We start from the raw sequence: 55,296 nt of genomic DNA on the forward strand, positions 1-55,296 counted from the left end.
TTCGGCCAGCGTCAGGTCTCGACGATCTACAATCCGCTGAACCAGTACCACGTCGTGATGGAGATCGCGCCGCGCTACCTGGAGACGCCGGAGACGCTCAAGCAGATCTACGTCTCGACCTCGGGCGGCAACGCGCCGGGCTCGGCCACCACCAACGCGGTCGCCGGCACGGTGGCGGCGGGCGGGACCGTCAACATCAACACGGCGACCGGCACCAGCAGCCCGGGCAGCGGGTCGTCGGCGAGTGCCGCGACCGGCGCCGCCACCGGCTCCGGGGCGGTGGGTGGCTCGGGCAGCGCGGGCGCCGTCGCGGCGGCGGCCGCCGCCTCCGCCACCAGCACGGCCGACACCGCCTCGAACGCCGCCGCCATCGCGTCCGACTCGGCCCGCAACGCCTCCTCCAACGCCATCGCGGCGAGCAAGGGCGGGGCCTCGTCGAGCGCGCCCGTCTCGGCCGCCAAGGAGACGATGGTGCCGCTCTCGGCCTTCGCGCGGATCGAGCCCGGCAGCGCCCCCGTGCAGGTGAGCCACCAGGGCCTGTTCGTGGCGACGACGATCTCGTTCAACCTCGCGCCGGGCAAGAGCCTGTCGGACGCCACCGACGCCATCGACCGGGCCATGGCCTCCCTGCAGCTCCCGGCCACGATCCACGGCGAGTATGCCGGCGCGGCCAAGAACTACGTCGCCTCGGCCTCCCGCCAGCCGCTGCTGATCCTGGCGGCGATCCTGGCGGTCTACGCGGTCCTGGGGATCCTCTACGAGAGCTTCGTGCACCCGCTGACGATCCTCTCCACCCTGCCCTCGGCCGGCGTCGGCGCCGTGCTGGCGCTGCTGGTGACCGGCACCGACTTCACCATCATCGCGCTGATCGCCGTGTTCCTGCTCATCGGCATCGTGAAGAAGAACGCGATCATGATGATCGACGTGGCGATCGATTCCGAGCGGACCCGGGGCGCGAATCCCGTGGACGCGATCCGCGAGGCCTGTCTCCTGCGCTTCCGGCCGATCATGATGACGACGCTGGCGGCCATGCTCGGCGCCGTGCCGCTGATCCTGGCCAACGGCGAGGGCGCGGAGCTGCGCCGCCCGCTCGGCATCGCCATCGTCGGCGGGTTGATTGTGAGCCAGATCCTGACCCTCTACACCACCCCCGTCGTCTACCTCACCCTCGATCGCCTCCGGCACAGGGTGCTCAACCGGCGCAGGCGCGCGGGACGGGGCGGAGAAGCGGCGCTGCCGGCCGGAGAGTGATGGTTAAGGTTTCACGTGAAACAGCGGCGGCTCCTGTCGGGTGTGAACATCTGTCCAACCCACGCCCTCATCCTGAGGTGCCCGCAGCAGCGGGCCCCGAAGGAGGGTTCCAGGGATCGCGCATCTGGCTGGAGCCGTCCTTCGAGGACACCGCTGCGCTCCGGCACCTCAGCATGAGGGCGCGGCTAGGCATGACGCCTGCGTCCGTCGGATTGTTGAGCCGCGAACCTGCCGCTGCCAATCGCCGGCGCCGCACCCTCGCATCCCTCCTCGTCGCCGCCCCGCTCCTCGCCGGCTGCGTGGTTGGCCCCGACTACACCCGGCCCTCTGTGGAGACGCCCTTCGCGTACAAGCAGGGCGGCGTCCGCGAGGACAGCCCGGCCTATGTCGCGGCGCGCAAGAACGGCTGGCGCGAGGCCCGGCCCAACGACGCCGTGGAGCGCGGCGACTGGTGGCGGGTCTTTCGGGATCCGAATCTCGACCGGCTGATCCGCCTCGTCGACGTCGACAACCAGTCCCTCCGGCAGGCGGTGGCGAATTACCGGCAGGCCCGGGCCCTCGTCGCCTCCGCGCAGGCCGCCCTGTATCCGACGGTGATCGGCGCGCCGAGCATCACCCGGACCGGCAGCGGCACCACCACACGCACCAACGTGGCGCTGCTCGGCCAGGCGAGCTGGGAGCTCGACCTGTTCGGCGGCACGCGCCGGACCATCGAGAGCGAGGCGGCCCTGGCGCAATCCGACGCCGCCACCCTCGCGCTGACCCGCTTGAGCATCCAGGCGGAGATCGCCGCCGACTACCTGACGGTGCGCTACGCGGATTCGCTCCAGAAGGTGCTCGAGGAGAACGTCGAGAATTTCAAGAAGACCTTGGCGATCACCGAGAACCAGTACGCCGCGGGCGTCGCGGCCCGGTCCGACGTGATCACCGCGCAGACCCAGGTCCAGACCATCGAGGCCCAGGCCATCGCGGTGCGCCTGACCCGCGTGCAGTACGTCAACGCCATCGCCACCCTGATCGGGCGCCCGCCCTCGGAGGTGTCGATCCCGGTGGCCGGAATCCCGCGCAATCCACCCGGCGTGCCGGTGGGCATCCCCGGCGACCTCCTGGAACGGCGCCCGGACGTGGCCCAGGCCGAGCGCCTCGTCCAGGCGCAGAGCGAGCGCATCGGCGTAGCGGTGGCGGCCTTCTTCCCCACCGTGACCATCTCGGCCCAGGGCGGTATCTCGGGGGCGACCCGCAACGGCCTGCTCTCGGCCGCCAACCAGGTCTGGTCTGTGGCGGCCTCCGGCAGCGAGGTGTTGTTCGACGGCGGCGCCCGCACGGCGGCCCTGCGCTCGGCCGAGGCCGGCTACGATTCTGCCGTGGCCGGCTACCGGCAGGTGGTGCTGGCCGCCTTCGCCGAGGTCGAGAACCAGATGGCGGCCCTGCGTATCCTCGGCCAGCAGCAGAAGGCGCAGGACACCGCCGTGGACCTGTCGCGCAAGGCCGTGGAGATCACCCTCAACGAGTACCGGGCCGGCACCCAGAACTTCACCACGGTGGTGACCGCGCAGAGCCTGCTCGTGAACAACGAGGTCAACGCCCTCCAGGTGCGGCTGAGCCGCTTCACTGCGGCGGTCACGCTGATCCGCGCCCTCGGCGGCGGGTGGGACGTGCGCTCGCTGCCGAGCGATTCCGAGCTGAAGGGTCCGAGCCTGCCGATCGACCGGGGCGGACAGGCGGTGCGCCCCGACGAGTAGGGATTTGCGGGCGCGAGCGGCCGGCTTCCGGTCGAGGCCGTCCGGTGATGCAACCCTCCGCATCGGCGCGACGTCGCAAAGCGGCCCAGGGTCCGGCGGCGTCGAAGGGCGTGACGGTGTCGGTCGCCCCGGAAGACGTGGCTGTGGGCTCAGGGTTCGAGGAACCGGGTATGCATGCGGGGTTCCTTGATCCTGGACCCGGCGCAGCATAGCCCCATAGGCGCCGGAACGGGCCTCGCCGTAGCGGGTTGTCAGGCCGGTTTGCCGCACTGCAGCCAGACGGGAGTCAGGGATGGCCGAGCCGACGACAGCCCTCAAGGATACGGCAGCCTGCGGCACGCAGCCGGCACCGCCCTGTACGCTGGTGATCTTCGGGGCCGGTGGCGACCTGACGAAGCGCCTGCTGATGCCCTCGCTCTACAATCTCGCGGGCGCGGGGCTCCTGGCCGAAGGCTTCTCGATCCTCGGCATCGACCACAACGACGGCACTGACGAGTCCCTGCGCGACAACCTCACCCAGACCCTGGAGGCGTTCAGCAAGGACCCGACCTCGGAGTTCCACGCCGACCACATCGACCCGAAGAGCTGGGGCTTCATCCGAGACCGGCTCCACTACCTCAAGGGCGATTTCGAGAAGCCCGAGACCTACGCGGCCGTGAAGCAGAGGGTCACCGGCAGCGCGGTGTTCTACTGCGCGGTGGCGGCCCGCTTCTTCGGGACCATCGTGGATGGGCTCGGTCAGGCCGGGCTGCTCAAGCAGGAGGGCGACGGCTTCCGCCGCGTGGTGATCGAGAAGCCGTTCGGCTCCGATCTCGAATCGGCCCGGGCGCTAAATGCCCGGATCCTCAAACAGGGCGACGAGAGCCAGTTCTACCGGATCGACCACTTCCTGGGTAAGGAGACCGTGCAGTCGATCATGGCGTTCCGCTTCGCCAACGGGCTGCTGGAGCCGGTCTGGCGGCGGGAATACATCGACAGCATCCAGATCACGGCGGCCGAGACGGTGGGCGTCGAGGAGCGCGGCGGCTTCTACGAGCCGACCGGGGCGCTGCGCGACATGGTGCCGAACCACATGTTCCAGCTCCTCTGCATGGTCGCCATGGAGCCGCCGAACTCCTTCGACGCGGAGGCCGTGCGCACCGAGAAGGCCAAGCTCGCCGAGGCCGTGAAGCCGATCCCGCCCGAGGATGCGGTGCGCGGCCAGTACACGGCCGGCACCTCGGAGGGACGCGACGTGCCCGCCTACCGGGACGAGCCGCACGTGGCGAAGGACTCGGTCACCGAGACCTACATCGCCCTGAAGCTCAATATCGAGAACTGGCGCTGGGCCGGGGTGCCGTTCTACGTCCGCACCGGCAAGCGCATGACCGGGCGGCGCACCGAGATCGCGGTGCTGTTCAAGCCGGCGCCGTTCAAGATGTTCGAGGACACGCCCACCGCCGATCTCGCGCCCACCGTGATGCGGATCCAGATCGATCCCGATCACGGGGTCAGCACCGAATTCAACGTCAAGGTACCGGGGCCGCAGATGGCGATCGGCCGGGTCCGGTCCGGCTTCCGCTACAAGGACTTCTTCGCCGACCGGCCGAATGTCGGCTACGAGACGCTGCTCTACGATTGCATGACCGGCGACGCGACGCTGTTCCAGCGCGCCGACAACATCGAGGCCGGCTGGGCGGCGGTCGATCCGCTGCTCAAGGGCTGGCCGCAGGGAGAGGTGACCTTCTATCCGGCGGGCAGTGCCGGCCCGAAGGAAGCCGACGCACTCCTGGCTCGCGACGGCCGCCACTGGCTGGGTCTCGACGGCGAGACCGACTGAGAAGGGGCCGCCTGATCGGTTCTCCGCTGGGCGGCCGCACGATAGCCTTCCCCATAGCCTTCCCCATTCGTGAGGATGCGACAGCCTTCCGGCGTCGAGAGGGTTGCCTCGGGCGGGGGGCGCGTCACCGTCGACGGGCGCTTTCCGGACCGCGACGCCATCGACGATCTGACGGCGTTCGACCACCCGGCTCCCGCGATCGCACTCGACGAGCGGTTGGCGAAGAGCGGCCTGCTGGAGGGATCGTCCCGCGCTCGATCGACCCGGCCGTCTGCCCAGCGGGCGGGAGCCTGTCGTGCACCGTCGTTCCGTCATCGCGCACGATGTGGCCGACGCGGCCATGCGCGTCCTGCACGGCGCTCCGCCGTGGCCGCAGAGCGGGAAACGAGGGCGCGGTCGTGGTCGCGGAGCGCTGAACCCGGATCCGGTTTCAGCGGCGCTTGAACGGCAGCATCGCGGCGACGGCGAGCGCGTCGACCCGGTTGTTGAGCGGGTCGCCGGCATGGCCCTTCACCCAGTGCCACGCCACGTCGTGCCGCTCGCGGGCGGCGTCGATCCGCCGCCACAGATCCTCGTTCTTCACCGGCTTCTTGTCGGCGGTGCGCCAGCCCCGGGCCTTCCAGGCGTGGATCCAGCTGGTGATGCCCTGGCGCAGGTACTGGGAGTCCGTGAACAGGTCGACGCGGCAGGGGCGCTTCAGGGCCTCCAGCGCCTCGATCGCCGCCAGGATCTCCATGCGGTTGTTGGTGGTGTGGGCCTCGCCCCCCGAGAGCTCCTTCCGGGTGTCGCCGAAGATCAGGATCGCGCCCCAGCCGCCCGGCCCGGGATTCCCCGAGCAGGCGCCGTCCGTGTAGATCGTGACGCGCTTCGGCTCGGCCGCGGCCTGGCCGCCCGGCCCGGTCTCGTCGGCGCTCACCGGGCCCTCAGCGCGGCCGCCCGTAATCCCACGCGTCCCGGGCCTGCCGGTGGAAGGTGAGCCGGCGATCGAATTCCCGCGGATCCTTCGGCTTCACCAGGGCGCCCGGGGGCACGTTCAGCCAGTCCACCAGCCGGGTGAGCATGAAGCGGAGCGCGGCGCCCCGGCACAGGATCGGCAGGGCCGCGACCTCGGCGGATTCGAGCGGCCGCACCGCCTCGTAGCCGGCGATCAGCCCGGCCGCCATGTCCCGGTGGAAGGTGCCGTCGGCCTCGAAGCACCACGCGTTAAGGCAGACCGCGAGGTCGTACGCGAAAGCGTCCGTGCAGGCGAAGTAGAAGTCGATCAGGCCCGACAGGGCATCGCCGATGAAGAAGACGTTGTCGGTGAACAGGTCCGCGTGGATCACGCCGCTTGGCAGATTCCGCGGCCAGTGTGCCTCGAGGACGGCGAGGTCGGACCGGGTGCGCGCCGCGAGACCGGGCTCGACCGAATCGGCTTGGTCCTCGGCCTGCGCGAAGAGCGGCCGCCACGCGGAGACCGAGAGGTTGTTCTCCCGCACCATCGGGAAATCCCGGCCGGCGGCATGCAGCTCGGCCAGCGCCCGGCCGAGCGCCCGGCAATGCTCGACGCCCGGCGTCTTGACCGAGACGCCCTCCAGGAAGCTCACGATGGCGGCGGGGCGGCCGCAGAGCTGTCCGAGGGCCTGGCCGGCCCGGTCCCGCACGGGCTGCGGGCAGGCGAGGCCGCGGGCCGAGAGGTGCTCCATCAGCCCGATGAAGAACGGCAGGTCCTGTTCCCGGACCCGCTTCTCGTAGAGGGTCAGGATGTAGGAGCCCTGGGTGGTGTGCAGGAAGAAATTCGAGTTCTCGACCCCCTCGGCGATGCCCTTGAAGGAGAGCAGGCTGCCGATCGCGTAGGCGGACAGGAAGTCGGCGAGCGCCGCGTCGGATACCTCGGTGTAGACGGCCACGTGTTCGCGCTCTGATTTCGGAAGGTCAACATGGCAAGGGGCGCCGAAGCGCCCCCGCATAGAGCATGCCGAGCCTCAGGCCCGCGTGTCGGCCTGGACCGCCTACTCGGCGGCCTCGCTGCGCAGCTCCCGCGGCAGCGGGAAGACCATGTCCTCGATCACCGTCGAGACCGTGTCGACGATCACGTCGTAGCGGGCCGCGAACGCGTCGATGATCTCCTCCACCAGCACCTCGGGCGCCGAGGCGCCGGCGGTCAGGCCGAGCTTGCGGATGCCCTCGAAGGCCGGCCAGTCGATCTCCTCGGCGCGGAGCACCAGACGGGTGATCGGGCAGCCGACGCGTTCGGCGACCTCGCGCAGGCGCTGCGAGTTCGAGGAGTTCGACGAGCCGACGACGATCAAGGCGTCCACCAGCGGGGCCACCTGCTTCACCGCCTCCTGGCGATTCGTGGTGGCGTAGCAGATGTCGTCCTTGTGCGGCCCGGTGATGGTCGGGAACTTCTTCTTTAAGGCGTCGACGATGTGCCTTGTGTCGTCCACCGACAGGGTCGTCTGGGTGACCCAGGCGAGGTTGTCGGGATTGTCGGGGGTGAGAGCCGCGATCTGGTCGAGATCCTCAACCAGGGTGATCGAGCCCTTGGGCAGCTGGCCCATGGTCCCCACCACCTCCGGATGCCCGGAATGGCCGACCAGCAGCACGTGGCGGCCGCGCTTGTGATGGATCTCGGCCTCGCGGTGGACCTTGGTCACCAGCGGGCAGGTGGCGTCGATGGTGGTGAGCCCGCGCGAATCGGCGTTGGCCGGCACGGTCTTCGCCACGCCATGGGCGGAGAAGATCACCGGGGCGCCGCCGTCCGGCACCTCGTCGAGTTCGCGGACGAACACGGCGCCCTTCCGCTTCAGGCTCTCGACCACGTACTTGTTGTGCACGATCTCGTGACGGACGTAGACGGGCGGCCCATAGATGGCGAGAGCCCGTTCCACGACATCGATGGCCCGCACCACGCCGGCGCAGAAGCCGCGGGGGGCGCAGAGCAGGATTTCCAGCGGCGGCTTGCCGGCGGTGCCCGGAACGGGCTCGGTGGTCGCGATTTCGACGGTCATGAGGGGGATGTGGCGAGGGCGGGGCGGTCCTGTCAACAGGACTGGCCCAGGAACCGGGCGGGAAGAGGGAAGCGGAGCCGCTCTGTAGCACGATTGCCGCGGGAATTGGACCCGCGCCGTTCGCAGAGCGTCACGCAGGGCCGCTGCGCCGTCCGCGGTGGGGACAGACGGTTTTCGTGAGCGACACCCGTCTCGTCTTTGCGCAGGGCTTCGGCACAGCCGGCTAAAGCCGCCGGATGCCCGTCACGGCGCCGAAGCTGTGCGCCTCGATGCGGGCGACCGCCTCCGCCAGCGGCTCCGCCGCCACCGCCATGTGGTGGCCGTTGGCGTGGATCAGCGTCTCGGGATCGCGCATCAGCCCGACATGGCCGCGCCAGAACACGAGATCGCCCCGGCGCAGGTGCGCGAGGTCGAGGGGCAATGCCTGCCCGAGGGCCCTCTCCTGCATGTCGGCGTCGCGGGGGCAGGGCAGCCCCGCCATGTCCAGGCAGAGCTGCACCAGACCGGAGCAGTCGAGCCCGAGACTGGTGCGCCCACCCCAGAGATAGGGGGTCCCGGCCAGCCGCATGGCCGTGGCCACGTAATCCGGTTCGCGGCTCTCCACGGAGGCGCAATGCCGGGCGAACACATAGCCGCCCCGGGTCTCCAGATACGCGCCCGACTCACCGGTCGCCACGAGGCGGGCGCCGAGGCTGAGATGCCCGAGGACCGGCCGTTTCAGGTCCGGTTCGGGGTACAGGAAGGTGCGCAGGGCCGTGACGCGGTGCGTCGGCTCCGGATCGGCCGGGCCCAGGCTGTCGGCGGGCAGGTAGCCGACATAGCCGTCGCGGGCGAGCTGCACGAAGGCGAAGCCCTCGGCCGCGTCGTAGAGATCGACCGCGTCGCCGAGGAGCGCCTCGGTGTCGAGCCCCGCGCCGGGATCGGGCTCGCGGCGCAGCGGCGCGGACGGCGCGGTCACGCGCAGCGGCGTACCGGCGACGTAGCGCGCCGCCGTGACGCGGTCCCGCAGGCGGAGATCGGCGACATGCGGCCGGGCCGGAGTCAGCCGGGGATCGAGGGGTTCGCTCATGCGCAGATCCTACCATGAATCCGACCCTGCCGGGCTGACGGGCGGGTCAGCGCGGTCGCGCCGGAGCGACGCTTCCGGACGCTCCTCTGCGCCACTATGCCGCGCCGAGCGGTACGGGGGCCTGGACGGCTCGGATTCCGCCGCCGGATTGCTCGGATGCCCGGCCGATGAGGCACCGGATGCCCCAGGGCGCGTCACATCTCCGTTCCGGATCCGCGAGACATGTGCCCAAGGCGCCCATCACACGTTTTTGATGCACTGCACAACCCGCGCGGAAGGCGCTATGTTCAGGGTTATGAAGACCGCGAGTCGCCCCGTGAAGAAGACACAGAAGAGCTTCGCCGACCTGCCGCCGATCCGCGTCCGCCGCGAGCCGCCGACGGTGAACGAGGCGGTCGCCGCCGCGCAGGACCTCGCCGACGATGTCGAGCAGCAGGTCGAGATCGCCGCCGGCCTGATGGGCCTGCCGGCCGACGAGGTCCGCCCGCACGTCCTGGCGGCCAAGAAGGCCAAGCCGGAGCGCGTCCCCGAGCGGATCCTGACCCATGCGAGCCCGAGCCGGGCACCCCGCACCGTGGTGGTCGAGCGCCGCACCCGCCCGACCGTGGTGATCGAGCGGCGCAGCCGGCCCCTCGACCCGCGCCGCTGAGCGGCCGTCAGGACGACCGCGTCACCACGCCAGCGTCTCGCCCCGGTAGTCGAGGTAGTGGGCGCCCGGCCGGCCGAGCTGCGCCCCGATCACGTCGGCGAGGCCTGTGACGCTGGTCGCCACGTCGATGTCGGCCTCCGCCCCGCCCATCTCGGTGCGCACCCAGCCCGGATGCAGGATCAGCACGGAGACGTTCTCCGCCCGGTGCCGGATCTCGAAGCTGCGCGCCAGGGTGTTCAGCGCCGCCTTGCTGGCCCGGTAGGTCTCCCAGCCACCGGTCTCGTTCAGGCCGACGCTGCCGAGGATCGAACTCATCAGCGCGATGCTGCCGCCAGGGACGAGGCGATCCAGGAAGGCCTCGGCGAAGCGGATCGGACTGATCGCGTTGGTGAGGTAGACCTGCGCGGCGACATCCCGGGGCACCGCGTGCGCCGGGTCGTGCGCCAGGGTGGCGACACCGGCCACCACGAAGATCAGGTCGAAGCGCTCGGAGGCCAGCCGGTCGTGCAGGGCGGTGACGCCGGGATCGTCGTCGATGTCGGCGGACTCGACGCGCAGGGCCTCCGAGCCGAGGCCGGCGAGGGCGGGGGACGGCCTGCGCTGGGTGGCGGTGACGCGCCAGCCGCGGGCCAGGAATGTCTCGACGAGGCCGAGCCCCAGGCCCCGCGAGGCCCCGACGATCAGCGCGTGCTTCTGCGATTGGGTCATGGTCGGTCTCCGGGTCTCGGCCGGATAAGGTTCGATCGGCCGCGGAGGTTGCGTGACCGGGGTTCGGTCTCGAACGGGCCGAGCCCGGGGTTCGCACGTGATCCGCGTGACCGGACGAATGTCCGGGTCGGGTGGTTTTCCGCCGGTCCGCTTTTGGGAATCGAGGTTGGGGAAGCGGACGCCGCTCAGGTCTCTGGGGTTGATTTCTCGACGGTCTCTCGCCCCGTGCGGCTCGAGGCCCGTGGCCTGACCGCGACCTCCATTCGTTCCCGCGCCTCGAAAGCCATCCCGACAGGCCGACCCCCTCCCCTGGGGGTGGATCCTGGGGATCCGCTGAGGGCGCTGACGCAAGGCGCGCGGCGCAGACGCGCCGGGCCTGTTCGTAGGCCGCCCGCTCCGTCTCCGCACGCGCGCCAGAAGCGACGGTGTAGCCTGTGGTCCTGCGCAAAGTGCGTGATGCGCCACGATGATCCGATGGGCGGCCTCGACGGCGATTCGCCGTTGTCGTCCGAGGCGGCGCGGTGCCTCGTCGTCAACGAAGCAGGTTCGGGGGCACCGGCGGGCTCGCATTGAGCAGAGTGATCGTCACCCGTCGGTTCGGCGCGATGTAGGGATTGTCGGGGAAAACCGGCTCGGTGTCGGCGCGTCCCACCACGGACGAGAAGTGGTCGTTGGGAACCCCGGCACCCGACAGGATCTCGCGCACGGCGAGCGCACGCCCGGCGGTGAGATTCCAGGGTTCGGCGGTCCGCGCCGAGCCCGGGCGTGCGGCGGCCGTGTGGCCGGTTATCGACAGGCTGTTGGGCAGCCGGCGCAGGGCGGGCGCGAGCGCCTCCAGCACGCGACGGGTGCGCTCGTAGGGGTCGACAGAGCCCTCGCGGAACATGGCGCGGCCGTCCTGGTCCACGAGGGACACGTTCACGCCCTCCTTGGTCTGCTCGATCACGATGTTCTTCGACAGCTCGGCGATGTCGGGCATCGTCTGGAGCGCCTGCCGGAGGCTGGCTATGGCGCTGTAGTTCACCTCCGTGCTGGCGGCCGGGCGGCTGGCATCGAGATCGCTGGTGCGGCCCGGACTGGTCGGGCGCACTCTGTCCTCCCGCTCGGCAGAACCCCGCTCCGCGTCGCGGGGCGTGGACGGCTTGTTGCCTGACGTGTCCAGGGCGGTGCCGTACAGGATCCCGCCCGCGCCACTGGTTGCAGGGCTCAAAGCCGCCGGCGAGAAGTATTCCGCCAAACCGATCTTCTGCTCCTGGGTCGTCATGCTGATCAGCCACATCAGCAGAAAGAACGCCATCATGGCGGTCACGAAGTCCGCATAGGCGATCTTCCAGGCCCCGCCGTGATGGGCGTGTGCGGCCTTCTTGACCTTCTTGATGATGATCGTGGTCATCGAATCCCTGCCGGATAGCGGGTCAGATCTGGGCGGGCAGAGCGGCGGTTGCCGCTTCCACTTCGCTGAAGGTCGGGCGGACGTCGCTCATCAGAGACTTGCGGGCAAATTCTATCGCCATGACCGGCGGCTGGCCGCCGATGTGGGCGAGCAGACCCGCCTTGAGGGAAAGGTAGTATTTGGATTCGGCCTCGAAGAGGCTCTTGAGCGACTGCGCCATGGGCCCGAAGAAGCCGTAGGCGACGAAGACGCCAAAGAAGGTGCCGACGAGCGCGCCGCCGATCAGATGCCCCAGCACCTCCGGCGGCTCCTTGATCGCCCCCATCGTCTTGATCACGCCGAGCACGGCGGCGACGATGCCGAGCGCCGGTGTTCCGTCGGCGAGCGCCTGCATGGCAGACACGACCCGCTCCTGCTCCTGGTGGTGCGTCTCCAGTTCCTGATCCATGAGAGCGTCGATCTCATGGACGTTGTTGGCACCCAGCGACACCATGCGCATGTAGTCGCAGACAAACTCGACCGCGTGATGATTCGCTGCAAAGGTCGGAAAGGCGTTGAACAGTGTCGACTCGCCCGGGTTTTCAATGTGCGGCTCGAGCGCCATCGAACCCTTCTGCTTCGCAAGCTTGAACAGTGAATACTGCATCCCCAGCAGTTCGACATAGGAGTTCTGCGTGTATTTGGGGCCCTTCATCAGGGTGCCCAGCATGGCGGGCACGGCCTTGAGCACCGGCCCGGTGTTGCCGATGACGAAGGCACCGATGGCTGCACCGAGGATGATGACAAACTCGAACGGCTGCCAGAGGACTGCCAAGTGGGCACCCATCGCCGCGTAGCTGCCGAACACGCAGACGAAGACGATCAGTGTGCCGACGATCAGCCGCATGATTTGCCATCCTTGCGCGGCGGCAGGTACGGACCCCGCGAAGCTTTGAAGGATCCAGCAAATCACTGAACAAGGTTAATGCTGCGTTTAGAGCGGCGGCCGGAGGATTATGGGACGGTCGGTCCCAGCGTGGGGTCGAGCGGGTTTGACCCGGCGTGACGGGTGCGGGCGTGTCGCACACGCGAACGCGCGGGTTCACGGGTCGTTGGGCCTAGCCGCCGAGCCCGCCGCTCCATCCCCGCCACTCCATCCCCAGAGCCGGCGCATGATCTGCGGCTCGGACGGCATGCGGGGGCTGCGCAGGGGCTTCGGCTTTGCCGGTGAAGGGCTTCGGCTTTGCCGGTGCATGGACCGTGCGCGAGCGGCACCCGATGCTGGCCCGCTGCTTCGGACTTCCCGCGGCGAACAAGGCGTGACGGCGGGGCGATGGACGACCGTCCCCGCATCCCTCCCGCCTCGCGGCATGGCGGTTACGCCGTGGCCGGAGTTCCGCAGGCGCCCCGTGGGCCATCAACGCCCAGACGATCCGCGCCATCATGTCCGCCAGGGCGACGGTGACCCGCATGCGCGGCTGGCGCGACCGCATGCCGGCCGACCTCGCCCCAGCTGTGTCGGGATCCCCGGGCGAACCGCAGCGTCGGGCGCCGCGCCGCAGATCGCCTCCGCGTCGGCCATGGCGCTCTTCTGCCGCTTCGCGAACGGCTTCACGCATGCCGGAGGGATTGAGCCGCGTGTCGTGACCGGCCAAGCCTATCCCGCATGCCCAGTGACGAGCACCGGCGCAGATCTCCATCGCGCCCATGCATCGGGGAGGTGTCGCGACGAACGCCCGCCTCGGATCACGCCGCAGCATCGTGCGACCCACGGCTGTGCCACTCGCATCCGAGCGGTGACCCTGGAAAATCGACTCGACCGGATCGATCCCGCCGGTGCTCACCCCACCTGGGGACGCCGCCTGCAGGGGTGTCGCAACACCGCCGCTCTGGCACAGCAATGCCGTCGGGGGATGTCCACCCCAACGCTCAGGGTGGTTTTGCGGCGGCTCCCGGCCGAGATGAGGACGCTTGGGAACGACCGTCGATGAACGGTTTCATTATTTTTGGGAGATAGTCATTCGGCCTATAAGGCACGAGTTTGGGCTATACCAATGCGAATCGTGGCGAGCGGTGACGCAGAGACACAGACCGTACACCTGTCGGAAATCCTGGGTGCCTTGAGCCATGCCCTGGATCTGACGGAAGGTCAGCCCGTGGGGCATTGCATTCGTGCGACATGGATCGGCTTCCACATCGGCCGCGCGATGGGCCTGCCCGACCTTCAGCTATGGGAACTCTACCATACGATCATGCTGAAGGATCTCGGCTGCTCAAGCAACGCCGCGCGAATCTGCGAACTCTATCTATCCGACGATCTCAGCTTCAAACGTGACTTCAAGACGGTGAGCGACAGCTTGCCGAAGGTGCTGGGATTTGTCTTCGCTCACACGGGCTTGAAGGCAGGCTTGGCCGAACGGTTCCGCGCGGTGCTCAACATCTTGCAGAACGGTGGAGCGATCGCCGACGAGCTCATACAGACCCGCTGCCAGCGCGGTGCCGCGATCGCCCGGCAGCTCCGCTTTTCGACGAGCGTCTGCGACGCCATCCACGCGCTGGACGAGCACTGGAATGGCAGCGGCCGGCCGGACCGCCTCACGGGCGCTGCGATCCCGCTCTACGCCCGTGTGGCGCTGCTCGCGCAGGTGGTCGACGTCTTCCACGCCGCAGCTGGCCCTTCGGCCGCGATCGCCGAGGTGCGGGCGCGCTCTGGCACATGGTTCGACCCGCAGGTCGTCGCCTGCTTCGAAGCGGTCGCGGCCGAACCCCGCTTCTGGGAGATTCTGGGTTCGGATGAGGTCGAGGCGGCGGTGTTCGCCCTGGCACCGGTCAGCCCGATCGCGGTGGACGAGGACTACCTCGACGACATCGCCCGCGCGTTCGCCCAGATCATCGATGCCAAGAGCCCCTTCACCTCCGGCCACTCCGAGCGGGTCGCGGTCTACGCCGATATGATCGCGGCCGAACTCGGCTTTACTGCGGAACGCCGCCGCTGGCTCAAGCGGGCCGCGCTCCTGCACGACATTGGCAAACTCGGGGTCTCGAACGCGATCCTCGACAAGAACGGCAAGCTGGACGATGCCGAGTGGCAGGACATGCGCAATCACGCCGCCCTGTCGGAGACCATCCTGGCCCGCGTGGCGGTGTTTCACGAGATGGCCTGTATCGGCGGCGGCCATCATGAGCGGCTGGACGGCAAGGGCTATCCACGGGGGCTGAAGGGCGATGCGATCGTACCCGAGATCCGGATCGTCTCGGTCGCCGACGTGTTCGACGCGCTGACCGCCGACCGACCCTACCGGGCCGCCATGCCGCTTGAGAAGGCGCTCGGCATCATGCGGGCGGATGTCGGCACAGCGTTCGATCCGGCCTGCTTCGCGGCGCTGGAGCGGGCGCTCGCCGCGATCGAAGGGGATCTCGCCCGGGCGGCCTGAGCCGCATCGCCGCTCACCGATCCTCTTGCCTACCGGGCCGGCGCCATCGGGCCGGGCCGGCCGCCGGCAGCCTCGCTGCGGGGCGCGACAGTCCGGGATGCCACGATGACGACCGTGCGCACCGCCCATCCCAAGGCCGTCGAACCCAGGGCACTGAGGCACAGTGCGTCGAGGGCGCGGGTGATCATGGTCCGAGATTCCTGGCGGAGAGAGGCGTGAGGGCGGGCGGCTGCCATCCGGACGTCGCCCGCTTTGCGAGCCCAGAGAGCACGACGCATCGATACATTCTGATAGGAACGTCCGTTGTATTTAATACAACCTCGTTTTACTTTCTGGTTGTAGCTATCCTCATCACGCTGGCCCCGCCGGAAGGAGGGCGCCTTCGTCCGCTTCCGGGGACGGCACGATCCGGCCTCACGGGCGACGTCGGGTCGATAGGAGGCCATCCGCTTTCCGGCGGGCCTGCGCCGAAGCGGACCGGCCGCTTTCGGCCAGTTCCAGTCCCGTCGACAGTCGCCCCTAGAGCGGTTTCGGTTTAATCGGGGTCGTATCCTGCCGCGACGAAGAAGTTTGCGGCCTCGTCGGGCGTGACGGCATCGACGAGCCGCCCGATTGTGGTCCAGAGCTCTTCGCGCGTGCGCTCGGCGGCCTTGCGCAGCCCCGCCTTCAACTTCGAGAACGCCATCTCGATCGGATTGAAGTCCGGCGAGTAGGGCGGGAGGAACAGGAGCCGCGCGCCTGCCGCCTCGATCGCCGCGCGCACGGCCGGGCCTTTGTGGCTGCCGAGATTGTCCATGATCACGATGTCCCCGGGTGCGAGTTCGGGCACCAGGACCTGATCGACGTAGACTTGGAAGGCGTCGCGGTTGATCGGCCCGTCGAGCACGAACGGCGCGGCGATCCCGGACAGGCGCAGGCCCGCCACCAGGGTCGTGGTCTTCCAATGACCGTGCGGGACGGGGGAGCGCAGCCGCTGGCCGCGGGGACAGCGCCCGCGGGTGCGGGCCATGTTGGTGGCGGTCCACGTCTCGTCGAGGAACACCAGCCGGTCCGGGTCGAGATCGGGCTGGCTCTCGAACCACGCTTCCCGGGCGGCCTTCACGTCCGGTCGATCCTGCTCTGCGGCGTGGGCCGTCTTTTTTTGTACGTCAGGTCGCGCGCGTCGAGGAAGGCCCACAGCGTGCCGAGCCCGACGGTGAGGCCATGCTCGTCCTGCAACCGGGCGCGCATCTCCTCCAGGGTGATGTCAACCTTCTCGTCGATCAGCGTACGCAGGAACGTCTCGTACGGGTCGAGCTTGGAGCGGCGGGCACGCCCCTGCGGCCGGGCGGCCACCGTCCCAGTCGCGGCGAGCGCCGCCATCCAGCGGATCGCGGTTGCCTGGCCGACCCCGAAGCGGGCGGCCGCCTGACGGCGCGAGGTCGCCGCAGCCGCGGTCACCACCCGCTCGCGCAGGTCCAAGCTGTAGGGGCGGCCCATGCATCACTCCAGCTGTCGACCGGCCTAGTGAATCAGCCTCCCAGCGCCGCGTGAACCCCACCAAGCCGACTCAGCCCAAACCGAAAACGCTCTAAATGACCGCTGGGGGTGGACAGCCGAGGGTCTGCTTCCGGTGCGAGAGACAGCAAAGCAGACGCTATCGAAGGGTTGACGTAGTTCGACACCGCTCGTCCTGCGTTGCGCTCCTGCGCGCAGCCCCTGTCTGGCCCGTGCGCGCAGGTCTAGTCGTTGTGTTTCAGCGAATACCGCCGCTGGCGGTGATGTTCTCGCCGGTAAGCCAGCGCGCGTCATCGGACGCGAGGAACGTCACGACGCCCGCGATGTCATCCGGGTGGCCGGCGCGGCCGAGAGGTGTCTGTGCGACCATCCCGGCTTCCATCTCCGAGCCGGAGATGCCGGCCGTGTGCGTGCCTTCGGTCACCACGTAGCCGGGGCTGACCACGTTCACGCGTATCTTGCGCGGGGCCAACTCATTGGCGAGGACGCCCGAGATCGCGTTCACCGCGCCCTTCGTGCCCGCGTAGACCGCCGCCGCCGGCGTATGCACGTGCGTGATCGCCGAAGAGATGTTCACGATGCTCGCGCCTTCGCCGAGATGCTTCACGGCCGCCCGGGTCGACAGCAGAATGCCAAGCACGTTGACGTCGAACTGGCGGCGATAGTGTTCCTCTGTGACCTCTTCGATCGCCGCGAACTCGTAGATGCCGGAGTTGTTGACCAGCACGTCGAGCCGCCCGAACTCCCGCACCGCCGCCTCGATCACACCCTGCGCCTCGGACGCTTTGGACACGTCGCCCTGGACCGCGATGGCCCTGCCGCCGGCCGAGGTGATGGCCGCCACGACGGTGTCAGCCCCGGCCCTGCTGGACGCGTAGTTCACCACCACAGCGGCGCCATCCTGGGCCAACGCCTTGGCGATCCCCGCACCGATGCCTTTGGATGCTCCGGTCACGACGGCGACCTTGCCCTCAAGCTTCGACATGTGTGCTATCTCCGACTGGGACCGGCTCCGGACTGGCAGCCTTAGGCCCATAGTTCGGAACTTCGGAACTAATGGAGCGTCGTTCAAGACCCCATATGGACGAAATATGAGACCCCTGTTTCACCCCGCTATCGAGGACGTGCGTCCCGCGGCGATCCTGCACGCGCTCGCCGATCCGAGCCGCGCGGCGATATTCGCCAAGATCATGCAGGCGGGCTGTGTCGAGGCCTGCTCGGCAGTCTCGGCAGTTGGGGACCGGGTCATCCCGAAATCCTCGCTGTCCAACCACTTCAAGGTTCTGCGCGAGGCCGGTTTGATCCGCAGCGAACGTCACGGCGTCGAAGTGCGCAACCATTCCCGCTGGATCGAGGTGGAGGCACGCTTTCCCGGTCTGCTGGCAGGGATCATCAATGCCTACGCATCAGACCAGCGCCACGACTTGCGTGCTGCGGAGACACCCACACTCGATAAAGACGCGACCTAGGTCTGCATCCGAGAATGCTCCAATCCACCGACGGCGACCGACTTGGGTCGGGAACGGAAGGCCCGTTTGGGTTGGTAGCGGACCTTACTCCGGTTGACGATGCCCGAGGCTCTCGGCGAGGCGCACGAGATACCCATCGGGGTCTTGGACGAGACACTCCCTCTGTCCGCCCTCCACCGGTCCGGTCCGATACCAAGCCTCGCTCGGTTCTTCGAAGAGCGGCCATCCCGCCGTGGCGAGCGCCGTCAGGATCGGCGCAAGCTGATCGACCATGATCTGGAAGTTCACGCCACGTCCGTAAGGGCGCTCCAGCGTCCCCGTATCCCAGCGACCATTGCGCTGGCACAGCATGATCTGCGCGCGGCCTCGTACAAGGTAGGAAAAGCGGGCAGCCGGTCGATCATAGGCGACACCAAAGCCGAGCAGATCGCACCAGAAGCGCAGGCTTGTGTCGAGGTCGTAGACAGCCAGTTCCGGCGTTAGGGCGGAGAACCCACTTTCCGGGGGGTGGCCGGAGCCGGTGGAGCGGGCGCGAGCAATGGGATCGGCGAGCGGTTCCATGACGCTTTCCAAGCCATGCACGAGCGAAGGAGATCAAGGTCCGCTACGGGTCGAGTGCGGAACGGCGGCTGGGGGTGGAAAGTAGCCTGACTGCTTCTGAGTGGGTTTACCGGGAATCGGCCATCCTCGGCACCACCAGCGCGATTCGAGGATGGCCTGCCGTTGGATCAGTGACCGCCGACGGCGAACGTCGCCCCGGGCTTATCGTGAGTGCCGATACGCTCGACCATGGTTGCCGTCGCCTCGTTCATGCCGACGACGTCGACCGTGATGCCATGGTGGCGGAGCTTCAGGACGACCCGGTCAAGAGCGTTGATAGCCGAGATGTCCCAGAAGTGTGCCGCCTGCAGGTCGATCACCACGCCCGTCAGCCCTTCCTCGCGGAAGTCGAAGGCGGCGTGGAAGGCTTCCGCCGTGGCGAAGAAAATCTGCCCGGTTATCCGGTAGGTCCGCACGTCGCCCTCGCCACGGGAAGACCGGACGGCGAAGAACTTCGTGACCTTGTGGGCGAAGAACAACCCGCTCAGGATCACGCCGAACAGCACGCCCTTGGCGAGGTCGTGAGTGGCGACCACCACCGCGACGGTGCCGAGCATGACCACGCTCGACGCCTTCGGATGGGTGACCAGCGTGCGCAGGGATTTCCACTGGAAGGTGTTGATGGAGACCATGATCATCACGGCCACGAGCGACGCCATCGGGATCTGCGCCACGTAAGGCCCGAGCACCACGATGAGGAACAGCAGGAACACACCGGAGAATAGGGTCGAGAGGCGCCCGCGGCCGCCGGAGGAGACGTTGATGACCGATTGCCCGATCATGGCGCAGCCGGCCATGCCGCCGAGGAACCCGGAAGCGATGTTGGCGACGCCCTGGCCGGCGCATTCACGGTTCTTGTTCGAAGTCGTGTCGGTCATCTCGTCGACGATGGCCGCGGTCATCAAGCTCTCCAACAAACCGACCATGGTCAAGGTCAGCGAGACCGGAAGGATGATCCACAGCGTGTCGAGGGTGAACGGCACCTGTGGCAGGGCCACCCACGGCAGCTCGCTCGGGAGCGCCCCCATGTCGCCGACCCTGTGGATGCTGAGGCCGAGGTACATCGAGACGGCGGTGAGCAGGACGATGGTCACCAGCGGTGATGGCACGGCCTTGGTCAGGTACGGCAGCCCGTAGATGATGCCGAGGCCAACGGCGGTCATGACGTAGACCGTGGTGCCTTGGCCGAGGAGCTCGGGCATCTGCGCCAGGAAGATCAGGATCGCCAAGGCGTTGACGAAACCGGTGACCACCGACCGCGAGACGAACCGCATCAGGTTGCCCAGGCGCAGGGCCCCGGCGACGATCTGCAGGAGCCCGGTGAGGATGGTGGCGGCGAACAGGTAGCCGACGCCGTGGTCCTTCACGAGGCCGACCATGAGGAGCGCCATGGCGCCGGTGGCGGCGGAGATCATCGCCGGGCGGCCGCCGGCGAATGCGGTGACCACGGCGATACAGAAGGAGGCGTAGAGGCCGACCTTGGGATCGACACCGGCGATGATCGAGAAGGCGATGGCCTCGGGGATCAGGGCCAGGGCGACCACCGCGCCGGCCAGCAGTTCACGCGTGACGTTCGGAGCCCATTCGCTCCGGAGGTGTACGAGATTCATGATGGGTGGGAGACTTTCGTCGTCCCGCACGCGCGACGTCCGCGAACCCGTGCGGGAGGCGCAATACGGCGGGTCGGCCTCCTTGGAGGTCCGCGACACGGTCGCCGTCGATTGCGTGGTCCGGCGGATCGGCGGCCGGAAGAGCCACCCGGGCTTTCACCGGGTCCTGTCGTATGGCCCCTCGTACATCACCAGACTGGTGCGTTGCAACATCCGAACGATACCCAGTGCGTCCCCGCCGCAAGACCGGCTTCGGCGTACCAGCTTTTGCACGTCTGCTTACCGGGCCTACTCAACCCGCATTGTACGGCCGAGGAAGGTCGGAACCAGCCGCCGCTCCGGTCGAACGGACCGAGCTGTGACCCGAAAACAGATCAGTCGGCGGTCTGGACCGACCACGTGGCGTGACGAATGCCCGGGGCGCGGGCCAGTTCGGCCGTGACGGCGTCGAGCTCCTCGGCCTTCACGGCGCTGGCCGTCAGGGTCGCCACCACATCCACCGCGTTCTCGCCCCGCTCCTCCACCTCGACGCTGCCGACCGGGTAGTTCGCCGCCTCCAGGCGCTCCACCAGCAGATCCTGCGCCGGACCGGCCTCGCCGGGCGCCGTGGTGACCTGGACCTCGTAGGTCGCCTCGGTGGCGGATTCGCGAATCGGCGCGCGGTTGATGGCATTCACCAGCGGCCGGAGCGCGGTGTTGCAGGCCAGAACCGTCACCATCACGAACACGGCCTCCAGGGGCAGGTCCGCACCGCAGAAGGCCCCGACGGCCGCCGAGCACCACAGGGTCGCGGCCGTGTTGAGGCCGCGGACGTTCATGCCCTCCTTCATGATCACGCCGGCGCCGAGGAAGCCGATGCCGGAGATCACATAGGCCACCGTGCGGACGCCCCCGTCCGGGCCGGTGAGCCGCATGCCGAGATCCACGAAGGCGCTAGCTCCCACCGCGACCAGCACGGCCGTCCGCAGGCCCGCGGTGCGTTGCCGGTACTGGCGTTCGGCCCCGATGATCGTGCCGAGCACGAAGGCCACGAGCAGGCCGATGGCGGATTTCAGTTCTTCGGGGAGGGCGGTGTAGCTGATCATCCGCGGTCTCATGGGAGCGGGGAGGTGACGAAACCGTGACACCATGGCCCGGCCCGGATCCGTAAGCGTATCCGAACCGGGATTGACGGCCGCACCGGGCAGCGGGCACACCGGCAAGAGCCTGAGGATCCCTTAAGAATTCGGGACCCGGTCGAGGAGACGTGCAGGATGCAGCACACGGCCCGAGCGGCGGACGGGGTCCGCGCAAGATCCCGCAGCGCAAGATCCTGCCGCACAGGATGCGTCCGCGTATGAGCGGCGCCCTCGCCGAGCGTCGGCCCGACACCGTTCCCGACGACGCCCTGCACGGCCGCGTCATGGCGCTCCGCGAGGGGCTGGAGCGCGGCCTGATCGGCAGCGTCGGCCTCGTCGAGCGCCTGCTGATCGGGCTGCTCACCGGCGGCCACCTGCTGATCGAGGGCGCGCCGGGGCTGGCCAAGACCCGCGCGGTCAAGCGGCTCGCCGACGGGCTCGACGGCTCCTTCGCGCGCATCCAGTGCACCCCGGACCTGATGCCGGCCGATCTCACCGGCACCACCGTCTGGCGCCAGGACAGCGGCACCTTCGAGTTCCTGCCGGGGCCCCTGTTCCACGCCCTCGTGCTGGTGGACGAGGTCAACCGCGCGCCGCCGAAGGTGCAGTCGGCGCTCCTCGAATCCATGGCCGAGGGGCAGGTGACGGTCTCAGGGACCACCCATCGCCTGTCCGATCCGTTCATGGTCGTGGCGACCCAGAACCCGATCGAGCATGCAGGCACCTTCCCGCTGCCGGAGGCGCAGCTCGACCGCTTCCTGCTGCACGTCGTGGTCGACATGCCCGACGAGACCACGGAGCGGGCGATCCTCGACCTCGTGGAGGGCGAGATCACCCACCACGTCGACGCCATGACCATGCGGTTGTCGCTGGCGGATGTGCGCGCGGCCCGGGAGGCGGCGCTCTCCACCTACGTGTCGCCGGCCCTCAAGGACTATCTCGTGCGGCTGGTGGCGGCGACCCGCACGGATGCGGCGGCCCCGGACCTGCGCGCCATGATCGAGCACCCGGCCTCGCCGCGGGGCACTCTGGCGCTGATGATGGCCGGCAAGGCCCGGGCCTGGCTGCGGGGCCGCGACCACGTCATCCCCGAGGACGTCACGGACCTCGCCCGGGACGCCCTGTCCCACCGCATCGGCCTGACCTGGCGGGCGGCCGCCGAGGGCAAGACGGCGCGCGGCCTCGTCGGCGAACTGGTGCAGCGGGTGCGGGCGCTCTGACGGTGTTCGGGCTCCGGATTCCGGGACGTGCTTCCCCGCCCCCCTCTGCGGGGGAGGAGACCCTGCGCGGCAGCGGGGGAGCGGGGCAGCGCGACGGATCGGGAAATGGCGCCCGTCGCGACCCGTCCGGAAGCGTCGCTCCCCTCGCCCGACCCGGCCTGACGGCCGGGGCCCCCGCAAAGGGGGGAGGAACGGGAAGCGCCGCGGGCATCCACCTCTCGGGCGAGGCGCTGATGGGCCTGCGCCACCTCGCCCGGCGGGGTTCCGCGCCCGCCACCCGGACCCTGGCAGGGCTGCCCGGCGGCATCGTCACCCGGCGCCGCGGCCGCGGCTCCGAGCCGGAGGATGTCCGCCTCTGGTCCGAGGGCGACGACCGCCGCTTCATCGACCGCAACGCCACGGCCCGCACCGGACAGCTGCATGTCCGCACCCACCACGACGAGCGCGACCGCGCCGTGGTGCTGCTCGCCGATTTCCGGCCCTCCATGCTGTTCGGCACCCGCCGGGCCCTGCGCTCGGTGGCGGCCGCCGAGGCCCTGGCGCTGCTCGGCTGGCGGGTCGCGGCCGATGGCGGCCGGGTCGGCCTCGCGGTGGCCTCGGCCGGCGCGCCGACCGTGCTGCGGCCGGCGGGCGGCGAGCGCGCCATGATCGCGGTGACCGGCGCCCTCGCCCAGGCCCATGCCGACGCCCTCGGGACCGAGTCCGGTTCGCGGGCCCACGCGGAGCCGCCGCTCGAGGCGACCCTCGCCCTCGCCCGCAGCCTGCTGCCGGCCGGCGGCCACCTCGTCATCGCCAGCGCCCTCGACGATCCCGGCCCGGGCTTCGACGAGCTCCTGACGCTGCTCGCCGAGCGGATCGCCATCCGGCTGATCCTGGTGAGCGACGCCTTCGAGCGCGCCCGGCCGCCGGGATACTACCCCTTCGCCCTCGCGGATGGCCGCCGCGGGACCGCGCTGCCGACGGCGGCCGGGCCGGCGGGCGAATCCGCCGAGGCCCGGCTCGCCGACTATGCCCGGCGCGGCATCGCGGGCGTGCGCCTCGACGTCGAGACCGGCCCGGAGGCCTACGCGCCGCTCATGGAGCGCCTCGATGCGGTGCTGTGAGGTCCGACACGGCGGTCCGATCCGATGAACCCCGTCACTCCCGCCGAGATTCCCCTGTCCCTCGAACAGCTCCGGGGCCTGCATCTGCCCGGCGGCGCCGCCGGCGCCCTGCAGGGCGAGGTCGTCGCCGCGGCGGCTCTGGGCTTCCTCGCCGCCCTGCTGGTGGGGCTCGTCCGCTACGGGCGCGGCCGGGCGCGGGCCGGCATCCGCCGGGCGGCGCTGGCCGAACTCGCCCGAAGCCGGAACCTCGATCCGGAGGCGCGCCTCGTCGCCCAGGCCCGGCTCCTGCGCCGTCTCGGCCGGACCCTCGGCGGCGAGACCGAGGCCCGGGCGACGGGCGCCGACTGGGCCGCCCGCCTGGACGCGCTGTTCAGGACCGATTTCTTCACCCGGGGCGCCGGCCGGGTGCTCGCCGACAGGCTGTACCGGCGGCAGGATCCCGACCTCGACGCCCTGGACGCCGAACTCGGCCGCCTGATCGGACGGCTGCGGGCATGAGCGCGTTCCTGCCCGCATGGCTCAGCGCCCTCCTGTCGGCCTTCGACTGCGCCGCGCCCTGGGCGCTCCTGGCCCTCCCTGCCCCTGCTGGCCGCCCGCCTGATCCCGGCCGAGCCCGAGGGCGGCAGCGGCGCCCTGCGCGTGCCCGGCACGCTGGTGGGCGGGCGCGCTCCGGCGCCGACCTCGCGGCCCGGGGGCGGCGGCGGGCCCTGCTGACCTGGACGCTCTGGATCGCCCTGGTGGCGGCCCTGTCGGGTCCGCGCCTCGTCATGCCGGCGGCCGCGCTCCCGGCCTCGGGCCGCGAGATCATGATCGCCATGGACCTGTCGGGCTCGATGGAGCGGCGCGACTTCGCCCTCGACGGCGAGACCGTGAACCGGCTCACCGCGGTCAAGCGCGTCGGCACCGACTTCATCCGCCGCCGGGCCGGGGACCGGATCGGCCTCGTGATCTTCGCCGACCAGGCCTACGTGGCGGCGGCCCTGAGCTTCGACACTGCCGCGGTCGCCCGCGCCCTCGACGAGGCGACGATCGGCATCAGCGGCCGCTCCACCGGGATCGGCGACGGCCTCGGCCTCGCCCTGCGCCGCCTGGACCCGCGGGATGCGGACGGCGAGGCCGCCTCCGGGAGGCAGTCCGGCGCCAAGGCCGCGAAAGCCGTGATCCTGCTCTCGGACGGCGCCAACAATGCCGGCCAGACCGCCCCCAAGGACGTGGCGGACCTCGCCAAGACGCTGGGCATCAAGATCTACACCATCGCGCTGGGGCCCCGCGACATGGCCGATGCCGATGGCGAGCAGGACGTGGTCGACACCGAGACCCTGCGCGACATGGCGCAGGCGAGCGGCGGCGAGGCGTTCCGGGTGCGCACCACCGAGGATCTGGTCCGCGTCGCCGACGCCATCGACCGGCTGGAGGGCGGCCGCGCCCTGGCTCCGCCCCTGCCCCTGCGCCGGGACCTCTGGCCCTGGCCGGCCGCCCTGGCGCTGCTGGCCGCCGCCGCCCTGCTGGCCAGCCGGAGGGGGGCGTGAGGGATCCACGTTTCGCCGCCTGTCCGGCACACGCCCTCATCCTGAGGTGCCCGAGCGCAGCGGAGGCCTCGAAGGAGCCCTCCCGCCGGCCGCGCGATCCCTGGAGCCTTCCTTCGAGGCCCGCTGCGCGGTCACCTCGGGATGAGGGGATCCGGGTGGGAGACGCCGCCCGATGAGCTTCCTCGACGCCTTCGCGCTGCTGCGCCCCTGGTGGTTCCTGGCGATCCCGGTGGTCGTCCTGCTGGCGCTCCGCGCCGCGTGGCGCTCGGCGCCGTTGGGCGACTGGGCCCGGGCGGTGGATCCGGCGCTGATGGCCCATCTCGCCCGCACCGGCGCGGTGCTGGGCGGCCGGCGGCAGGCGAACCTCGCCGCCGCCCTGGCGGCCGGGCTGATCGCCCTCGCGCTCACCGGCCCCGCGGTGGAGCGGGCGGACGGGCGGACCTTCCGCAACCTCGACGAGACCGTGATCGTCGTCGACCTGTCCCGCTCGGTCACGGAGGGCGGCAACCTCCAGGGCGTCCGGCAGGCCGCCGCCGCCGTCGCCGAGGCCGCCGGCACCCGGGCGGTCGCCCTCGTGGTCTACGCGGGCGACGCCTACCTCGCCGCCTCCCCCACCACCGACCGCGACAGCCTCGGCACCACCCTGTTCGCCCTCGATGCCGACACGGTGCCGGACCGCGGCACCCATCCCGAGCGCGGGCTGGCGCTGGCCCGCCGCACCCTGGCGGAGGCCAACGTCGTGGCTGCCGACGTGGTGCTGATCAGCGACGGCGACGGCATCGGCGAGGCCGCCACCCGCGAGGCCCGCGCCATCGCCGAGCACGGCTGGCGGCTCCAGGCGCTATTCGTCCCCGCCGACAAGCCGCTGCCGCCCGGCGCACCGAAGCCCGACCGGGCCGCCCTCGACGCCCTCGTCCGGGCCGGCGGCGGCACCGTCGCCGACATCGCGACCCCCGGCCCGGTGCTCGACGCGGTCGGCGCCGGGCTCAGTCAGCACCTCGCGGCGGGCGGCTACGGCGTCCTGGCCTATGCGGATCTCGGGCGCTGGCTTCTGCTGCTGGCGGCCCTGCCGGTCCTGGTCCTGTTCCGCAGGAGCGCCTGATGCGGCTCACCCTCCCCGACACGGGCTTCGCCGTCCCGCTCCGCGCCGGCCTGCCGCCGCGCTGGCGCCGCCGCGCCCGGATCGCCGGCCTGGCGCTGGCGGGGATCGGCCTCCTGGCGCTGCTCGCCGTCTCGCAGCCCCGGACCGGCTTCGGGCGCCTGCTGATGGGCCTCGGCCTGCCGGGTCTGGCCGCGGACGTCTTCGTCGATCCGGCCTGGCGCGCCGCCGCGCTCTACGAGGCCGGCCGCTATGCGGACGCGATCGCGCTGTTCCGCACCGGCGGGCGGCGCGCGAGCTACAATCTCGGCAACGCGCTCGCGAAGGCGGGCGACCTCGACGGCGCGCTGGCGGCCTACGACGAGGCCCTGCGCTTCAACCCCCGCGATGCCGACGCCCAGGCCAACCGCTCGCTGATCGCCCGGATGCGGGCCGAGGTGATCGATCGCGGGCCCGGCGGCGGTATCGCCAACGGCACCGCCCAGTACGGCGCCCGCTACAACAACACCGCCAACCAGGACCAGAACAACGACATCAACGCCGCCTCCAGCGGCGAGGGGCTCGCCGGCAACAAGGAATCGAACGCCAGCGCGTCGCTGCCCGGCAACAGCAAGGTGTCCCGCCGGGGCAAGGCCGAGCAGCAATCGATCGACACCGGCAAGGGCCAGGCCCGGGGCTCGGCCGGCGACGCGGCGGGCCGGGGCCGGACCGGGGGCGGTTCCGCCATGGTGGCCGAGGCGCCCGAGCGCGAGGTCCGCCGGGTGACCAAGAGCTTCGAGGCCCACGAGATCCGACCGGACCGGCTCTGGCTCCAGACCCTGCCGGACGATCCCGGCCGCTATCTCAAGCTGCGCCTGCGCGCCGAGCAGACCCGCCGGGTCGAGGCCGGCACCGCGATTCCCGCCGGGAGCAACCCGTGGTGAGTTTTTCTGGGGTCTTCGAGAGGCGCGCCCGCGCGCTCCTCCTCCTCGCTCCCCTCCTCGCTCCCCTCCCCGCCCGCGCGGAGATCGAGCCGGGCGACCTCACCCTGACGGTGACCGCCGAACTGAACGGCAACAGCGCGCCTTTCTCCCGCGAGATGGTGCTCTTGAAGATCCACGGGGTCTACAAGCAGCCGATCCTGCTCGAGGAGGTGGTGCAGCCCTCCCTTGCCAACTTCTCCTGGACGCAGCTCGGCCGGGATCACTGGAGCAAGACCAAGCTTCCCGACGGCCAGAGCGCCATCGCGTTCGACCGCACCGTGGCGGTCTTCCCACACCATGCCGGGCAGTTCACCATCGAGCCGTTCACCCACAAGCTCACCGTCAACGATGTCGGCGAGCGGCGGGTGGTCGAGGTGCGCTCGAAGCCGATCCCCTTCCCGGTCGCACAATGGACCGAGCCCAGCGGCGGCCCCGACGCCAAGGAGCCCTGGTGGCTGCCGGCCAAGGACGTGGCGATCACCGATTCCTGGAGCCCGGATCCCGAGACCATCAAGGTCGGCGAGACCACCCGCCGGATCGTCACCCTGGAGGCGCAGGGCATGGTCGCGGAGGGCCTGCCGCCCCGGCCGGTCATGCGCACCCGCGGCATCATCACCTTCGCGGGCCCCGTCACCCGCGAGACCCTGCTGACCCCCTCGGGCCCCGTGGCGCGGGCCACCTACCAGTGGGACGTGAAGCCCGGCGTGCCGGAGATCATCCCCCTCGACGCCATCGCGATCCCGTGGTTCGACACCAACACCCGCACCATGCGCGAGACGGAAATCCCGGCCCGGCAGATCGGCGGCGGCCTGCCCGACCGGGAGACCGACCGGGCGCCCCCCGCAATCCCCTCGCCGCTCGTGGTCGCCGCCTCGGCGCTGGCCGCCTTCGGGCTGGGCTTGGCGCTGATCGGCTTCGGCCTTGGCCGGCCCTCCTTGCGCCTGTCTCGCCCGACCCGGCGCGCGCTGCAGGCGGCGGCCCGTTCCGGAGATCCCGCCGGGTTCCGCGCGGTCCTGGATACGGCGATGCGGGAAGCGCCGGATCTGGCTCGCATCTGGCAGGCGCGGCCCGGTCTTGTCGCATCCTTCGCGGCTCTCGACCGGTCGGTGTTCGGCGCATCGGGCGCGCCGGTCCCGGACCTGAGGGCATTGGCCAACGCCCTGTCCCGGTCCGAACCGGTCGCCGCTGCTGCGCGGGAACCGGACCGGCTCGCCCCCCTCGACGGTCCGGCCCGTTGACTGATCGTCGGCTTGTGAACGCGCCTCTGGGAACGGCGCGCCGCATGGCGGCTTGGGCTGCCGGCGCTGATCGCCACCGGAGATTTCGTTCATGCCCGCGATCCTGAACAGACCCGCATGTGCGCTGGCCGCGATGCTCGTCCTCGGCCTGGTCGTCCCCACCGCGCTGCCGTCGGCGGCCTTCGCCCGGTCCTCCGGCACCGAGCGCACGCTGAAGATGGTCGACACCGACAAGGACGGCACGATCGATCTGGCCGAGGCCCAGGCCGCGGCCGGCAAGGTCTTCGACGCCGCCGAGACCGACAAGGACGGGACCGTCGACGCCAAGGAGCTGAAGGGCCGGGTCAGCAAGACGGACCTGAAGGCCGCCGACACCGACAACGACGGCACCCTCGACCGCAAGGAATACCTCGCCCTGGTCGAGCAGCGCTTCAAGGCGGCCGATCCCGACAAGGACGGCACGCTCGACGCCAAGGAACTCAAGACCCCGGCCGGACGCAGCCTGCTGCAGCTCCTGAAATAGGCGCGGATCCCGGAGACTCCGCCGTTGCACAGTCCATGAGCAAGTATTATTCCTGTGCAACGGCTCAAGTTCTGGGCAGGCATCAATATTTTGCACTATCTTGCGTCATCTGAATTGGCCTCGTAGGTTTCGGTCATCCGGGCGGCAAAGCATCGGATGAACCACCAGGGAGGAGCGCGATGGCACGCGCCAACGAGGTCAAGGACAGGTTCCGCGCGCGGCTGCAGGAGGCGGATGCCCGCAGCAACGACTTCCGCAAGAAACTCCTGGAGGAAGGCGCCCGGGCGCTGGAGCCGGTGGTCGGCGTCCTGAACCTCATGGCCGAGGTGCTCAACGAGGAGGACAACGTCCACGGCAGCATCACCGGCCTCGAGGCCAAGATCGATCAGGACAACTTCATCAGCCTCTGCGCGCGGCTGCGCGGGACCGACACCGAGCAGAAGATCAAGATCAAGTACGGTCCGGAACTCGGCGGCAGCAACTACATCTCGGTCTCGGGCCTGAACCAGCGCTACAACGAGCGCCTCGTGCCGGGGGCTGCGAGCTGCGCCATCGGCCGGACCGTCGGCAGCGACATCCAGCTCGACGAGCACCGGGGCGACGAGCTGGCCGAGGTGGTCCGCGAGGTGGTCGAGGATTTCTATGCCGCCCAGATCGAGCAGCGCAGCCACTTCGCCTACGCCCGCTGAGCCTTGCGGCTTCGCCGATCGATCCAGCGCGGTGGGTTCATGACAGGGCGCGGGTCCGCTCTCCCGCACGGGAGGGGACCCGCGCCGATCCGAACCGATCTGTGAACCCGCCGCGCCCCCCGACCCACCAGCGCGTGAGCCGGAAAACCGGATTCCCCTTCCCGGCATCCTGCGCTAAGCCTGTCCCGATGGGGATGGAGCGCCCCGACAACCGCCCGACTCGGAGGCCGGGCTGATGGCTCCTACCGCACGGGCGCGCCTCAGCCGTCCGCGGTGGGGCCGTGCGCCGAAGCCGCGACAGGACGTGGCTGCCCGACCGAACAGGAAGGGCCGGCATGATCAACACCCTCATCGTCGTTGTCGGAGCCGGGCTCGGGGGCGGGTGCCGCCACGGGATCAACGTGGCGGTCGCCCGGCTGCTGCCGGGCCTCGGCTTCCCCCTGGCCACGCTGATCATCAACGTGCTGGGCTCGTTCCTGATGGGCGTGCTCGCCGAGGGCTTCGCCCTGCGCGGCGCGGCGGGTCACCCGGCACGGCTGTTCCTGACCACGGGCGTGCTCGGCGGCTTCACCACCTTCTCGACCTTCTCCCTCGACGCGATCAGCCTGTACCACCGGGGCGAGACCGCCGCCGCCGCCCTCTACGTTGGGGCCTCGGTGGCGACCGGTCTGATCGGGCTGGTGGCGGGCCTCACCCTGGTGCGGGCGGTCCTGAGCGGCAGCTGAGGCCGTCCCGGCTTCAAAAGGGCTGCGAGCTTTTGCGGCTCCGGGGCGGAGCCCGGGTCGTTCAGGGGCTCCGCCCCCGAACCCCGCCAAAGGGCTGAGCCCTTCGGAAACCCCTCTCAATCCGCGATGAACTTCAGCCGGTGGTCGCGGTAGAGGTCGACGATCGCCGCCGCGGTCTCCTCGATGGAGCGGCGCGTCACGTCGATGGTCGGCCAGCGGTTCCGGGTGAACAGCCGGCGGGAGGCGGTGATCTCGTCCGCCACCGCCGAGCGGTCGACGTAGAGGGACGATTCGTCGGCGTTGAGGCTGGAGAGCCGGTTCTGGCGGATCTGCACGATCCGCTCCGGCGAGGCGAACAGCCCGACCACCAGGGGCTTGCGGGCGCGCTCGATCGCCGGCGGCAGCGGCATGCCCGGCACCAGCGGCAGGTTGGTGGTCTTGAGGCCGCGATTGGCGAGGTAGATCGAGGTCGGCGTCTTCGAGGTCCGGCTGACGCCGAGCAGGATCACGTCCGCGTCCTCGAGATCCTCCGGCAGGTTGCCGTCGTCGTGGGCCAGGGTGAAGTTCATCGCGTCGATGCGCTTGAAGTACTCGGCGTTCAGCATGTGCTGGGCGCCGGGCCGGGCCGTGGTCTCGGCGCCGAGATAGGCGCGCAGCAGGTCGTGGACCGGCCGCAGCACCGACAGGCAGGGCGAGCCGGTCTCCCGCGCGACCTCCTCCAGCCGCTCGCCGAGGTCGCCCCCCACCAGGGTGTAGAGGACGAGACCCGGCGCCGCCCGGATCTCCGAGATCACCCGGTCGAGCTGCGCGGCCGAGCGCACCAGCGGATAGACGTGCTCGATCGCCGACACGCCCTCGTACTGCGCGGCCGCCGCGCGCCCGACATTGATCAGCGTCTCGCCGGTGGAGTCGGAGACGAGGTGGAGGTGGAAGTAGCTGCGGCCCATTCCGATCGCCTCTGCGGTCGCCATTCGCGGCGCCACGTTGTCCACCGCCGGCCGCCAGGGGAGTCGATGAGTGTGGATAGGATGCCCCGCCGGGCCGGTCCAGGGCGATACCGGTGCGCGCTATCGACTCCGCCGTTCACAGGCAGACGATCGGGGCGCATGGATTCCGACTCACTGGGAGAATCCGGGACGCGTCCGGGGTCCGCACACGACTCGGCGTTGCCAAGGCGCTGTCGGATCTGGTCGTTCTCGCAAGATGGAGCAAATCCTTTAAAGCCTCGTTAACGGCGCGGCGCCGGGGACCGCCTGTGGACGCTTTTGTGCCCCCGTGATTCGGCCCCCCAAGAGAAAAAACAGAGTCCTAGATTCTCTCTTTTCTTTTCGAAGGGGCCTGTGTGGGGATCGGCGCGCCTCGACTCGACAGGAGGCCCGCCGACGGGCATGCGGGATGACGGATACGGGATGGGAACGACGATGACGGGGACGGAGCGCAAGTCCGAGCGGAAGGTGCTGCGCGTCCTCGACGGGGAGGCGATCGGTCCGCCCCCCGCCTGGATGATGCGGCAGGCCGGCCGCTACCTGCCGGAATACCGGGCGACCCGGGCCGAGGCCGGCTCGTTCCTCGACCTCTGCTACAGCCCCGACTTCGCCGTCGAGGTGACGCTCCAGCCGATCCGGCGGTTCGGCTTCGATGCCGCGATCCTGTTCTCGGACATCCTGGTCGTGCCCCATGCGCTCGGTCAGGACGTGCGCTTCGTGGAGGGCGAGGGGCCGCGCCTCGATCCCCTCGACGGCCGGGAGGCCTTTTCGAAGCTGCGCGAGGCCGGCGACCCGGCGGTGATGACCCATCTCGCACCGGTCTTCGAGACGGTGACCCGGCTGCGCGCGGAACTGCCCGGCGAGACCACGCTGCTCGGCTTCTGCGGCGCCCCCTGGACGGTGGCGAGCTACATGATCGGCGGTCGCGGCACCCCGGACCTCGCCCCCGCGCGGGCGCTGGCCGAGGGCGACACGGCGCTGGTGGACGCGCTGATCGACCGCCTCGTCACGGTGCAGACCGATTACCTCGTGCGCCAGCTCGAGGCCGGCGCCGACGCCGTGCAGATCTTCGAGTCCCATGCCGGCACGCTGCCCCTCGCCGTGCCGACCTCCGACGGCACCGTCGAGCCCGTCGGCGACGTGGCGGAGAGCGCCCTGCCGGGCGCGCCCGCGGCGGACGCCCTCACCCGCTGGTCCCTGCAGCCGATCGCCCGGATGGTGGCGGGCGTCCGCGCCCGGGTGCCGGGCGCCAAGATCATCGTGTTCGCCCGCGGCTCGGGCCTCGACGGCCATGCCCGGGTGGTGCCGGAGACCGGCGCCGATGCCGTCGGCGTCGACTGGGGGGTGGACCTGAAGGCCCTGCGGGCGACGGTGCCGGCCACCACGGTGACGCAGGGCAACCTCCATCCCGAGACGCTGATCGAGGGCGGCGCGGCCCTCGACGCGGCGGTGGATGCCGTCCTGGAGGCGACCGCCGGCCGGCCGCACATCTTCAACCTCGGCCACGGCATCACGCCCCAGACGCCGGTGGCCCATGTCGAGCGGATGCTCGCCCGGCTGCGCGGCCAGGGTTGAGGCTGCGCCCGTGCTGTACGACTGGATCAAGGCCGGCCACGTCATCAGCCTGATCGCCTGGATGGCGGGCATGCTCTACCTGCCGCGGCTGTTCGTCTACCATGCGAGCCTGCCGCCGGGTTCGGAGGCGCAGAGCGCGACCTTCAAGGTGATGGAGCGCCGCCTGCTCAAGGCGATCATGAACCCGGCCCTGATCGCCACCTGGCTGTTCGGGGTGGCGCTCGCCTGGATGAGCGGCTTCTATGCGACCCCCTGGCTCCAGGCGAAGTTCGCGCTGGTCCTGGCGATGACCGGTATCCACGGCTGGCTCGCCCGGATGGTCAAGGATTTCGCCGCCGACCGGAACACCCGCGGTCATCGGTTCTACCGGGTGCTCAACGAGGTGCCGACGCTTCTCATGATCGGCATCGTCATCCTGGCGATCGTCAAGCCGGGCTTCTGAGACCGGGTCGATTCACCCGGCTGCCGCGCTGCGCGGAGCCTTTCCGCCGCCGGGCCGTTTCCTGGCCATGCCGAAGCCGCTCGTCCTCGCCCTGGCCCTCGCCGCCCTCGCGGCTCCGATCGCCGCCCCGGCTGCCCGGGCCGCGAGCTTCCCGTGCGACAGGGCCGAGGCTCCGGACGAGAAGGCGATCTGTGCCCATCTCCCGCTCAACGACCGGGACGTCGAGATGGCGACCCGGTTCGAGATCCTGAAGAGCGTGCTGCCCATGGGCGGCCAAGCCAAGCTGCGCGACGATCAGGAGGCGTGGCTGACGGAGCGGCGCGCCTGCAGCGGCGACGTCGCCTGCCTGACAGCCGCCTACGACGGGCGGCTCAAGGTGCTGCGCGGGGTACTGTCCGAATTCGCCAAGCAGGGCCCGTAGCCGTCGCGGTGCTCCGCAAGGACACCACCACGATTGTCCGGCCTCCTCAGAGCCGCGCCAGCAGCCGCTCCGCCAGCGGGTTCTCGGCCGCGAAGGCATAGTCGACCCGCCGCACCGTGACGGCCCGCGCCCCCGCCTCGACCAGGGCGCCGGCGAGGTCGAACACCGCGCCCTCAGGACAGCGCAGGACGATCTCGCCCTCCGGGCCCTTCGGGGCGCCGTAGGGCAGCTCGGCCTCGTGCAGGCCCGCCAGGGTGGCGAGGTCGATGGTGCCGCTCTCCGGCAGGGCGGCCCGCACCTCCCGGGTGGTCCGGGCGCGTTCCTCGGCGGCGATGCGGCCGAGCACGGTGCGGAGCGCCGCCCGCTGGCCCTCGCCCCAGGGCGCCTTCAGCGAGGCGACGAGGTTCGCCTCCGAGCGCAGGATGATGCCGTCGTCCAGCACCTTCAGGGCGTTGGCGGAGAGCGTCGCCCCCGTCGTGGTGATGTCGACCACGATCTCGGCCGAGCCCGCCGCCGGCGCCCCCTCGGTGGCGCCGAGGCTCTCGACGATCCGGTAATCGGCGACGCCCTTCTCGGCGAAGAACCGGCGGGTCAGGTTCACGTATTTGGTGGCGACCCGCAGGCGCCGCCCGTGGCGGGTGCGCATGCCGGCGGCGACCTCGTCGAGGTCGGACATGTCGCGCACGTCGATCCAGGCCTGGGGTACGGCGACCACCACGGTGGCGTTGCCGAAGCCCAGCGGCGTCAGCAGCTCCGCTTGGCCGCGCACGTCCGGCAGGGTCTCGCGGATCAGGTCCTCGCCGGTGACGCCGAGATGGGCGGCGCCCGAGGCGAGCTGCGCGGCGATCTCGGAGGCCGAGAGGTAGCGTACCTCGACGTCGGGGACGCCGAGCAGCTTGCCCCGGTAGTCGCGGGCGCCGGCGCCCTGGGCGAGCTTCAGACCGGCCCGGCCGAAGAACGCGCTGGCGTTCTCCTGCAGGCGGCCCTTGGATGGCACGGCGAGGATCAGCGGCATGGCGGTCGCGTCCGAAGCACTCATCGGCCGGCTCCCGCCACGCGCGCGATCCAGAAGGTGCAGCCCACCGCGGGCAGGGGCGCCGGGCTGCCGAGATGGCCGAGCAGGCCGTCGTAACGGCCGCCGCCGACCAGGATCGGGCCCTGCCCTTCGGTCACCTCGAAGATGAAGCCGGTATAATAGTCGAGGTTGCGGGCGAAGCCGCCCTGGAAGCGGAACCGCTCGATCGGCAGCCCGCGGGCCGCGATGAAGCCGGTGCGCTCCTCGAACAGGTCGAGAGCGGCCGCGAGGGCGTCGTGGCGGATGCCCGCGTCGGCCACCAGCGCCCGCAGGTCGCGGGCGGCGGCATCCGGATGGCCGGCGATGGCCCGGTAGCGGTCGAGGAGCGCACGGTTCTCGGCGTTGAGCCCGGCCCCGCCATGGGCCTGCGCGGAGGCCTTGGCGAGGAAGCGCTCGGCGATCTCGCCGGCGCTGCGCCCGCCCACCGCCGAGATCCCGGCGATCGCCAGCACGTCCTCCACGAAGGCGCGCACGCCCCGCGGGTCCTGGCCCTGGATCGCCGCCAGCAGGCCCGCATGGGGATCCTCCGGGCGGGTCCCCTCGGCGCCGTTGGTGACCACGTCCAGCGAGCGCCCGGCGGCCAGCGCCCGGAGCGTCCGGCGCTTGGCGGCGGGCGGGACCGCGAGGCCGTCGAGGAGCGCGACGGTCAGCCCCATGTCGCCGAGCCGCACCGCCGGATCGGTCCGGCCGAACAGGGCGAGGCCCTCGAGGGCGAGACCCAGCACCTCGGCGTCGGCGGCCGGCGTGTCGGTGCGCCCGATCGACTCGATGCCGGCCTGGAAGAACTCGTCGGGCTCGTCGGCGGCGAGGCGGAAGACCGGACCGCAATAGCTGTAATCGGCCACCTGCCCGTCGGCCTCCGCCCGGTGGAGGCGACAGACGGGAATCGTGAATTCCGGCCGCAGGCACAGCTCGGCGCCGCCCGCATCCTGTGTGACGAAGATCCGCCGGCGGATGTCCTCGCCCGACAATTCGAGGAACGGCTCCAGCGGCTGCAGCACCGGCGGCGTCACGGGCCGATAGCCCGCCGCCGCCAGATGCGCGAGCAGCCGCGTGCGCGCCGCGTCCCCCGCCCCCGTCTCGCCTGCCTCCGGTCGTGTCATCGGATCCATCCTCGCGGGCGCTCTGTAGCAACCGTGGCCGGACTTGGCGACACGTCGCAGGGCGGTGCGGTGCGCAGGACTGCGCAGGTCCCCGTACCGCGGACCGATACGCGCTACGGCGCCACAGACTTCACCCGCTCGGAGCAGCCGCTCAGAGCGGCCGGCCGCCGCCGAGACGCGCCCCGCGGGGGCGCCGGACCGGCTTGCGGCGGGCGATCACGGTCAGGGCCGGCGCTCCGGCGATCCCGGCGCTCAGGACGGGGGCGCTGCCGGTCCCGGGGGTGGCCTGGGCGACGGCGCTCGGCAACCGGTCGAGGACCGGCCGGGCGGCCCAGACGGGGCCTGTCCCGGCGCAGATCAGGCCGGCCGACAGGATGAGGATCTTCGCGCGCATCCCGACATCTCCCCCGACCCCTCCACGGAACCGACCGAGGATAACGCCGCCGGAGCCGCCGCGTTCGACCTGCGCGCCTCAGGTCTCCGAAGCCGTGAAATGCCGGGCCAGCACGGCGCGGACCTGCGCCACCAGATCGGCCTCCGGACACGAGATCTGCGCGGGCCGCGCCGCCTTCCACTCGGCGTTGCTGGCGATGGATTCGGCCGCCTGGGCACCCGCGATCAGGTCCTTGATCTGGACCTCGCCGGCCAGACGCTCGTTCGAGCCCTGGATCACCGCCACGGGTGCGCGCCGGCGGTCGGCGTATTTCATCTGCGCCTTCATGCCGGCGGCGCCGAGGTAGAGCTCCGCCCGGATGCCGTCGGCGCGCAGGAGCGCCACCAGCCGCTGGTAATCGGCCATGTTCTCCCGGTCGAGGACCAGCACCACCACCGGCCCGGGCGCCTCGGCGCCGGCGAGCAGGGGGCTGCCCACGAGCTGCAGGGCCGAGAACAGCCGCGAGACGCCGATTGAGAAGCCGGTGGCCGGGACCGGCTCGGACCGGAACCGCCCGACGAGCCCGTCGTAGCGCCCGCCGCCCGCCACCGAGCCGAAGCGCACGGTCTGGCCGTCCTCGTTGGTGACCGGAAACGTCAGCTCGGCCTCGTAGACCGGGCCGGTATAGTATTCGAGGCCGCGCACCACGCTCGGATCGGCGCGGATCACGTCGTGACCGTAGCCGGCGGCGGCGCAGAGGCGCATGATCGCGTGCAATTCGGCGATGCCCTCCCGGCCGGTCTCGGACGCGCCGACCGCGTCGTGCCAGCCGGCGAAGAACTTCTCCCAGAACGCCATCTTGTCGGCGCCGTCGCCGGCATCGGCCTGGAACGACACGTAGGCGAGGATCCGGCCGATCGCCGCCGCGTCGAGGCCCGCGCCCTTGGTGAAGTCGCCGCTCTCGTCCTTGCGGCCGGCGCCGAGGAGGTCGCGCACCCCGTCGACGCCGAGCCGATCGAGCTTGTCGATCGCCCGCAGGACCGTCAGGCGCTGGCCGGCCTTGTCGGGACCGGCGAGCCCGATCGCCTCCATGACGCCGTCGAGCACCTTCCGGTTGTTGACCTTGACCACGTACTGGCCGCCGAGCCCGAGGCGGTTCAGCGTGTCGGCCATCAGCATGCAGGTCTCGGCATCGGCCGCGACGCTGCCGGCGCCCACGATGTCGGCGTCGAACTGCATGAACTGGCGGAAACGGCCCGGCCCCGGCTTCTCGTTGCGGAACACGTAGCCGGCCCGGTAGCTGCGATACGGCTTGGGCAGGGCGTCGTAGTTCTCGGCGACGAAGCGCGCGAGCGGCGCCGTCAGGTCGTAGCGGAGCGACAACCACGCCTCGTCGTCGTCCTGGAACGAGAACACGCCCGCGTTCGGACGGTCGAGGTCGGGCAGGAACTTGCCGAGCGCCTCGGTGTACTCGACGAAGGGCGTCTCCAGGGCCTCGAAGCCGTAGAGTTCGAAGCTCTTGCGGATCGTCTCCAGCATCCGCCCCTGCGCGGCGATCTCACCGGCGCGCCGGTCGACGAAGCCGCGCGGCAGGCGGGGCTTCAAGGTCTCGGCCTTCTCGGCCTTGGGGGTGTCGGCCTTGGACATGTGCGCGCGTTCGCTTCTCGCGGACCCGGAGCCCGGGTCCGGCATCGGATCTTGAATCGTCTCCGCCGGGCGGAGAACCCTTGGCCGGGCTCTAAAGCATGCCGCGCGAAAGGGGAATTCGGTCGGCGAGGCTCAGTACGGCGCCGTCAGCTTGAGCCAGAGCAGGGCCGCGAGGCTCACCACGGCGATCGGCATCTGCAGCGGACGCAGGCGGGCATGCGCCAGCGGCACCTCGCCGGCGCGCGCCGCGATCGGGTCGAGGATCCCGATGGCGGCGTAGCCGAGGATCAGCATCGCCAGCGCCGGCACGGCCTTGCCCATCACCGCCGTGAACAGGCTGGCCAGCCCGAGACCGTACAGGATCAGCATCGTCACGAGCTGCGACACCTGCGGGCCGCCCTCGGTCCGGAAGCTGACGCCCCGGCGCACCCCGGCCAGGAACAGCAGGATCGAGGCCGCATAGAGCAGGGTGAACAGCGCCACCAGATAATCGAGGGGCTGGCCGTTCAGCCACCACGCCACCGCGGCCCCGACGGCGATCGGCACCATGGGGCCGAAGCCGAAGACGAGGTCGAGCCAGGGGATCCGGCGCGGCTCGCGCGTGGTGAGGGTGCGTCCGGTAGCGTCGTCGCGCATGGCGGTCAGGGGGGACTCTCGGTTGGACGGTCTGCTGCGCTGCAGCACCGGGACGGGGAACGGCCGCGCGCCGGCCCGGTTCCGATGACCCCGTCTGCGGGCTTGCCTCTCTAGCGCCGGCTCGGCGCCCCGGCGAGGCCCTTGCGGCCGGGCCTTTGCGGTCCCCGCGCCGGCATCCCGCGCCGGGCCCTTGAGTGCGGGCGAAAAAGGCGTTATCTCTACTGGGCCCTCATCACAAGGTCTGCGCCGCAGCGCGCCCGTGAGCCGCGAGGGTCCTGCCTCATCGGTTTCGCCAATCTGACCCCGGGCCCCTCGCCGCAGCGCGGCCCGCTCTTCGGCGCCCATCCCCCGGGTGCCTGGCACTGAACCGGCCCTCCCACCTCTTCCGTCGGTTGCAAGACACCCCATGACGCCAAACCCCGACGCCCTCGCCGACATCGAGACCGCGGAGCCGGCCGATGCGCCCACCATGCCCGCCGCCCTCGAGGGCGTCCGCGAGGTCAAGCTCCAGGACCTCAAGTCGAAGACGCCCACCGACCTGACGGCCTTCGCCGAGGAGGTCGAGGTCGAGAACGCCTCGACCATGCGCAAGCAGGAGCTGATGTTCGCCATCCTGAAGCAGCTCGCTGCCAAGGAGGTCGAGATCATCGGCTCGGGCACCGTCGAGGTGCTGCAGGACGGCTTCGGCTTCCTGCGCTCCTCCGACTCGAACTACCTGCCCGGCCCCGACGACATCTACATCTCGCCGACCCAGATCCGCCGCTTCGGCCTGCGCACCGGCGACACCGTCGAGGGCCCGATCCGCGGCCCCAAGGACGGCGAGCGCTACTTCGCGCTCCTCAAGGTCAACACGATCAACTTCGAGAACCCGGAGAAGATCAAGCACAAGGTCCACTTCGACAACCTGACGCCGCTCTTCCCGACCAAGCGGTTCAAGCTCGAGCTGGACAACCCGACCAAGAAGGATTTCTCCCCGCGGATCATCGACATCGTGGCGCCGATCGGAAAGGGCCAGCGCGCCCTGATCGTGGCGCCGCCGCGCACGGGTAAGACCGTGCTGATGCAGAACATCGCGCAGTCGATCACCCTCAATCACCCCGAGTGCTACCTGATCGTGCTGCTCATCGACGAGCGGCCCGAGGAGGTCACCGACATGCAGCGCTCGGTGAAGGGCGAGGTCATCGCCTCGACCTTCGACGAGCCGGCCACCCGCCACGTGCAGGTCGCCGAGATGGTGATCGAGAAGGCCAAGCGCCTCGTGGAGCACGGGCGCGACGTCGTGATCCTGCTCGACTCGATCACCCGCCTCGGCCGCGCCTACAACACCGTGGTGCCGTCCTCCGGCAAGGTGCTGACCGGCGGTGTCGACGCCAACGCCCTGCAGCGGCCCAAGCGCTTCTTCGGCGCGGCCCGCAACATCGAGGAGGGCGGCTCGCTCTCGATCATCGCCACCGCGCTCATCGACACCGGCTCGCGCATGGACGAGGTGATCTTCGAGGAGTTCAAGGGCACCGGCAACTCCGAGATCATCCTGGACCGCAAGGTCTCCGACAAGCGCATCTTCCCGGCGATCGACATCACCCGCTCCGGCACCCGCAAGGAGGAGCTGCTGGTCCCGCCGGATTCGCTCAAGAAGACCTACGTGCTGCGCCGCATCCTCAACCCGATGGGCGTCACCGACGCGATCGAGTTCCTGCTCGACAAGCTGCGCCAGACCAAGAGCAACAGCGACTTCTTCGACTCGATGAACACCTGAGGCGCCGGTTCAACGGGCATCCCAACCCGTCGCCTCCTCGGATGCGGCGCAGCCGCCTCGGAGGAGGGCTCCAGGGATCGCAGGGCATCCGGAGGCCTCCTTCGAGGCCTCCGCTGCGCTACGGCACCTCAGGATGAGGGGGAGGGTTGGAGGGCTGGTGTGCCTCTGTCCCGCCGCGGCACGGAAGCGACCGGCTCCGCGATGCGGCCGTTGACTGTCTCCTAACCCCTCCCTGCCAAGGTCCTCTTCGGGCGCCAGGTTGCGTATCGGCGCCGCGACAGCCCCGCCGGCCGGTCCATCCCGGCGGCGGGGCTCGTCGCAGCCCGGGCGATCCCCGGCTTGCACCGATCCCCGGATCCGTGACACTGGCGCGATGCTCCGCTCGCCCTGGACCGGTCCGGATCCGCTCCTCCTCGCCTCGACCAGCCCGACCCGGCGCCTCCTTCTGGAGAGCGCCGCCCTGCCGGTCGAGACCGCCGCCCCGGATGTCGACGAGCGCGCCCTGGAAGCGGGGTGCGCCGGCCTGTCCCCGCCCGACCTCGCCCTGGTGCTCGCCCGCGCCAAGGCGGAATCGGTGGCGGCGCGCCATCCCGGCCGGATCGTCATCGGCGCCGATCAGGTGCTCGATCTCGACGGCACCGTGTTCCACAAGCCGGCCGATGCGCAGGCCGCCCGGGCCCAGCTCGCCCGTCTGTCCGGCCGCACCCACGCCCTGCATTCCGCCGTGGTCCTGGCCGGGGCGGTGCAGGACGCCTTCGTGGAGACCGCCCGGCTGACCCTGCGCCCCCTCGATGAAAGGGCCATCGCGGCCTATGTGGGCTGTGCCGGCGAGGCACGGGTGCGGTCGAGCGTCGGCGGCTACCAGCTCGAAGGGCCTGGGATCCACCTGTTCGAATCGGTCGTGGGCGACCACAGCACCGTGCTGGGCCTGCCGCTGCTGCCGCTCCTCGCCCGCCTGCGCGGGGCCGGGGTTCTGGATTTTTGAGGGAGCCTCCCCTTGGCCGGGCATGACCATTCCCACGACGGCCATTCCCACGAAGGCCACGCTCACGGAGGCCATTCTCACGGAGGCCATGCCCATGGCGGCCACGGCGGTCACGCGCACGCGCCGAAGGATTTCGGCACGGCCTTCGCCATCGGCATCGTCCTCAACACCGCCTTCGTGGTGATCGAGGCGGCCTACGGCTATCTCAGCAACTCCATGTCCCTGGTGGCCGATGCCGGCCACAACCTCTCGGACGTTCTGGGCCTCGCGGCGGCCTGGATCGCCGCCCTGCTGGTGCGCCGCCGCGCCACCGCGCGCTTCACCTACGGCTATCGCGGCTCCTCGATCCTGGCCGCCCTGTTCAACGCCGTGGTCCTGCTGATCGCCATGGGGGCGGTGATCTGGGAGGCGCTGGTCCGGCTGGTCCATCCGGAGCCGGTCGCGGGCACGACCGTGATGGTGGTGGCCGCGGTGGGAATCCTGGTCAACGGCCTCACCGCGTGGCTCTTCGTCAGCGGCGCCAAGGGCGACATCAACGTCCGCGGGGCGTTCCTCCACATGGCGGCCGACGCCGCCGTCTCGGCCGGGGTCGTGATCGCGGGCCTCGTGATCCAGCTCACCGGCTTCGCCTGGCTCGACCCGGCGGTCAGCCTCGTCATCGCGGCTCTGGTCGTCTGGGCGACCTGGGGCCTGCTGCGCGACAGCGTGGCGATGTCCCTCGACGCCGTGCCGCCGCAGATCTCCCCCGATGCCGTGACCGGCTTCCTCCTCGGACGGCCCGGCGTTGCCGGCCTGCACGACCTGCATATCTGGCCCATGAGCACCACCAGCATCGCCCTGACCGTCCATCTCGTGATGGCGGAGGGGCATCAGGCTCACGGCCACCCCGGCAACGGCTTCCTCAACGAGACCGCCGAGGGCCTGCGCACCCGGTTCGGCATCGGCCACGCGACGTTGCAGATCGAGGAGGCCGGCGGCCCGGCCTGCCGCCTCGCGCAGGATTGCGCGGCATGAGCGTCGCGAATCCCCGCGCCTTCGTGGTCGGCCACCCGATCGCCCATTCGCGCTCGCCGCTGATCCACGGTTACTGGCTCGCCGCGCACGGGATCCCGGGCTCCTACGAGCGGCTCGACGTGCCGCCGGCGGCGTTTCCGGACTTCATCCGCGCCCTGCCGGATTCGGGCTTCCGGGGCGGCAACGTCACGATCCCCCACAAGGAGGCGGCCTTCGCGCTGGCCGACACCCTGACGCCGCGGGCCAAGGCGATCGGCGCGGTGAACACCCTGGTGGTCGAGCCCGACGGGCGGATCCGCGGCGACAACACCGACGCGCCGGGCTTCTGCGCCCATCTCGACCACACCTTAGGCGCAGCCTGGCCGGCGCGGGCGGGCGGCACCGCCCTGGTGCTCGGCGCCGGCGGCGCCGCGCGGGCGATCGTGGTCGGGCTGGCCGAGCGGGGCCTGCGGCGCATCTGGGTCGCCAACCGCACCGCGGCCCGGGCCGAGGCGGTGGCGGCGCTCGCGCCGGGCATCGGCGCGGCGCTCGCCTGGGACGACCTGCCGGCGGCGCTCGCCGGGACCGGCCTCCTGGTCAACACCACGTCCCTCGGCATGAAGGGCCAGCCGCCCCTCGCCATCGACCTGTCGCCCCTGCCGGCGGAGGCGGCCGTGGCCGACATCGTCTACGCACCCCTGGAGACGGAGCTCCTCGCGGCGGCGCGCCGCCGGGGGCTCGCGGCCGTGGACGGGCTCGGCATGCTGCTGCACCAGGCGGTGCCGGGCTTCGAGGCGTGGTTCGGCCCGCGCCCCGCCGTCACCCCGGCGCTGCGCGACCGGATCGTGGCGGATCTCGCCGGATGACCCCGAAGGCCGGATCCGGACCCGTCATCCTCGGGCTCACCGGCTCGATCGGCATGGGCAAGTCCGCCACCGCCCGGATGTTCACCGACCGCGGCGTCCCGGTTCACGACGCCGACGCCGCGGTCCACGCCCTCTACGGGCCCGGAGGCGCGGCCGCCGCGGCGATCGGCGCGGCCTTTCCCGGCGTGCTCGACGGCGACGGCGGCGTCGACCGGACGCGGCTGCGCGCTGCGGTGCTCGACGCGCCCGACCGGATGGCGGCGCTGGAGGCCATCGTCCATCCCCTGGTCCGGGCGGCCAGCACGGACTTCCTGGCGCGGCACGCGGCGGCGCCGCTGGTCGTCCTCGACATCCCGCTCCTCTACGAGACCGGCGGCGCGGGCCGCTGCGACGCGGTCGTGGTGGTGAGCGCCCCGCCCGAGATCCAGCGCGCCCGGGTGCTCGCCCGCCCCGGCATGACCGAGGCGGCCTTCGCGGCGATCCTGGCCAAGCAGATGCCCGACGCCGAGAAGCGCGCCCGGGCGGATTTCGTCATCGACACGAGCCGGGGTTTTCCCGCCGCCGAGGCCGAGGTGGCGCGGATCGTCGAGCGCCTCACGGCGCATCGTGCGGAGGCGCACCACGGCACCGGATGACACGCCCGCGCGGATGAATATCTGCGGTTGCGTTCCGGGGGGAACACGAACGGCAGGATGGACGTGATGGCGCGGCACTCCGGCGGGATGGATCCGGTCCGGTCCGGCGGCCTCGGGGCCGCGACCCTTCTCGTGCTGCTGGCGGCCATGCCCGCGCAGGCCCAGTACGCCGCCAGCTGCCCCCCGCCGAAGAAGTTCGCGGCCGGCGCCTGCGTCACCGCCTGTCCGGGCGGCTACGAGGACCGGGGACCCGTCTGCGTCTACCGCAACACGTCCCGCTGAGGCGCACGGGAGCTTAACCCCTCCGCCTTATCCGGCTAGGGTCCGCCCCCACCCCGCGAGTCGCGAGACCCATGCTGCGCGAGATCGTCCTCGACACCGAGACCACCGGCACGGAGGCGAAGGGAGGCGACCGGCTGATCGAGATCGGCGCGGTGGAACTCCTCAACCACATCCCCACCGGCCGGAGCTTCCACCGCTATTGCAACCCGCAGCGGGCGGTCTCCGAGGGGGCGTTCAATGTCCACGGCCTGTCCGACGCGTTCCTGGCCGACAAGCCGGTCTTCGCGGAGATCGTCGGCGAGCTGCTGGCCTTCCTGGCCGACGGACGCCTCGTCATCCACAACGCGCCCTTCGACGTCGGCTTCCTCAACATGGAATACGCCCGGCTCGGCGCGAACGCCCCGCCCCCGATCCGGCTGGAGGACGTGGTCGATACCCTGCCGATGGCCCGGCGCAAGCATCCGGGCGCGGCCAACAACCTCGACGCCCTCTGCAGCCGCTACGGCATCGACAACACCCGGCGCACCAAGCACGGGGCGCTCCTCGACGCGCAGATCCTGGCCGAGGTCTATGTCGAGCTCCTCGGGGGCAAGCAGACCAGCCTCGGGCTCTTGGACGCGGAGCAAGCCGCCCCGGTGGCCGGATCTTCCGTCCAGGCCGTGGCCCCCGTGGCGCCCCGTCCCTACCGGAGCCGTCTTACCGATGCGGAGCGCGCCCGCCACGACGGCTTCCGCGCGAGCCTCGGTCCTGCCGCGATCTGGGCCGACTATATCGGGGCGGACGATCCCGTCTGATCCGGCGGTCTGATCCCTAAGCCTGCTGCGCGGCGCCGACGGTTGTCGCATTGCACAGGGGCGTTTATTGCAATGCACAAAACATCCTCGACACATCATCTCGCAAGATGGTGAGGGTCGGCTCATGCGATGCCCGTGCGGTGGCGCAGGCGCATCGGGTCCGGCCGTGACAGAGACATTGAGGCAGTGAGGCGCGCACGCATGACCGAGAATTTCGGCAGTCGCGACGGACAGCGCGACGACAAGACCGGCCTGTCGCCCTTCGCCGACATGATCGAGGCCACCCGTCTGACCGGCCTCGGCCGGCTCGAGGAGGCGACCGCCCTGATCCAGCGCAGCCTTGCCGGCCAGAGGGCCGCACCCGCTGAACACGCGTCGACAGACGCTTCCCCGCACCACGCCGATCCGTCGGCCGTGCCGCAGATTCCCGCAGCGGAATCCGGGACGCGGATGCGCGAGGTGGTGGGGCAGGTCGTGCGCGGCCTTGCACCGGTGCTGAAGGGCCTGGGCAACCCGCTGCGGCACCCCGCTCCGCCGCCCGCCGACCGGGGGGGCGGGACCGGGGGCCGCTTCGTCGCCCTGACCCATGCCGAGCCCGCCGGCACCCGCGAGTACAAGCTGTTCATCCCGAGCCATCCGGACGCGGCCGCGCCGCTGATCGTGATGCTGCATGGCTGCACGCAGAATCCGGACGATTTCGCCGCCGGCACCGGCATGAACACCCTCGCCGAGCGCGCCGGCGTGTTCGTGGCCTACCCGGCCCAGAGCCGTCAGGCCCATGCCCAGCGCTGCTGGAACTGGTACGAGCCCCGGGACCAGGGCCGGGGCACGGGCGAGCCGGCGATCATCGCGGGCCTCGCCCGCGCCATCATGGCGGAGCACCCGATCGACCGGGCCCGGGTCTACATCGCCGGCCTGTCGGCGGGGGGCGCCGCCGCCCTGAACATCGCCCGCGCCTATCCCGACCTCTTCGCCGCCGTCGGCGTGCATTCCGGCCTCGCGGCCGGCTGCGCCCGGGATCTCGGCTCGGCGCTGATGGCCATGCAGGTCGGCGCCCCGGGCCTCGGCACCGCCACGGCTTTCGGCAGCCCGGCCCCGGCCACCCGCGTGCCGACGATCATCTTCCACGGCGAGGACGACGGCACGGTGAGCGTGCGCAACGCCGATCAGGTTCTGGCCCAGGCGCACGTCGCCGGTCTGATCGCCCGGTCCGAGACCTTCGAGGGCCGCGGCCACCCCTTCACCCGCACCCGCTACCGGGACGAGGCGGGCCGGGTCGTGGTCGAGGATTGGCGGGTGCGCGGCGCCGGCCATGCCTGGTCCGGGGGCCGCCCCGACGGCAGCTACACGGACCCCGAGGGGCCCGACGCGTCCCGGGCGATGCTCGACTTCTTCGCCGAGCACCGGCTGGGACCGGCCCGGCGCCCGTAAGGGGTTTCCCCAAGGGCCGCGCACTCTGGCGGGTTGTCAGGGCGCGGCCCTGCTGTATCGCAGGGCTTTGCCCTGCACCCACAAAAGGTCCCGGACCTTTTGAATCCAGGACCTTCCAGGACCTTCCATGACCGCGACCGCCACCCCCGCGCCGATCCCGACCCTCCAGGGTCTCGCCGAGGTCGCCGACCGGTACGACCTGATCCTCTGCGACGTCTGGGGCGTGCTGCATGACGGCCAGAAGGCCCACGAGGCCGCCGGCGAGGCGCTGATCCGCTTCCGTGGCCTTCCGGGGGCGCGGCCCCGCCGGGTCGTCCTCGTCTCGAACGCGCCCCGGCCCGGCGACGGCGTCGGCCGCATCCTCGACCGGTTCGGCGTGCCGCGGGAGGCCTACGACGCGATCCTGACCTCGGGCGACCTCACCCACGACCTGATCGCCGCGCGCCCGGGCGCCCGGATCCGGCATCTCGGACCGGAGCGCGACCTCGGCATCTTCCAGGGGCTCGACCTCAGCCTCGTCCCGGAATCGGAGGCCGACCTCGTCGTCTGCACCGGCCTGTTCGACGACCGCAGCGAGACCCCGGACGATTACCGGCCGGAGCTGGAGCGTCTGGCCGCCCGCGGGCTGACCATGATCTGTGCCAATCCCGACCTCGTCGTGGAGAGCGGCAACCGCCTGATCCCCTGCGCGGGCCTGCTCGCGGCGGCCTATGCGGAGATCGGCGGCCCCGTGGTCTATGCCGGCAAGCCGCACCGCCCGGTCTACGAGGCGGCCCTCGCCAAGGGGGCGGCCCTCACCGGGGCCCCGGTGGATCCGGCGCGGGTCCTGGCGATCGGCGACGCGATCCGCACCGACATCGCGGGCGCCCGCGGCTTCGGCATCGCCAGCGTGCTGGTGGCCCGGGGCATCCACGCGGAGGAACTCGGCGTCACGGCCGCGCATCACCGCCTGGGCGACGTGGCCGAGTGGCTCGGCCGGCAGGCGGTGCATCCGGACGGGGTGATCGAGCGGCTGGTCTGGTAGCGCCCTTCCGGACCTCGGCGTATTGCCGTCAGTCCAACTCTCTGAAATCCGCGACAAGCTTGACACCGCGCGGGAAATTGCGTGGATTTACTGGCGTGAATCGATCCCGCGTCCAACAATCAGCTCCGACATTCGCTTCGCTCGTCATGCGATTCGACCGGGAGACCTGTCCGGCTGCGGTGCTTTCGACGATCGGGGCCGGTGAGACGGCGGGTCTTGCGTGACCCTGGTCTCCGGACTGCCGGACTTCCTGCTCTATCTCGGCACCGCGACCGGACTGATCGGCCTCTACCTGCTGATCTACACCCTCGCCACCGCGCATAACGAGGTCGCGCTGATCCGCCGGGACGTGACGGCTGCGGCCATCGCGCTGGGCGGAAGCCTGCTCGGCTTCACCCTGCCGCTGGCGGTGGCGATCTACAACGCACGGTCCCTGCTCGACTGCCTGATCTGGGGCCTGATCGCCCTCGTGATCCAGATCGCGATCTACTGGCTCGTGCGCCTTGCGGTGCCGGACCTGTCGCGGCGCATCGAGGAGGATCGCGCCGCCGCCGCGCTCCTCCTGGGCGCGGCCTCGCTGGCGGGCGGCGTCGTGAACGCCGCCGCGATGACCTATTGAGCGGCCGGTGACGGAGACCGCCCCCGCCCCCGCAGCCGTCGGCGCGCCCGAAACCGGTTTCGCCGCCGCCCGCCGCTCCAAGCGCTCGGCCGCCGTGTCGCTGGTTCTGGTCGCGGGCGCCGGCGCTGCCGCCCTGACCCTCGGCGGCCTCGACCCGTCCCAGCGGGAGGAGGAGGCGCTCGTCTACGGGACGCTCGGCGCCTGCATCGCCCAGCAGCTGCGCAGCGCCGAGGCCTGCATCGCCGCCTACAAGACCGCGCAGGAGGCCTACGCGGCGACGGCGCCGCGCTACGAGACCGAGGCCGATTGCCAGCGCCACCACGGGACCGGCGGCTGCACGCCGGGCGGGCCGGTCACGGAGGCCGCGCGCGGCCGCTACCTGCCGGTGATGGCCGCCTTCCTGATGGGGCGGTCGGACGCGCAGGACCTGCCGGTCCAGCCGCTCTACCCGCACGCCCCCGAAGAGGAGCGCGACGCGGCGGAGGCGGGGACGGCCGGACATGGGGGCGGCTACTGCACCGGCACGGGCGGCCGGGTCGCCTATGCGGGCGGCGTCTCGCGGGTCCATGTCCCCGCCTCGGTCGCCCGCACCACGAGCACGACCCCGCGCACGATCAGCCGCGGCGGCTTCGGCGGCACCGGGCGGGCGACGGCGTTCTCCGGAGGCTCGGGCGGCCGCACGGGCGGTTTCGGAGGCGGCTGATGCGCCGGGTGGCGATCCCGGAGCGGCCCGACTGGCGGCTCCACGCCGCGCGGGCCGGCTTCGCCTTCCACACGTTCGACGGCGCCCCCTACTGGGACGAGACCGCCTACTACGCCTTCAGCCTCGCCGAGATCGAGGACGCCATCGAGGCGCCGAGCGCCGCGCTGCACGAGCTCTGCCTCGCCTTCGTGGACCGGGCGGTCCGCGACGAAGCGATTCTCGCCGCGCTGCGGATCCCCGAGCATGCCTGGGACGCGATCCGGGCGAGCTGGGAGCGGCGCGACCCCAGCCTGTATGGGCGCTTCGACTTCAGCTACGGGGGAACCGGGCCGGCGAAGCTCCTCGAATACAACGCCGACACGCCCACCGCCCTCTACGAGAGCGCGGTCTTCCAGTGGCTGTGGCTGGAGGACGGGCTGGCCCGGGGACGCCTCCCCGCCGGCGCCGACCAGTTCAACACCCTGCACGAGGCGCTGGTGGCGCGCTTCGCCGCCGTGGCGCCCCCGGAGGGCGTCGCCTTCGCGGGCTTCCCCGACGCGCCGGAGGATCGCGGCACGCTGGCCTATCTCCAGGATTGCGCGCTCCAGGCTGGCCGCGCCGCCCCCTTCCTGCCGGTCGAGGCGATCGGGCTCGCCGAGGACGGGCGCTTCGTGGACGCGGCCGGTGCCCCGATCGGCTGCCTGTTCAAGCTCTACCCGTGGGAATGGATGTTCGCCGACCCGTTCGGCCGCGCGGTCGGCACGGCATCGACCCGGTTCCTGGAGCCGCCCTGGAAGGCGGTGCTCTCCAACAAGGGGATGCTGGCGCATCTCTGGGCGATGGCGCCGGGCCATCCCAACCTGCTGCCGACCTACTTCGAGGAGGACCCGGCCAAGGCCGCGCTGGGCCGGAGCTTCGTGAGGAAGCCCCTCTACGGGCGCGAGGGCGCCAACGTGCTGATCGTGCGCGACGGCGCCGTCGCGGCGCGCGACGAGGGCCCCTATGGCGGCAAAGGCTTCGTGCGGCAGGCCCTGGCCGCGTTGCCCGATTTCGAGGGCCGCCGCGCGCTGGTCGGCAGCTGGATGGTCGGCGATCGACCCGCCGGCCTGTGCCTGCGCGAGTCGGACGGCCTCATCACCACCGACCGGGCCCGGTTCGTCCCGCACCTCATCGCGCCGTGACCGCGGCCCGGGTCGCCGGTCACCGGCCCAGCGCCGCGAGTTCGCGCCGCATGTTCGACCGCGCCGGCCCCTCCAGCTCCGCCCGGGCCCGGGCGGTGACGAACAGCGGCCGGCCGGATGCGAGGGCCCCCCGCAGGAAGGCCGCGCGCCCCTGCCGGTAGGCGGCCTCGCCCACGACCGGGACGAATTCCCGCGCCACGCCCGCGGCGTAGCCGTCATAGGCGGCTCGGGCCGCCCCGAGGATCGCCATGTCCAGATCGAGGAAGAGCGCGACGTCCGCGGCGAGCGCGGCCGGGAGACCGTCCGGGACGGCGTGCCGCTCGGTCGCCAGGATCATCGTCTCGGCCGCCGCCAGCGTGGGTGCCGGGACCGCGCCCTCCAGCAGCACCCGCAGGAGCGCGGCGCTGCGGCGCTCGTTGTCCGGGGCGCCCGGCTGGTAGACGGCGTCGTGGAACCAGATCGCCAGTTCCACCGCGTCGGGATTCCGGACGGTCGCGCGGTGGGCGCGAAACGCCTCCAGGAGCGCGTCGATATGCGCCTGGCCGTGATAGACGCGCTGCGGCTCGGCCAGCCGGGCACGCAGGTCAGCCAGGATGCGGGGATGGCCGTCGAGCATCGTCCGATCCTCTATCCGATCCGCCTCCGCGGGACGAGACGGGACCGCACCGATCCGGGTTCGTCGATGGCCCGTCCGCGCGCGGTATATCGAGCAACGTCCGGCCTGTCGTGGCCCGCCCCGGCGCAAATCCTGACATCCGCATGCGCCGCCCGGTTCAAGCGGCGCTGTGCGTCCGAAGACTGAATCGGTCGCGTCCGGCGAGACCATCGTCTCCACATCCATGATCAATCATGCAATCTTCGATTTCGCGCAATGCAATGCCGTTGTCCGTGACAGGGTCTCTACTGGACGGATGACACCGGTTATCGCATCTGGTCTTCACGCCGGGCGCCGGCTACACGGGCTGAACGAATCCGGAGGATCCCCCGCGCCCATGAGAACGAGGACCCTGACAGCGACCACGTGGCTGGTTCTGACGACGCTGCTCGCCGCCGCCCCGGCTCGCGCACAGGCCCCTGCCTCCGCCCCCGCCCCGGCGGGTCAGGCGTCCAAGCCCGATGTCGATCCCGCGCAGGAGACGATCCGCAAGCTCAACGCCTATGTCGGGCTCCTCAACCGGACCCTGCGGGCGCAGGAATCGCTCAGCCGCTATCAGAGCTGGGTCAACATGAAGACCGGCCCGACCGGCCGCGAGCGGATCATCTACGGCCTCTACGGGCTCTACGATGTCCGCGGCGAGATCGCGAAGGCGGAGGCCGCGACGGCGCAGCCGCCCGCGATGCCGAACCTCGACGGCGCCATGACGCGCTACATCGCCGCCTACCAGGCCCTCGCGCCGACGATCACCGAGGCGGAGGGCTATTACGAGCGGCAGGATTACCGCGCGGACAAGATGGAGCAGGGCAAGGCGCTCCACGCCAAGCTCGCCGTCGCGGGGCCGGCCTTCCTGGCGGCGCGTGCCCAGGTCGACGCCGCGCTGCGGGTCGAGAAGGAGAAGAGCGACGCGCTGGAACTCGCCGCCATCGAGGCGCGGGAGGGCCGCAAGGCGCGCTGGCACGTCGCGAACGTGATGACCGAGGCGCGCAAGGTCATGGACTTGCTGCCCACCGACGCCAAGCCGGTCGTCGACATGGCGGCCTTCGAGGCCGCGCTCGGGCGCTACGCCGTCACCGTGAAGGACCTGGACGGGTACAGCGCCGCCAACCCGAACGCCTTCCACGTGTTCGAGAGCCGGCCGCGCGCATTGCTCGGCAAGCTGCGCGAATTCGACGCCAAGCTCGCCAAGGCCAAGGGGGATGCCCGCCGCGGCGCCGGGCGCGACGTGACCTGGATCGTGAACGACTACAACACGATGGTCTCGACCGCGCAGACGGCCACGACCTTCTCGCGGTGATCGGGGGCGCCGTCAGCGACTGTCCCGGGCCGGTTCCGTCAGCCGCAGCGAGGTCGCGGCCGTGGCGACGGCCGCCTGCCAGCGCGCCCGCTCGGCCACGGGATAGCGGATGCGCAGGGTGACGAAGGCGCCGCCGCGCCCGCCCGCCCGGAGGGTCTTCCGGTACAGGATGCCGTCGGCGGTCGTGCAGGAAAACACGATCCAGCCGGGCTTGCGCGCCCCGTATTCGGGCGGTTTCCGCAGGCAGGTCTTCCGGTCCGCGGCCACGACGGCGTCGAGATCCTGGTCGAGCCCGTCGTTCAGGCCCGACACCGTCAGGTGCAGATGGCCGTCGGTCGAATGGAAGGCCTGCCCGTCGCCGTTGTCGGGCGGCGGCTCCGCCACGAGGTCGGCGGGAACGTCGATGGAGAAGCCGAAACGGGCATTGACCACGTGCCGGAACGCGGGTGTGTCCGACAGCGCTTCGCTCCAGTCGCGCCGGACCTGCGCGATCCGCGCGGTATAGACCCGCGCCAGGCAGGCGGCATCCGGGCAGGCATCGCGGATCCGCGTGCGCCAGCGTGCGTGGTCCGCACCGAATGTGTCGATCGCCCGGCCGGTCTCTCCGTCGATCCCCCGGGTCTCCCCGGCGATCCTGTCGAACAGGCGCCTGAGTTCGTCGTCCAGCCTCGTCAGAGCGGGGTCGGCACAGATCAGCGTCTCGACCCGGCTCCGGCTCCCGGCGCAATCCGGAGCCGCCTGCGCGGCGGACGCGCCCGCGCTCAGGCCGAAGCCGAGCGCCAGCACGGGGCACGCGGCCCGCCATCGCCGCGGCCGGAAGGCCGGGCGCTCCGCGAACGCCGCTCTCGGCGAGGCCTGACCGGAAGCCCGGGCGGGGCCGGGCATCGATCCGCCGCCTGCCGGCCGTGATCGCTTCGGCGGAGGCGTCTTCCGTCGCAGCACAACATCCTCCCTCCAGCGCGCCGCCACATCCCGGAACGGGCCGGGAGCCCGGGTCACCGGATCGTCGGCGGACCGAACGAAAGCTTTCGGGCAGAGTTGAGGCCGACCGTGAAGCCCGCGCAGGGTCGAGGCGGAGTGAAAACGCTGCCGTCGGCGTCGCCTGCGCACCCGTGTGACCGGCCGGGCGGATGTCGTCTCCCGACCCGGGCGCGCGATACAGGGGTACGCGGCGAAACCACCGGACATTGATTCCCGGAGATCGTTCTCCATGATCTGTCGGACGTTTTTGTTGACAGATTTATTTGCCAAAACAGAAAGGCATCGCTCAACGAACTGTCGATGATCGAGTGGCACGGGCTGCCGCTTCGTGCCGCCCGGTCAAGGCTGCCTCGCACGATCGTGCCGTCGGCCGGATCTTCGCGGTGACGCATGCCGGCAGCCCCGACGAGCGGGAGCGCCGCACAGCATCCCGCGATCGTCACACGACGGCATCCCTGCGAGACCGATCCCGGGACCCACGTTTCACCCGGTCTCGATCGGAAGCGGCCGGTCCGGTGCGCGCGGCCGCGATCGATTGCGCTGAGGAGACCGTTCGGTCTATCGCCTGCGCAGGACGGCCGGCGGCCTCGGGCGCCGGCTCGATCCGCGAGGAGCGCGCCCATGTCAGCCGCACACGCCCCGATCGGCCGCTTCCCGATCCCCCGCCTGGAGGATCTGCCGGCCGACATCCGCGCGCGGATCGAGGCGGTGCAGGAAAAGTCCGGCTTCGTCCCGAACGTGTTCCTGGTGCTCGCCCATCGCCCGGAGGAATTCCGAGCCTTCTTCGCGTATCACGACGCCCTCATGGACAAGCCGGGCAACCTGACCAAGGCCGAGCGCGAGATGATCGTCGTGGCGACCTCGGCCATGAACCAGTGCCAGTACTGCGTGATCGCCCACGGTGCGATCCTCCGGATCCGCGCCAAGGACCCGCTGATCGCCGATCAGGTCGCGATCAACTACCGCAAGGCCGACCTCACCGATCGGCAGAAGGCGATGCTCGATTTCGCCATGCTGGTCAGCCAGTCCGCGCATCTCGTGGGGGAGGCCGCGTTCGAAACGCTCGGGGCGCACGGCTTCGACGACGCGGATGCCTGGGATATCGCCGCCATCGCGGCCTTCTTCGGCCTGTCGAACCGGCTGGCGAACGTGACCAGCCTGCGGCCCAACCCGGAATTCTACACGCTGGGGCGCGGCTGACGGCATGGCCGTCCCGCCAGCGCCGCGGCGCACCTGACCGGCGCAGCTGAAAGCGACACCGCCTTGGACCCTCTCCCGTGACCGGCGCGGTGCTGCTCGCCCTGTTGCCGATCGTGATCCTGACCGCGCTGGGACTGGCCCTGCGGCGGCGTGGTTTCCTGGCCGAGGGCTTCTGGCCGCAGGCCGAGCGGCTGGGCTACTTCGTGCTGCTGCCGAGCCTGTTCTTCCACGGCCTCGCGACGGCGCGGATCGAGGCCGTGCCGGTCGGCGCCCTCGCGCTGACGCTGATCCTGTCGACCCTCGCCGTCGCGGTCCTCGTGATCGTCCTGAGGCCGTGCCTGAGGCTCGACGGACCGGCCTTCACCTCGGTGTTCCAGGGCAGTGTCCGCTTCAACAACTATGTCGGGGTGACGCTGGCCGCCGGATTGTTCGGGCCGCAGGGCATCGCGCTGGCGGCCATCTGCAACGCGGCGATCGTGCCCACCGTCAACATCCTCTGCGTGCTGGTCTTCGCCCGGCACGGCACGGTGCGGCTGACGCCGCGCGGCATCGCCCGGCAACTGGCCACCAACCCGCTGGTGGTGTCCTCGCTCGGCGGAATCCTGGTCCAGGGCCTCGGCCTCGGTATTCCGCCGGGGCTGGAACCGGCCCTGCGGGCCCTCGGGGCCGCGTCGCTGCCCCTCGGCCTGCTCTGCGTCGGCGCGGCGCTCGACTTCGGCACCGCCCGGCACTGGGCGGGGCCCGTGCTGGCCGCCTCGACGATGAAGTTCGTCGCCATGCCGGCGGCGACGGTTCTGGCGGCCCTGTGCCTCGGGCTGCACGGCCCGGCGCTGACCACCGCCCTGCTCTTCCAGGTCCTGCCCACCGCCTCCTCCGCCTACATCCTGGCCCGGCAGCTCGGCGGGGACGCCCCCCTGATGGCGGGGATCACGGCGGCGCAGACCGTGCTGGCCCTGGTGGCGATGCCCCTGGTCCTGATCGCCCTCGCCGCCTGGGTTCCGCTCTAGGCTCCCGGCGCCCCGCCCGGCCCCGTCGTGCGACCTGGCGTCGCGCGCGCATGGCGGATCCGGTCGCCGTGCCCTTCGGCCACCCGGCACCGGCCTCCCGCGCGGACGGTTAGCCCGCCTGTGCCAATCCTTTAGCCCTATAGGAGCGGCACGGTTCGGCTGTTAACACGCTTTAAGTTTTGCGGCCGACCCGGTGAGGAGGCGAACCCCGGCTTGAACCTACGAAGCGGC

The 55,296-nt window shown here is 71.0% G+C and carries 55 protein-coding genes, 3 pseudogenes, 1 riboswitch and 1 other annotated feature (2 of these 60 only partly in view); of the genes and pseudogenes, 36 read left to right on the top strand and 22 right to left on the bottom strand.

All coding sequences use genetic code 11. From position 1 onward, the window contains the following. The 3 genes from PQI07_RS10240 to zwf all read left to right on the top strand — a co-directional run. A protein-coding gene (locus tag PQI07_RS10240) for an efflux RND transporter permease subunit (protein ID WP_043346320.1) crosses the window boundary here: on the top strand, window positions 1-1,251 show its 3' end. It extends 2,217 nt beyond the left edge of the window; 1,251 of the gene's 3,468 nt are visible here — the last part of the coding sequence; its start codon lies off the left edge, out of view; the stop codon is at window positions 1,249-1,251. Between the two features lie 191 nt (window positions 1,252-1,442). Beyond that, window positions 1,443-2,993 carry an efflux transporter outer membrane subunit gene (locus PQI07_RS10245; protein WP_446720943.1) on the top strand — a complete coding sequence of 517 codons (1,551 nt, stop codon included), beginning with the start codon at window positions 1,443-1,445 and terminating at the stop codon, window positions 2,991-2,993. 292 nt (window positions 2,994-3,285) lie between these two features. Further along, on the top strand, window positions 3,286-4,812 hold the full coding sequence (gene zwf, locus PQI07_RS10250; RefSeq protein ID WP_043346314.1) for a glucose-6-phosphate dehydrogenase: 1,527 nt from the start codon (window positions 3,286-3,288) through the stop codon (window positions 4,810-4,812). 430 nt (window positions 4,813-5,242) lie between these two features. On the opposite strand, the gene rnhA is transcribed toward zwf, so the two are convergent. The 4 genes from rnhA to PQI07_RS10270 all read right to left on the bottom strand — a co-directional run bounded on the left by rnhA (window position 5,243) and on the right by PQI07_RS10270 (window position 8,874). After that, window positions 5,243-5,728 (bottom strand): ribonuclease HI, encoded by a 486-nt coding sequence (gene rnhA, locus PQI07_RS10255; protein WP_053611321.1) that lies wholly within the window; start codon window positions 5,726-5,728, stop codon window positions 5,243-5,245. A gap of 7 nt (window positions 5,729-5,735) precedes the next feature. Beyond that, the gene (gene thrB / locus PQI07_RS10260) at window positions 5,736-6,701 is read right to left on the bottom strand and encodes a homoserine kinase (protein WP_053611322.1); all 966 of its coding nucleotides are present in this window, start codon (window positions 6,699-6,701) and stop codon (window positions 5,736-5,738) included. Between the two features lie 102 nt (window positions 6,702-6,803). After that, a complete protein-coding gene (gene ispH, locus PQI07_RS10265) occupies window positions 6,804-7,805 on the bottom strand; it encodes a 4-hydroxy-3-methylbut-2-enyl diphosphate reductase (RefSeq protein ID WP_043346311.1) in 1,002 nt (333 codons plus the stop codon). Window positions 7,806-8,028: 223 nt separating this feature from the next. Further along, window positions 8,029-8,874: a C40 family peptidase gene (locus tag PQI07_RS10270; protein ID WP_043346309.1), complete on the bottom strand. Its 846-nt coding sequence runs from the start codon at window positions 8,872-8,874 to the stop codon at window positions 8,029-8,031. Between the two features lie 316 nt (window positions 8,875-9,190). Here PQI07_RS10270 and PQI07_RS10275 point away from each other — a divergent pair, with 316 nt between their 5' ends. Further along, window positions 9,191-9,523: a hypothetical protein gene (locus PQI07_RS10275; RefSeq protein ID WP_236952744.1), complete on the top strand. Its 333-nt coding sequence runs from the start codon at window positions 9,191-9,193 to the stop codon at window positions 9,521-9,523. Between the two features lie 21 nt (window positions 9,524-9,544). Here PQI07_RS10275 and PQI07_RS10280 read toward each other — a convergent pair whose 3' ends face one another. The 3 genes from PQI07_RS10280 to motA all read right to left on the bottom strand — a co-directional run bounded on the left by PQI07_RS10280 (window position 9,545) and on the right by motA (window position 12,510). Beyond that, window positions 9,545-10,231 (bottom strand): SDR family oxidoreductase, encoded by a 687-nt coding sequence (locus PQI07_RS10280; RefSeq protein WP_274926558.1) that lies wholly within the window; start codon window positions 10,229-10,231, stop codon window positions 9,545-9,547. 532 nt (window positions 10,232-10,763) lie between these two features. Further along, window positions 10,764-11,624: a flagellar motor protein MotB gene (locus tag PQI07_RS10285; protein ID WP_043346296.1), complete on the bottom strand. Its 861-nt coding sequence runs from the start codon at window positions 11,622-11,624 to the stop codon at window positions 10,764-10,766. A gap of 22 nt (window positions 11,625-11,646) precedes the next feature. Further along, window positions 11,647-12,510 (bottom strand): flagellar motor stator protein MotA, encoded by an 864-nt coding sequence (motA, locus tag PQI07_RS10290; RefSeq protein WP_043346294.1) that lies wholly within the window; start codon window positions 12,508-12,510, stop codon window positions 11,647-11,649. A 323-nt stretch (window positions 12,511-12,833) separates the two neighbouring features. Here motA and PQI07_RS10295 point away from each other — a divergent pair. Next, window positions 12,834-12,926: pseudogene (locus tag PQI07_RS10295) on the top strand (IS6 family transposase); the annotation flags it as partial. Window positions 12,927-13,134: 208 nt separating this feature from the next. On the opposite strand, the pseudogene PQI07_RS10300 reads toward PQI07_RS10295, so the two are convergent. Further along, a pseudogene (locus tag PQI07_RS10300) lies at window positions 13,135-13,471 on the bottom strand (IS110 family transposase); the annotation flags it as partial. Window positions 13,472-13,657: 186 nt separating this feature from the next. Between PQI07_RS10300 and PQI07_RS10305 the strand changes: the two are divergent. Further along, window positions 13,658-15,037 (top strand): HD-GYP domain-containing protein, encoded by a 1,380-nt coding sequence (locus PQI07_RS10305; RefSeq protein ID WP_274926559.1) that lies wholly within the window; start codon window positions 13,658-13,660, stop codon window positions 15,035-15,037. A gap of 29 nt (window positions 15,038-15,066) precedes the next feature. Here the strand turns inward: PQI07_RS10305 and PQI07_RS10310 are convergent, their stop codons facing one another. The 3 genes from PQI07_RS10310 to PQI07_RS10320 form a co-directional block, all read right to left on the bottom strand. Beyond that, on the bottom strand, window positions 15,067-15,225 hold the full coding sequence (locus tag PQI07_RS10310) for a hypothetical protein (protein ID WP_158498469.1): 159 nt from the start codon (window positions 15,223-15,225) through the stop codon (window positions 15,067-15,069). Window positions 15,226-15,572: 347 nt separating this feature from the next. Continuing rightward, window positions 15,573-16,516 (bottom strand): IS630 family transposase gene (locus PQI07_RS10315; RefSeq protein ID WP_274926560.1). Its coding sequence is split into 2 segments (ribosomal slippage): window positions 15,573-16,180 and window positions 16,180-16,516, totalling 945 coding nucleotides; the frame shifts between segments, so codons are not numbered across the junction. 256 nt (window positions 16,517-16,772) lie between these two features. Beyond that, on the bottom strand, window positions 16,773-17,519 hold the full coding sequence (locus tag PQI07_RS10320; RefSeq protein WP_274926561.1) for a glucose 1-dehydrogenase: 747 nt from the start codon (window positions 17,517-17,519) through the stop codon (window positions 16,773-16,775). A gap of 106 nt (window positions 17,520-17,625) precedes the next feature. On the opposite strand from PQI07_RS10320, the gene PQI07_RS10325 reads away from it, so the two are divergent. Continuing rightward, entirely contained in the window at window positions 17,626-18,003 is a 378-nt protein-coding gene (locus PQI07_RS10325; protein WP_274926562.1) for an ArsR/SmtB family transcription factor, read from the top strand. A gap of 84 nt (window positions 18,004-18,087) precedes the next feature. Here the strand turns inward: PQI07_RS10325 and PQI07_RS10330 are convergent, their stop codons facing one another. The 3 genes from PQI07_RS10330 to PQI07_RS10340 all read right to left on the bottom strand — a co-directional run bounded on the left by PQI07_RS10330 (window position 18,088) and on the right by PQI07_RS10340 (window position 21,298). Then, window positions 18,088-18,564: a bleomycin resistance protein gene (locus PQI07_RS10330; RefSeq protein WP_274926563.1), complete on the bottom strand. Its 477-nt coding sequence runs from the start codon at window positions 18,562-18,564 to the stop codon at window positions 18,088-18,090. Window positions 18,565-18,731: 167 nt separating this feature from the next. Then, on the bottom strand, window positions 18,732-20,213 hold the full coding sequence (locus PQI07_RS10335; RefSeq protein ID WP_274926564.1) for a SulP family inorganic anion transporter: 1,482 nt from the start codon (window positions 20,211-20,213) through the stop codon (window positions 18,732-18,734). 114 nt (window positions 20,214-20,327) lie between these two features. Continuing rightward, window positions 20,328-20,383 (bottom strand) — a sequence feature (sul1 is cis-regulatory element that is thought to sense ions involved in sulfur or methionine metabolism; They are found in Alphaproteobacteria). A gap of 204 nt (window positions 20,384-20,587) precedes the next feature. Further along, window positions 20,588-21,298 (bottom strand): MgtC/SapB family protein, encoded by a 711-nt coding sequence (locus tag PQI07_RS10340; RefSeq protein ID WP_274926565.1) that lies wholly within the window; start codon window positions 21,296-21,298, stop codon window positions 20,588-20,590. Window positions 21,299-21,549: 251 nt separating this feature from the next. On the opposite strand from PQI07_RS10340, the gene PQI07_RS10345 reads away from it, so the two are divergent. The 10 genes and pseudogenes from PQI07_RS10345 to crcB all read left to right on the top strand — a co-directional run bounded on the left by PQI07_RS10345 (window position 21,550) and on the right by crcB (window position 30,419). Beyond that, entirely contained in the window at window positions 21,550-22,551 is a 1,002-nt protein-coding gene (locus PQI07_RS10345; protein ID WP_274926566.1) for an AAA family ATPase, read from the top strand. A 233-nt stretch (window positions 22,552-22,784) separates the two neighbouring features. Next, window positions 22,785-23,654 (top strand): DUF58 domain-containing protein, encoded by an 870-nt coding sequence (locus PQI07_RS10350; RefSeq protein WP_043386180.1) that lies wholly within the window; start codon window positions 22,785-22,787, stop codon window positions 23,652-23,654. Between the two features lie 24 nt (window positions 23,655-23,678). Continuing rightward, complete coding sequence (locus tag PQI07_RS10355) at window positions 23,679-24,152, top strand: DUF4381 family protein (RefSeq protein ID WP_274926567.1); 474 nt, start codon at window positions 23,679-23,681, stop codon at window positions 24,150-24,152. Beyond that, window positions 24,149-25,183, top strand: a pseudogene (locus PQI07_RS10360) (VWA domain-containing protein). The gene PQI07_RS10355 and the pseudogene PQI07_RS10360 overlap by 4 nt, the downstream one beginning before the upstream one ends. Before the next feature lie 172 nt (window positions 25,184-25,355). Beyond that, complete coding sequence (locus tag PQI07_RS10365; protein ID WP_043386178.1) at window positions 25,356-26,285, top strand: VWA domain-containing protein; 930 nt, start codon at window positions 25,356-25,358, stop codon at window positions 26,283-26,285. Then, a complete protein-coding gene (locus tag PQI07_RS10370) occupies window positions 26,285-27,205 on the top strand; it encodes a tetratricopeptide repeat protein (protein ID WP_043759596.1) in 921 nt (306 codons plus the stop codon). Before PQI07_RS10365 ends, PQI07_RS10370 begins: the two co-directional genes overlap by 1 nt. Beyond that, window positions 27,199-28,482: a hypothetical protein gene (locus tag PQI07_RS10375; protein WP_274926568.1), complete on the top strand. Its 1,284-nt coding sequence runs from the start codon at window positions 27,199-27,201 to the stop codon at window positions 28,480-28,482. The genes PQI07_RS10370 and PQI07_RS10375 overlap by 7 nt, the downstream gene beginning before the upstream one ends. 91 nt (window positions 28,483-28,573) lie before the next feature. Further along, a complete protein-coding gene (gene lanM, locus PQI07_RS10380; RefSeq protein WP_043346265.1) occupies window positions 28,574-29,005 on the top strand; it encodes a lanmodulin LanM in 432 nt (143 codons plus the stop codon). Window positions 29,006-29,184: 179 nt separating this feature from the next. Then, complete coding sequence (locus PQI07_RS10385; RefSeq protein WP_043346263.1) at window positions 29,185-29,694, top strand: hypothetical protein; 510 nt, start codon at window positions 29,185-29,187, stop codon at window positions 29,692-29,694. A 181-nt stretch (window positions 29,695-29,875) separates the two neighbouring features. Beyond that, window positions 29,876-29,946: riboswitch (Fluoride riboswitch) on the top strand. Between the two features lie 83 nt (window positions 29,947-30,029). After that, the gene (crcB, locus tag PQI07_RS10390; protein ID WP_091955375.1) at window positions 30,030-30,419 is read left to right on the top strand and encodes a fluoride efflux transporter CrcB; all 390 of its coding nucleotides are present in this window, start codon (window positions 30,030-30,032) and stop codon (window positions 30,417-30,419) included. Window positions 30,420-30,535: 116 nt separating this feature from the next. Here the strand turns inward: crcB and PQI07_RS10395 are convergent, their stop codons facing one another. Beyond that, window positions 30,536-31,366, bottom strand: coding sequence for a pyruvate, water dikinase regulatory protein (locus PQI07_RS10395; protein ID WP_043346269.1), 831 nt, complete (start codon window positions 31,364-31,366; stop codon window positions 30,536-30,538). A gap of 462 nt (window positions 31,367-31,828) precedes the next feature. On the opposite strand from PQI07_RS10395, the gene PQI07_RS10400 reads away from it, so the two are divergent. From PQI07_RS10400 to PQI07_RS10410, 3 genes are all read left to right on the top strand, one after another. Beyond that, complete coding sequence (locus PQI07_RS10400; protein ID WP_043346262.1) at window positions 31,829-32,980, top strand: uroporphyrinogen decarboxylase; 1,152 nt, start codon at window positions 31,829-31,831, stop codon at window positions 32,978-32,980. Between the two features lie 10 nt (window positions 32,981-32,990). Further along, window positions 32,991-33,422, top strand: a complete 432-nt coding sequence (gene hemJ / locus PQI07_RS10405) for a protoporphyrinogen oxidase HemJ (protein WP_274926569.1) — start codon at window positions 32,991-32,993, stop codon at window positions 33,420-33,422. A gap of 67 nt (window positions 33,423-33,489) precedes the next feature. Next, window positions 33,490-33,843: a lysozyme inhibitor LprI family protein gene (locus PQI07_RS10410; RefSeq protein WP_043386172.1), complete on the top strand. Its 354-nt coding sequence runs from the start codon at window positions 33,490-33,492 to the stop codon at window positions 33,841-33,843. A gap of 46 nt (window positions 33,844-33,889) precedes the next feature. On the opposite strand, the gene hisG is transcribed toward PQI07_RS10410, so the two are convergent. The 5 genes from hisG to PQI07_RS10435 form a co-directional block, all read right to left on the bottom strand. After that, window positions 33,890-34,882: an ATP phosphoribosyltransferase gene (hisG, locus tag PQI07_RS10415; RefSeq protein WP_179697436.1), complete on the bottom strand. Its 993-nt coding sequence runs from the start codon at window positions 34,880-34,882 to the stop codon at window positions 33,890-33,892. Further along, the gene (locus PQI07_RS10420) at window positions 34,879-36,021 is read right to left on the bottom strand and encodes an ATP phosphoribosyltransferase regulatory subunit (RefSeq protein WP_043386166.1); all 1,143 of its coding nucleotides are present in this window, start codon (window positions 36,019-36,021) and stop codon (window positions 34,879-34,881) included. Before PQI07_RS10420 ends, hisG begins: the two co-directional genes overlap by 4 nt. A gap of 151 nt (window positions 36,022-36,172) precedes the next feature. Then, entirely contained in the window at window positions 36,173-36,415 is a 243-nt protein-coding gene (locus PQI07_RS10425) for a hypothetical protein (protein WP_043353874.1), read from the bottom strand. 78 nt (window positions 36,416-36,493) lie between these two features. Continuing rightward, window positions 36,494-38,041 (bottom strand): histidine--tRNA ligase, encoded by a 1,548-nt coding sequence (gene hisS / locus PQI07_RS10430; RefSeq protein WP_053611330.1) that lies wholly within the window; start codon window positions 38,039-38,041, stop codon window positions 36,494-36,496. A 132-nt stretch (window positions 38,042-38,173) separates the two neighbouring features. Continuing rightward, on the bottom strand, window positions 38,174-38,677 hold the full coding sequence (locus PQI07_RS10435) for a DUF3429 domain-containing protein (RefSeq protein WP_043353871.1): 504 nt from the start codon (window positions 38,675-38,677) through the stop codon (window positions 38,174-38,176). 406 nt (window positions 38,678-39,083) lie between these two features. Here PQI07_RS10435 and rho point away from each other — a divergent pair, with 406 nt between their 5' ends. From rho to PQI07_RS10495, 12 genes are all read left to right on the top strand, one after another. Next, window positions 39,084-40,433, top strand: a complete 1,350-nt coding sequence (rho, locus tag PQI07_RS10440) for a transcription termination factor Rho (RefSeq protein WP_043386160.1) — start codon at window positions 39,084-39,086, stop codon at window positions 40,431-40,433. A gap of 373 nt (window positions 40,434-40,806) precedes the next feature. Further along, the gene (locus tag PQI07_RS10445) at window positions 40,807-41,418 is read left to right on the top strand and encodes a Maf family nucleotide pyrophosphatase (RefSeq protein WP_043386158.1); all 612 of its coding nucleotides are present in this window, start codon (window positions 40,807-40,809) and stop codon (window positions 41,416-41,418) included. Window positions 41,419-41,430: 12 nt separating this feature from the next. Next, window positions 41,431-42,432 (top strand): cation diffusion facilitator family transporter, encoded by a 1,002-nt coding sequence (locus PQI07_RS10450; protein WP_274926570.1) that lies wholly within the window; start codon window positions 41,431-41,433, stop codon window positions 42,430-42,432. Then, window positions 42,429-43,277, top strand: coding sequence for a shikimate dehydrogenase (locus PQI07_RS10455; protein WP_043353865.1), 849 nt, complete (start codon window positions 42,429-42,431; stop codon window positions 43,275-43,277). Before PQI07_RS10450 ends, PQI07_RS10455 begins: the two co-directional genes overlap by 4 nt. Then, the gene (coaE, locus tag PQI07_RS10460) at window positions 43,274-43,912 is read left to right on the top strand and encodes a dephospho-CoA kinase (protein ID WP_274926571.1); all 639 of its coding nucleotides are present in this window, start codon (window positions 43,274-43,276) and stop codon (window positions 43,910-43,912) included. The genes PQI07_RS10455 and coaE overlap by 4 nt, the downstream gene beginning before the upstream one ends. 66 nt (window positions 43,913-43,978) lie before the next feature. After that, window positions 43,979-44,194: a hypothetical protein gene (locus PQI07_RS10465; protein ID WP_043353881.1), complete on the top strand. Its 216-nt coding sequence runs from the start codon at window positions 43,979-43,981 to the stop codon at window positions 44,192-44,194. Between the two features lie 71 nt (window positions 44,195-44,265). After that, the gene (gene dnaQ, locus PQI07_RS10470) at window positions 44,266-44,988 is read left to right on the top strand and encodes a DNA polymerase III subunit epsilon (RefSeq protein WP_043353861.1); all 723 of its coding nucleotides are present in this window, start codon (window positions 44,266-44,268) and stop codon (window positions 44,986-44,988) included. A gap of 201 nt (window positions 44,989-45,189) precedes the next feature. After that, a complete protein-coding gene (locus PQI07_RS10475) occupies window positions 45,190-46,419 on the top strand; it encodes an extracellular catalytic domain type 1 short-chain-length polyhydroxyalkanoate depolymerase (RefSeq protein WP_052083693.1) in 1,230 nt (409 codons plus the stop codon). Window positions 46,420-46,546: 127 nt separating this feature from the next. Beyond that, window positions 46,547-47,443, top strand: coding sequence for a TIGR01459 family HAD-type hydrolase (locus tag PQI07_RS10480; RefSeq protein ID WP_043759579.1), 897 nt, complete (start codon window positions 46,547-46,549; stop codon window positions 47,441-47,443). Window positions 47,444-47,663: 220 nt separating this feature from the next. Further along, window positions 47,664-48,062, top strand: a complete 399-nt coding sequence (locus tag PQI07_RS10485) for a DUF350 domain-containing protein (protein ID WP_043353858.1) — start codon at window positions 47,664-47,666, stop codon at window positions 48,060-48,062. 7 nt (window positions 48,063-48,069) lie between these two features. Further along, on the top strand, window positions 48,070-48,765 hold the full coding sequence (locus PQI07_RS10490) for a DUF1190 domain-containing protein (protein WP_274926572.1): 696 nt from the start codon (window positions 48,070-48,072) through the stop codon (window positions 48,763-48,765). Next, window positions 48,765-49,925, top strand: a complete 1,161-nt coding sequence (locus tag PQI07_RS10495; RefSeq protein WP_053611334.1) for a glutathionylspermidine synthase family protein — start codon at window positions 48,765-48,767, stop codon at window positions 49,923-49,925. Before PQI07_RS10490 ends, PQI07_RS10495 begins: the two co-directional genes overlap by 1 nt. 19 nt (window positions 49,926-49,944) lie before the next feature. Here the strand turns inward: PQI07_RS10495 and PQI07_RS10500 are convergent, their stop codons facing one another. Beyond that, complete coding sequence (locus PQI07_RS10500; protein ID WP_053611335.1) at window positions 49,945-50,541, bottom strand: HD domain-containing protein; 597 nt, start codon at window positions 50,539-50,541, stop codon at window positions 49,945-49,947. A gap of 376 nt (window positions 50,542-50,917) precedes the next feature. On the opposite strand from PQI07_RS10500, the gene PQI07_RS10505 reads away from it, so the two are divergent. Further along, window positions 50,918-51,877: a YiiG family protein gene (locus PQI07_RS10505; RefSeq protein WP_274926573.1), complete on the top strand. Its 960-nt coding sequence runs from the start codon at window positions 50,918-50,920 to the stop codon at window positions 51,875-51,877. Window positions 51,878-51,889: 12 nt separating this feature from the next. Here the strand turns inward: PQI07_RS10505 and PQI07_RS10510 are convergent, their stop codons facing one another. Next, window positions 51,890-52,762, bottom strand: coding sequence for a lysozyme inhibitor LprI family protein (locus PQI07_RS10510; protein WP_274926574.1), 873 nt, complete (start codon window positions 52,760-52,762; stop codon window positions 51,890-51,892). 717 nt (window positions 52,763-53,479) lie between these two features. Here PQI07_RS10510 and PQI07_RS10515 point away from each other — a divergent pair. The 3 genes from PQI07_RS10515 to PQI07_RS10525 form a co-directional block, all read left to right on the top strand. After that, on the top strand, window positions 53,480-54,058 hold the full coding sequence (locus PQI07_RS10515; protein ID WP_179697433.1) for a peroxidase-related enzyme: 579 nt from the start codon (window positions 53,480-53,482) through the stop codon (window positions 54,056-54,058). A 77-nt stretch (window positions 54,059-54,135) separates the two neighbouring features. After that, window positions 54,136-55,065 carry an AEC family transporter gene (locus PQI07_RS10520; protein WP_043386138.1) on the top strand — a complete coding sequence of 310 codons (930 nt, stop codon included), beginning with the start codon at window positions 54,136-54,138 and terminating at the stop codon, window positions 55,063-55,065. Window positions 55,066-55,278: 213 nt separating this feature from the next. Next, window positions 55,279-55,296: the start of an ATP-binding protein gene (locus PQI07_RS10525; protein ID WP_274926575.1), read on the top strand. The gene runs 2,238 nt beyond the window's last position; the window shows 18 of its 2,256 coding nt (coding positions 1-18); it begins with the start codon at window positions 55,279-55,281; the stop codon falls past the right edge of the window.

The organism is Methylobacterium sp. 092160098-2 (assembly GCF_028920805.1).
Taxonomy (GTDB): domain Bacteria; phylum Pseudomonadota; class Alphaproteobacteria; order Rhizobiales; family Beijerinckiaceae; genus Methylobacterium; species Methylobacterium fujisawaense.

Bases quoted from the DNA above. Each gene is read 5' to 3' on its own strand.
- PQI07_RS10245 (WP_446720943.1), top strand. From the start codon at position 1,443: ATGACGCCTGCGTCCGTCGGATTGTTGAGCCGCGAACCTGCCGCTGCC.
- zwf (WP_043346314.1), top strand. From the start codon at position 3,286: ATGGCCGAGCCGACGACAGCCCTCAAGGATACGGCAGCCTGCGGCACG.
- ispH (WP_043346311.1), bottom strand. From the start codon at position 7,805: ATGACCGTCGAAATCGCGACCACCGAGCCCGTTCCGGGCACCGCCGGC.
- PQI07_RS10270 (WP_043346309.1), bottom strand. From the start codon at position 8,874: ATGAGCGAACCCCTCGATCCCCGGCTGACTCCGGCCCGGCCGCATGTC.
- PQI07_RS10280 (WP_274926558.1), bottom strand. From the start codon at position 10,231: ATGACCCAATCGCAGAAGCACGCGCTGATCGTCGGGGCCTCGCGGGGC.
- PQI07_RS10285 (WP_043346296.1), bottom strand. From the start codon at position 11,624: ATGACCACGATCATCATCAAGAAGGTCAAGAAGGCCGCACACGCCCAT.
- motA (WP_043346294.1), bottom strand. From the start codon at position 12,510: ATGCGGCTGATCGTCGGCACACTGATCGTCTTCGTCTGCGTGTTCGGC.
- PQI07_RS10305 (WP_274926559.1), top strand. From the start codon at position 13,658: ATGCGAATCGTGGCGAGCGGTGACGCAGAGACACAGACCGTACACCTG.
- PQI07_RS10310 (WP_158498469.1), bottom strand. From the start codon at position 15,225: ATGATCACCCGCGCCCTCGACGCACTGTGCCTCAGTGCCCTGGGTTCG.
- PQI07_RS10320 (WP_274926561.1), bottom strand. From the start codon at position 17,519: ATGTCGAAGCTTGAGGGCAAGGTCGCCGTCGTGACCGGAGCATCCAAA.
- PQI07_RS10325 (WP_274926562.1), top strand. From the start codon at position 17,626: ATGAGACCCCTGTTTCACCCCGCTATCGAGGACGTGCGTCCCGCGGCG.
- PQI07_RS10330 (WP_274926563.1), bottom strand. From the start codon at position 18,564: ATGGAACCGCTCGCCGATCCCATTGCTCGCGCCCGCTCCACCGGCTCC.
- PQI07_RS10335 (WP_274926564.1), bottom strand. From the start codon at position 20,213: ATGAATCTCGTACACCTCCGGAGCGAATGGGCTCCGAACGTCACGCGT.
- PQI07_RS10340 (WP_274926565.1), bottom strand. From the start codon at position 21,298: ATGATCAGCTACACCGCCCTCCCCGAAGAACTGAAATCCGCCATCGGC.
- PQI07_RS10345 (WP_274926566.1), top strand. From the start codon at position 21,550: ATGAGCGGCGCCCTCGCCGAGCGTCGGCCCGACACCGTTCCCGACGAC.
- PQI07_RS10350 (WP_043386180.1), top strand. From the start codon at position 22,785: ATGGGCCTGCGCCACCTCGCCCGGCGGGGTTCCGCGCCCGCCACCCGG.
- PQI07_RS10355 (WP_274926567.1), top strand. From the start codon at position 23,679: ATGAACCCCGTCACTCCCGCCGAGATTCCCCTGTCCCTCGAACAGCTC.
- PQI07_RS10365 (WP_043386178.1), top strand. From the start codon at position 25,356: ATGAGCTTCCTCGACGCCTTCGCGCTGCTGCGCCCCTGGTGGTTCCTG.
- PQI07_RS10370 (WP_043759596.1), top strand. From the start codon at position 26,285: ATGCGGCTCACCCTCCCCGACACGGGCTTCGCCGTCCCGCTCCGCGCC.
- lanM (WP_043346265.1), top strand. From the start codon at position 28,574: ATGCCCGCGATCCTGAACAGACCCGCATGTGCGCTGGCCGCGATGCTC.
- PQI07_RS10385 (WP_043346263.1), top strand. From the start codon at position 29,185: ATGGCACGCGCCAACGAGGTCAAGGACAGGTTCCGCGCGCGGCTGCAG.
- crcB (WP_091955375.1), top strand. From the start codon at position 30,030: ATGATCAACACCCTCATCGTCGTTGTCGGAGCCGGGCTCGGGGGCGGG.
- PQI07_RS10395 (WP_043346269.1), bottom strand. From the start codon at position 31,366: ATGGGCCGCAGCTACTTCCACCTCCACCTCGTCTCCGACTCCACCGGC.
- PQI07_RS10400 (WP_043346262.1), top strand. From the start codon at position 31,829: ATGGGAACGACGATGACGGGGACGGAGCGCAAGTCCGAGCGGAAGGTG.
- PQI07_RS10410 (WP_043386172.1), top strand. From the start codon at position 33,490: ATGCCGAAGCCGCTCGTCCTCGCCCTGGCCCTCGCCGCCCTCGCGGCT.
- hisG (WP_179697436.1), bottom strand. From the start codon at position 34,882: ATGAGTGCTTCGGACGCGACCGCCATGCCGCTGATCCTCGCCGTGCCA.
- PQI07_RS10420 (WP_043386166.1), bottom strand. From the start codon at position 36,021: ATGACACGACCGGAGGCAGGCGAGACGGGGGCGGGGGACGCGGCGCGC.
- PQI07_RS10425 (WP_043353874.1), bottom strand. From the start codon at position 36,415: ATGCGCGCGAAGATCCTCATCCTGTCGGCCGGCCTGATCTGCGCCGGG.
- hisS (WP_053611330.1), bottom strand. From the start codon at position 38,041: ATGTCCAAGGCCGACACCCCCAAGGCCGAGAAGGCCGAGACCTTGAAG.
- PQI07_RS10435 (WP_043353871.1), bottom strand. From the start codon at position 38,677: ATGCGCGACGACGCTACCGGACGCACCCTCACCACGCGCGAGCCGCGC.
- rho (WP_043386160.1), top strand. From the start codon at position 39,084: ATGACGCCAAACCCCGACGCCCTCGCCGACATCGAGACCGCGGAGCCG.
- PQI07_RS10445 (WP_043386158.1), top strand. From the start codon at position 40,807: ATGCTCCGCTCGCCCTGGACCGGTCCGGATCCGCTCCTCCTCGCCTCG.
- PQI07_RS10455 (WP_043353865.1), top strand. From the start codon at position 42,429: ATGAGCGTCGCGAATCCCCGCGCCTTCGTGGTCGGCCACCCGATCGCC.
- coaE (WP_274926571.1), top strand. From the start codon at position 43,274: ATGACCCCGAAGGCCGGATCCGGACCCGTCATCCTCGGGCTCACCGGC.
- PQI07_RS10465 (WP_043353881.1), top strand. From the start codon at position 43,979: ATGGCGCGGCACTCCGGCGGGATGGATCCGGTCCGGTCCGGCGGCCTC.
- dnaQ (WP_043353861.1), top strand. From the start codon at position 44,266: ATGCTGCGCGAGATCGTCCTCGACACCGAGACCACCGGCACGGAGGCG.
- PQI07_RS10475 (WP_052083693.1), top strand. From the start codon at position 45,190: ATGACCGAGAATTTCGGCAGTCGCGACGGACAGCGCGACGACAAGACC.
- PQI07_RS10480 (WP_043759579.1), top strand. From the start codon at position 46,547: ATGACCGCGACCGCCACCCCCGCGCCGATCCCGACCCTCCAGGGTCTC.
- PQI07_RS10495 (WP_053611334.1), top strand. From the start codon at position 48,765: ATGCGCCGGGTGGCGATCCCGGAGCGGCCCGACTGGCGGCTCCACGCC.
- PQI07_RS10500 (WP_053611335.1), bottom strand. From the start codon at position 50,541: ATGCTCGACGGCCATCCCCGCATCCTGGCTGACCTGCGTGCCCGGCTG.
- PQI07_RS10505 (WP_274926573.1), top strand. From the start codon at position 50,918: ATGAGAACGAGGACCCTGACAGCGACCACGTGGCTGGTTCTGACGACG.
- PQI07_RS10510 (WP_274926574.1), bottom strand. From the start codon at position 52,762: ATGCCCGGCCCCGCCCGGGCTTCCGGTCAGGCCTCGCCGAGAGCGGCG.
- PQI07_RS10515 (WP_179697433.1), top strand. From the start codon at position 53,480: ATGTCAGCCGCACACGCCCCGATCGGCCGCTTCCCGATCCCCCGCCTG.